The organism is Lactobacillus sp. ESL0225 (assembly GCF_003692905.1).
Lineage (GTDB): Bacteria > Bacillota > Bacilli > Lactobacillales > Lactobacillaceae > Lactobacillus > Lactobacillus bombicola.
The window spans coordinates 115,344-173,014 of sequence record NZ_REHK01000007.1 but is presented as its reverse complement, the minus strand read 5'-3'; the positions used below and the strand labels follow the sequence as shown (position 1 = coordinate 173,014).

Below are 57,671 nucleotides of genomic sequence, written 5' to 3'. Positions count from 1 at the left end.
TTTTTCTATAACTAAAATTATCTAAGGAACAGAAACTCAATTTTTATTATCAATAAAAAATAGCGGGGTAGCTAGTTAACCATTTGGTTAAGCTACATCAGCTTGAAAATGTGGACCAACAAGCCCGCTATCATAATCTAACTGAGTAAGCTTAATTAACATTGCGTATGATAATTAAGAACACATAAAGTGTAGTCAAAAAGGCTTAACGCCAATTAAATATTGTCATCAAGCCTTAGCCAATCATTATTAAAATTTAATAGTCTAACTTTGGGAATTCACTTTTAAATGAATTTTTTTGTTTAAATTGTTGAAGCCAACTATAAAGAGGCTCATCATAATATTTTTTTAACTTGGTTATTTGCTTTAAATCACTTATCCCATATAAAGCCAGCAAATATGCCAGTTCTTCTTGCCAATTCTTTATCATTTGCAATAAAAAATTAGCTCCCTTTTGTTCCAATGCTTGTAAGAAAACATTAGCTACGCCAATATATTTACCACCTAGAGCAAGTCCTTTAAAGACATCTAATGGTTGGCGTACACCACCTGAAACAATTACTTCAACTTGCTCCTTTTTAGCAAGAATAGTTGCTAAAACAGTGGGTAAGCCTAAATCTTCTAAATAAGATAAATCACGTTCATTTCTAGCATTTTCAATTTGAGAAAAGTTAGTACCGCCACTACCAGCTATATCAAATAAAGTGAAGCCTTCACTTTTGAGTAGGCGAATAGTTGTTGGATCAAGGCCAAAACCAACTTCTTTAATAATAATTGGAATTGTCAATTTTTGGCGTAAGTCTTGTAAATTTGTTAGCCAAGTAAAATCTCTTTCTCCTTCTGGCATAGCTATTTCTTGTACAGAATTGAGATGAATCTGCAGTGCGTCAGCCTCGAGTGCTCGGACAATTTTCTGGGCCGAATCAGCTTTAGTCTTAGCATTAAGATTAGCAATTACAACTCCAGTTGGATCTTCTTCTCGAGCAACCAAGAAACTAGTAAGTGCTTCTGGTTCCTTAGTTAAAATACTGGCTGAACCTAGTGCTAGTGCTATCTGTGTTTTTGCAGCTATCTTACCAAATGCTTGATTTATTGCATAGGCTTTATCGGCTCCACCAGTCATTGCATTAATAAAGAAGGGGGCTGCTACTTTTTTGCCAAACATTACAGTTGTTAATTGCTCCAGTTTAACTTTAGTTTCGGGCAAAGCCGGGCGCAATAAATGCATTTGGTCAAAGCTATTTGGCTTATTCGCCTTATAAAATTGACCAGCTAAAGCAAGGTGGTCTTCTTTACGCTGAGATCGAATGGACATTTTATTCCCCCTTATTGTAATAATTTTACTTGATGCACATGGAAGTTTAATGGCAAAATGTCATTCTGCTTCCAGTTATTGATTAAAGCAGGAATATCGGTAGTATGATCAGCAATCACAATTCCGCAATCACCGTTGCCAGCTCCGGAAGTCTTAGCTGCTCCACCATAGTCTTCTGCAATATTAATTAGTCTTGACAAGCGAGGAATTTCAATAGCAATTTGATTGATTTGCGCAAAATGCTGAAGTAAGTGCCGATTATTGCGAATTTCTTGCTGAATAATGGTAATATTATTCTCTTCAAAGCCGGCAATCATTTTTAAAACACAGTTTCTTGATGCTTGCAAAAATTCACTATATTTTTCATTTAATGCATCTTTATTCGCATTTGTTTCATCAACTAAACGTGAAGTAGATGCGGGAGTTTGACTCCAACCAATAAGTAATTTCATTTCTTTAGGGGGAGTCAAAAGCTGAATTTTTAATCCTGGCCAAGCTTCACTGACCACTGCTACTAATTTTTTAGTAGCCAATTCTTTACTTAACCATGCCTTATCAAAAGTTTGATATGCTAACCAGCCGCCATATACACTAGCTGCAATATCGCCGGCAGACCCATTGCCTTGTACAGAATAATGCGAAATAGCAGATAACTTATATACTAATTCATTATTATATACGACATGATAAAAGCGTAAAATTGCTTTGACTGTTGCCACTGTAACTGCTGCACTTGAACCTAAGCCATATTTTTTGCCATCAGCTGAATCAAGATCAGAATTAACATATAAATCATAAACTTTCATTTTGACATGTTGTTCAAGACAGTACTGCTCAGTATACGAAATTGCTGCCAAAATATATTCAAAAGGGTTATCACGATTATCAATTACCATTTTCGCCCCACGACGTACCCAGTGAATTGAATTTTGCGAATATTGCTTAGAATGAATTAAGCCCATTTTTGAATTTGATTTAGTAATTGAAACTCGGATAAACTGATCAACGGCAACTAAAATTGCGGGACAATCTTGCTCTAAAACCGCATATTCACCAGCAATATACAACTTTCCGGGTGCTTTTTCTGTTATCAAAAGAATTTAAGCTCCTAATCAATTAAATTACATTATTGATCCAAGTATGAAAGTCCTGGACCAAAGCTTGCATTTACTATCTTAACATTCTCAAATTCTGATAGAAACTGTTTAACAATTTCTTTGACATTTTTTAATTGCGTTAAAATTTTTACATTAGGACCAGCATCAATCGTATAATAGCATTCAATCCCACTAGCACGTAATTGCTGTACCAAGTGAATAGCATGAATTGTATCGGGCTCAAAATAACTAAAGCCAGGGTTAGCAGTTAAATTAATCGCATGCATTTCATTGGCATTAAGTTCTGCCAATTGACCTAGAGCTGAAAAGTCCTGGGCCTTAATTGCTGCAACCATTGCGCTAAGCTCCTGCTCATTACGTTTTATCCAAGGTATAAAAAATGGAGATGTTTGTGCTTGAAGCATCCCAGCAGTTGAAGATAATTTTTTAGGATTAGGATTTAATTCAATTGCAAGCAAATGTAAGTCCATAGTTGGAGTCTCATCTAGAGCATAGGCATAAGATGAGTCATGATCAAATCCCTTTTGCCAAATTGCAAATCCACCATATATTGAACGACTAGCCGAACCAGATCCTAATCGAGCTATTTTTGATAAATCACGTTTACTAAGCTGAATATTATAGCAAGCACAAAAAGCTCCAGCCATCGCTGCAAAAGCCGAACTAGAAGAGGCCAGACCTGCAGCAGTGGGAACGTGGTTAGTCGATTCAACCCGTAAATTATCTGATACACCAAATTTTTTTTGTAAAATTTTTAAATAAGTAAAAACTCTTTGATAGTCTTTGCCTGCTTGCTGGACACCATTTAGAACAAATTCATTTTTTTCGCTAACCGTAATCCTAGTATCAGTAAAAAACTGGTCTAAAGTCATAGATAAGCTGGACATTAAAGGTAATTTATTTTTCGAATCGGCTTTACCCCAATATTTAATTAGGGCAATATTAGTATGAGCACGGGCTGTTTTATTCATTAAATTTCCTCAATCCATTGGTTAACAATTAATTTATGACTTAGGTCAGCAATTTTTTCAGCTATTTCATGATTGGCACAAAGCGCAATCACAATGCCGCCCAGACCGCTACCTGATAATTTAAAACCCAAAGCACCATTAGCAAGCGCAATATCTTGTATTTGATCAATTTTAGTAGTCGATAAATTAAAAGAATGTAATATATCTTGGGCTAAATTAAAAATTTGTCCTAATTGTTGCTTATCCTGGTTCACCCAAGCAACTTTAGCTTGATCAGTAAGGTTACCTAATTTTTTAATATTTTGCCTAGCTGGGATCGAGTTAGCTACTATTGTATAAACTTGCTTAACTGCTTTTTGAGTATTACCCAAATCACCAGTATCCATAATTAATAAACTGGCTTTCAATTTACTTTTTAATTGGAGAGCACCGTTTTTTTTGTTGAAAAAAATCAAATTATCAGAATTAACTGTAGCGGCATCAATTCCTGACGCCTTACCATGATTAATCATTTCTGCATGATTAATCATGGCGATGATTTCTTTTTCACTCAAATTTAATTGCCAATAATCATTTAATGCTCTAACAGTTGCAGTCGCTACCGTCGCGCTTGAACCTAAGCCGCGTTCAATTGGAATTTTTCCTGTATAAGTAATTTTTATCAATTGTTGGGAGTTAGTTTTAGCTAACAATTTGGTAACAACATACTTTAAGCCATCATATTCAGCTGGTGCAGCCAAAAATGGGCCGTGATATAGAGCAGTATCCATCCATAAGATGGTAGATGGTTCAATTGTTGCTTTAAGCCATAAAGATTTTATTGGCATTGCTAAAGCGTTATACCCATAAACAACTGAGTGTTCGCCGAGTAGAATTACCTTTCCATGTGCTTTGTAACTAAGTTTCATTTTATTTAAGATCCTCATTGTTTGTGAAAAATTTGCTCCTCCTATGCTAAAATAAAAAGAATAGAGGAGAAGTGAACAAATGATTAAGATTTTAATCGGTCGACAGACAGATTCCTTACAAGAAAAAGTTTTGCAGGCAGCGGTAGAAAATTATATTCGCTTTCCAAAACATGAAACTTTCGTTATCGTTCCCAATCATATTAAGTTTACCACAGAAATTAGGGCAATTAATAAGTTAGCCGTTAGTTTGCAGCATACTGAACAATCAGTTAAAAACTTACAAGTGCTATCTTTTTCACGCTTAGCATGGTACTTTTTAAAAGATGCTGAAAAAGGACTACCAACTCAACTAGATAATGCAGCTGCTGCAATGCTTTTAGCTAAAATTATTGAGCAAAATCGAGATCAACTTCATTTATTCAAAAATGTTAGCACTAGCCCCGGATTACTAAAGCAAATTTATGACACCATTTTACAAATTCGCGAAGGCAATTTAGATTTAACTGAAATTAATGAAGAAAAACTAGATTTGGAAACTAAAAATAAAATCGCTGATTTAAAAGTTATATATGATGGTTTTATCGCAGGTATTAATGATAAATTTTCTACTTCTAATGAAATTCAATTGCAATTAAATGAGTATCTGGCGGGAAAAATTGATTTAAGCAAAACTGATTTTTACTTTAGCGATTTTTCCCATTTCACTTTACAAGAATGTCTAACAATTAAGCTCTTGATGATGAAAGCACATAGTGTTACTTTAGCCTTTAAAACTAAAATAGGTAAAATTAAAAAGCAAACTGAACCAGGAGATTATGATTATGTTATTCAAAAAACAATTAATCAGTTAATCAATTATTTAAATGTGCATAAACTAAACTTTGAAGTTAGTGAGACACCCATGGCACCAGTGCCAACAAAACGAGAATTACTTAATGAATTTTGGATTAATGTAATAGATGATATTAGCGACCTAGATCAAATACAGCTAGTTCGGGCTGATAACCGCTACTCTGAGGCTTATTTTGTCGCACGAACTATTTACCAGCAGGTAGCCTTAAATAATTATCGCTATCGTGATTTTTTGGTGTTAGCACCAAACTTACATGAATATGAAACCTATCTAACTCCAATTTTGCGACAAAATAAAATCCCTTTCTTTAATGACTTACAGCAAGAAATGAAATACCATCCTTTAGTAGTCTTAATTGAAAATATTGCCCAACTATTAACTCGCCCACTTGCTACCCAAAATATATTAGCCGTGATGAAAACCCGATTAATTATTCCGAACTGGTATCAAACTGAGAGTGCTTATTTACATGATATTGATGAATTAGAAAATTTTGTTTTAGCTCACGGTATTAATAACAATCTTTGGAAACGAGATTTTACTGATTTCACAGCTGCAGGTGCTATTTATCTTGACCAAGATTCCGATGAAGTAGCCAGAATAAACAAGTTAAAAAACTACTTTGTCAAGCAATTAACAGGGTTACTAACTAGTATTAAAAAAGAAAAAAACACGCAAAAAGCAATTACCATCTTTTTTAATTTTTTAATCCAAAATGGAGTTACACAAGTCTTAGAAAAATGGCGTGAAGAGGCTCAAGAAGAAGGGGACTTACAACAAGCCCGCCAATCTGAACAAATTTGGGATTTACTAATTAATTTATTGCATGATTATCTTTTAATTAATGAAACTGAGTTTAATCTACCGAGTTTTTTTGATGTCTTGATAAATGGCTTCAAAGAAGCAACTTTTGCTCAGATACCAGCAACATTAGATGCTGTTAATTTATCAGAAACTGGTATTGTTCAAGTTAGCGGCTATAAGCAAGTTTTTATTTTAGGGGCAACCAATGTCAATCTACCACAAATTAAAACAACACCGGGATTTTTAAGTACTGAAAATTTAGAAAAACTGCGACCAGCCTTTGGTGAGGAAGCTTATTTGGAAGATTTTCAACAACTAAATAATTTGAATCAAAATTATCAATTTGGCGATTGTTTAGCTCTAGCAGAAGATAAAGTTTATCTTTCATATTCTGTAGCTGGATCTGACAATGAAAAAGCCCTTCCTTCAATCTTTTATGAACGAATTAAAAAAGCTGGCGCACCGGAATTTGAACAACACGATTTGCCAGAAGGAATACAGGACGTCTTAACTTTTTTGACTAACCCACAAGCAAGTTTGGGATACTTAACATACTTAGGACAAACACAAAACAACAATGTTACGGCTTTAATTCAAATGACCCAACAACATTTACCTTATCAAACGGCCTTAGTTACAGCAGCTAGTCAGTTTGTTAACGAGCCTACAGACATCGGCCCAGCGTTGGCGCAAAAATTATATGGTTCTGACTTAAATGCTTCAGTGTCACAATTAGAGACTTTCTATGAAAACTCCTATGAATATTTTTTAAACTATGGCTTACATTTACATAAACGTTTTGAAAATGAATTAGATTTAATTCAGGCAGGTAATTACTGTCATGAAACCTTTGATTTCTTAGTTAAGGAGCTTAATCGGCAAGCACTTAATTTAGCAGAAATTGATGATAAAACCCTAAATCAGATACTTAAGGATGTACGTTTGCATATAACAAGTGAAATCAAATATCAGCAGTTATTAAACGATCCATTCAATCAATTTCTATTCAAATGCCTTGATAAAACCACATCGCGGGTAGTAAATAATTGGCATCGTAATGGTAAAGTAACACCTCTACAAGCAAAATATTCTGAATTAAGTTTTGGCTTAGGTGAAAAAGTAGGCGGACTCAATTTCCCTATACCTGATTTTACTAATCATCAAGTTAATTTACGGGGAAAAATTGATCGTATTGACTTAGCTCAATTACCAGAAACAAAAGAAACAATTGCCCAAATAATTGATTATAAGTCTTCTGCTAAAAAGTTTGATTTAGGTCTTTTTTATGAAGGCATTTCTTTACAAATGATCTCGTATCTTGATGTTTTGAAGCAAAATAGACCCTTTTTTGCGGGAAAGAACTCGTTATCCTTATTAGGTGCCTTTTATCAAACAATTACCAGGCAGCTAGAACGGCTCAATAGTAAGATGCTTTATAATACTAACTTGCAAATTAAAGAGACTAATTATGATAGTAACAATCGGTTACACTATAAGGGCATCATCAATAATGATCAGTTAGCTTTTTTAAAAGCTGATGCCGAACTTAAAAAACAAGGCGTATCATCAAATTTATATGCTAATGTTAAATCATCTGCTAAAGATGGCCATTTGATTTTTTATGGTAATTCTTTTAGTGATGATGAAATTGATCTATTACTCGAATATGATGAAGTCTTAATTAAAAATGCTGCCAGACAAATAATTGCTGGTGAAATCAAATTAAATCCATATAAATATGGTAAGAGTAGCAATGCATTAACCTACTCTGATTATCGTGATATTTTCTTCTTTGATGCCATGTTGAAAGAAAATAAATATCATCAAATTGGAAACTTAAAAAAAGCCGAATTGATTGACAAGGTTAAAGCAAAACTAGAAAAGGGTGAATAAGATAGTGACTTCTTATACTAATCAGCAAAAGCAGGCAATTACTCTAAAAGAACACGATATATTAGTTTCAGCATCTGCTGGTAGTGGCAAAACCACCGTTTTGGTCCAACGTTTACTGCAAGAAATATTAGGTGGAATTAGCGTAGATCAGCTACTGGTCGTTACCTTTACTAAAGCTGCTGCTCAAGAAATGAAAAATCGCATTAAGATGATTATTCAAGCTGAATTAAACCAAACTACCGAACCAAGTAAGCAACGTTATTTGCGGCAACAGCTTAATTTAATTGATGCAGCAAATATTTCAACAATTGATGCTTTCTGTTTAGATATTATTCATCGCTTTTATTACGTTATTGACCTCGATCCAAGTTTTAGTATTTTAACTGATGAAACTCAGGCTAGCTTAATGCGTGAACGTGCTTTGCATGAGATTGAAAATGAATTTCTAACCAATAATGATGAAGACTTCTTAGCTTTTTATAATAATTTTGCAGGAGATCGAGATGCAGAAGCAGCCCGTAATTTACTCTTGGATTTATATAATTATGCAATGGCTAAGCCTGACTATACTACCTGGTTAAAGAATTTGCCCCAAAAGTATCAGGTAAAAGCTAACCTAATAACTTCACCATTATGGCAAGAACAAGTTAAACCTTATCTTTTTGAAAGTTTTTCAACATTAAGGGAAAAAATCAAGCATTATTTATCTTCTAGTATCATTGAAACTAAAGAGCTCAAGAAAGTAAAAGAAAGCTTTACGCTATTTAAACAAGGTCTTGATTATTATTTAACTAGTCTAAAGCAAGATTATGATTACGATTTACAACGTGAAAATCTGCGTAGTTGTAAATTTTCAAGATTTACTAAATCCCAAAAATGGGATGAAGATATCCTAGACTTTATTGATGAATGTGCAGAATTAAAAAGTGAAGCCAGTACTTTAGTTTTTAACTCCTTTACATCTTTTTATGCCACTGATGAACAAGAACAATTAAGTATCTTAAAGCAAGGCCAGCAAATAATGTTGGGTATTACTAAAGCAGAAACGGCCTTAATTAACCGATTTAATGAATTAAAAAGGGCCCAAAATTTGCTTGATTACAGTGATATGGAACAATTAGCTTATCAAATTCTAAGTCAAGATACATCTAGTTCAACTATGGCTCGTTCTTTTTATCAAAATAAGTTTAAAGAAATTATGGTTGATGAATATCAAGACATTAATCAATTACAAGAAAATATCTTGCAATTGATTAAAAAGGACAAACATAATAATCTTTTTATGGTAGGGGATGTTAAGCAGTCAATTTATGGCTTTCGCCAAGCCGACCCGAGTTTGTTTTTACGTAAATATGAAGAAACTGTCGAAAATAAAACACAAAAACGAATTTTACTAGCTGATAATTTTCGTTCTACTAAACCGATTATTAAAATCGTTAATCAAGTATTTGATAACATTTTAACCCCTGATTTCGGTGGCATTGATTATGCAAAAGAAGGGGAATTAACTTTTGGAGCGCAATATTATCCAGACGATTTAGCTCAAGCAACAGAATTTCTTTATTACCAAACAGAAGACGATAAAGAAAATGATGAGCAAACTTTTGATTCTACCGAAATTGCAATGATTATTAGTCGAATCAAACAATTTAAACAAGAAAATTTACAAATCTATGATGTAAAAGCTGGTCAAAAGAGACCATTTAAATATAGCGACATCGCAATTATAACTAGAAGTCGCAGCGATAATTTAGCTATGATGCAAGAATTTGCTAATGAGAATATTCCATTATTGGTCACTGATGCTAAAAATTATTTTCAAACCATAGAATTGACTATTATTATGAATTATTTACGTCTCATTGATAATCCAGATCAAGACATCCCTTTAGTGACCGTTTTACGTTCTCCCTTGTTTAATTTTAAGGAACCAGATTTAGCAAAAATTCGTATAAATAGCAAAAAGGTTACGTTTTATAATGCTCTAACTGCTTATGTTGCAATTAATGACGAACTTAGTCAAAAGATAAAAATTTTTTTAAATCAATTAGCTTCTTTACGCCAATTTGCTGCCAATCATCGTATTTCTGAATTAATCTGGAGCATTTATGAGCGAACTGATTTATTAGAAATTATGACTGCACTTCCCAATGGCAAGCAGCGGCGCATCAACTTAGAGTCGCTTTATGAGCGTGCGAGTTCATATGAAAGCGCTGGGTTCAAAGGATTGTATCAATTCATCAATTTTATTGAACGCATGCGTCGTAGTCAAAAGGATTTAGCGCAACCATTGCTAACAAATGAAGTTGATGATTCAGTTAAACTTATGACAATTCATGGTTCCAAAGGATTGGAATTTCCAATTGTATTTTATGCTGGATTACAGCATCGCTTTCAAAAACGTGATATAAGTGGCGACTACATCATCACTGCTGACAATGTTGGACTTACTATTCAACGCAATCATTATTGTGCCGATACTTTGCTCAAAGCCATTGATAATATGACTAAAGAAAAACAACTTTTAGAAGAAGAAGCACGTATTTTATATGTTGGCATGACTAGGGCAAGGCAAAAGTTGATTTTAACCGCTGAAATTAGTAATTTTGAGCAAAATATTGAGCTATGGCATCGAAAAGCAAAACAGCACAAAATATCATTAAATGATAAACTAACCATTACTAATCCCTTAGGTTTTATTGGGCCAGCACTTGGTTTAAAGGAATGCTCCAGTTTATCATTAAATGATCTTAATATGGATCTTGATCTCAGCAAAGATTTTATTTTTGTAAATTATCATAAGCAAGCTAAGACAGCTGAAACGGTTCATGAAAGGATTAATACAAAGCAAAAAGCAAATTACAGTCCAGAACTTTTGCATCGAATGGCCCAAAAATTATATGATTTTTCATATACATTTAAAGATGCTAGCCAAACAACTGCCTACCAGTCAGTTTCTGAAATTAAAAAAGCCTTCAATGATCCCTTAGATAAGGAACTCGAAAATGCTCATCTTTTATCTTCTACTAACCGCTATTTACAACCAATTGATACAAAACCAAAATTTCTTTTTAAAACAACTTTTACCGGAGTTGAAATTGGTACGGCTATGCATTTGCTTTTACAATATTATGATTACAATGGTCGTGGTAATCAGGAGCAACTTGATAAAGAGATTAAAGATTTAATTAAACATCATCAACTTAATCCCGATATCGTATCTAGTCTCAATAAAGATCAAATTAACTGGTTTGTTCACAGTGATTTTGCTAAAGAGTTTTGGCAAAAGCCGCATAATTTAAAACGTGAAATAGAGTTTTCAAGTTTAATTCCTGCTAGTACTTTATTTAGTGATTTCAGTGATCCTGATGCGAAAATTCTAATTCATGGGACAATTGATGGTTACTTCATCCAAGATGATGGCATAATATTGTTTGATTATAAAACTGATTATATTGACCCTAATCATCAAGATGAAGCAATCAAAAAAGTTAAGCATAAATACACGGGACAATTACGCTTATATGAACAAGCACTCAACTCTTTCGCAAATAAAAAGGTTAAGCATAAATATCTTATTTTACTTAATGCGCAAAAGATTGTTGAAGTCAAATAGGGGAGAAGAAAGAACATATGGTTTCATTTATGAATGACACTTTTGCAGTAGTCGATCTGGAAACTACTGGTACACAACATGAAGAAAATAATCATATCATTCAGTTTGGCTGTGCCATCATAAAAAAAATGGAAGTAGTAAAAACATATTCTTTTATGATTAATCCTCATTGTGAGATTCCCATAGCCGTACAAAATTTGACCCATACTCGCAATGAAGATGTCACAACTCAACCAGATTTTAATTACTATGCCCCAAAAATCATTAAAATACTAAAAAATACTATCTTTGTAGCGCACAATGTCAATTTTGATTTACCTTTTTTAAATTACGAACTTATTCAACATGGTTATGATGCGCTGACTAATAAGGCAATTGATACTGTTGAACTTGCAAAAATTGCTTTTCCCACTATGCCTTCATATAAACTGAGTGACTTAACAAGTCACTTAGGAATTAAGCATCAAAACCCACATAAAGCCGACTCTGATGCTTATAGCACAGCTATTTTACTAATTAAAAGTATTCAAGCGTTAGAACAACTGCCCCAAGCCACTTTAAATACACTTAGTTCATTGGCTCATGGGCTAATTAGAGATACAGCATGGATTTTTACAACAATTGCGGATAATTTGCGTAAGCAAAAACGGCCTTTAGCAAAGCAGTACCAACAAGTCCAACATATTATTTTGCAACAACAAGTGATTAGTAACAAAACTAATAATGCTGCTAACGTTACTTTCCCTCTAAGTGATCAAAGCAAAAATAACTTATTTAAGGGTAAAATTAATTATCGGCAGCCGCAAGTCAATTTAATTAACCAAATAAACAAATTTATCACAGACCCGCAACAAAGAGCCTTCTTAGTTGAAGCCCCCAATGGTACAGGCAAAACTTTTTCTTATTTGTTTGCTTATTCATATCGTCTTTATACAAATCGAAAATTAGTAATCTCAACGCCAACTAAGGTCCTACAAGATCAAATAATTAATCAAGAAATACCGCAGTTATTAAAAGTTACTAATTTAGATTTACAAGCTGAGATAGTCAAATCAAGTAATCATTACTTAGACTTAGATGGTTTTTATCAAAGTTTATATCAAAATCGAACTGTCAATCGAGTAACTTTAACTTTGCAAATGCGAATTTTGGTTTGGCTAACTAAAACTAAAACTGGTGACTTAGATGAATTACAATTAACCACCTATCATGCACCATTATTTGCTCAAATTAGTCATCCAGGTGATGCTCGTGTCGGGAGTATTTTTGCAAAAGTTGATTTTTGGAATTTAGCTAGACAACGACAAGAAGCAGCTGATATTTTAGTAACTAATCATGCTTATTTAGCTAATCATTATCATGATACGATTTGGGGGCAAAATCCATACCTAGTAATCGATGAAGCACATCGATTTAATGAAAACGTCATTAATTCGAGAAATGATTCTTTTCAGTTTGAATCACTTTGGGGTGAACTAAATCATTTACGTAATTTGCTTTACTATGCCGATGATAGCATTTTAAATCAATATGGCAGTGATGTTCAGTTTAACTTTTTATTGGAGAAATTAAAGCCTGCAATTTTATCATTAATTGAAGCAATTACTAACTTACAACGTTCCTTATATAGTAAAAAAGCACTAGCTGTGAGCAGTAATACTTTAGCCAATGGTAATCTGCTACTTAGTTTTCAAGCAGCTGATTTGTTCCCACAAAATAGTGGTTTTCAAAAGGAAATAGCTAATTTCCAGCGAAAACTAGAAGATGTTCGCCAACAAACTAATCAAATTATATTTAAATTGTACAGCGAAACTGATAGTTCTGGTATTGAGCAGGAAGCCTTATTAGGTAATTTAATGACACAGATTGATCAATTAGATTTTTACATTACCCAAAGCTATCAACTATCAGATTTGCTACATAAACAAAATCTCTTAAAGCATGAGGGCTTTATAATAACTTTGACCAATCCGCAAGATCCGTTAAGTGTAAATTTAAGCTGGATGATGCTCGATGCTTCCAACGAATTAAATCAAATTTATGAACGTTTTGATCATATTCTATTTGTCAGTGCTACTTTGACTAATAATAATGATTTTACCTTTATTATTAAGCAATTAGCATTAGCCAATTTAAAACCGCAAACTTATATTGGAGCTAGCACCTTCGAGTTAAAACAGAATCTGGAAGTTTTGGGAGTTACCGATATGCCTGATATTTCCAGCACTAATTTTGACGAAAAGTTAGAGCAAATTTTAGTAAGCTGTCTAAAAACTAAGCATCATGTTTTAGTTTTAATGACTAATCTAGATAAAATTAGGGAAGTATTTAGTGCAATAACGAATGAACCAGCCTTACGTGATTTTGAGATATTAGCACAAGGTGTATCCGGTTCTAATAATCGAATTACTAAGCGTTTTTCAATTGCTCAACAGGCAATAATTATTGGTGCTGATAGTTTTTGGGAAGGGGTTGATTTTCATACTTGCAGTATTGATCTTGTTATTGTGGCAAAATTGCCATTTGAATCACCTGATCAACCAAGTGTAAAACTAAGACAAAAAAATTTACAAAGTCAAGGCATTAATGTGTTTACTTCCGATACAATGCCACGAGCCATCATCAAGTTTAAACAAGGAATGGGGCGTTTAATTCGCAATGAAAAAGATCATGGTCAGTTCCTAATCCTAGATACACGAATATTGAATATGGATTATGGTATTAATTTTTTAGATGCCATTCCTGTTAAAATTAAAAAGATTAAGTTGAATAAATTACGAAATAAGTTAGATAATTATGATAAAAGATGATACAAAACAAGCAATAACTTTTTTAGCATGGTTGACCGCGATAATTATAGTGCTATATTTTTTACTATTAGCAATTTTTTATAAAGCAAGTAAACCAGAGCGAAGTCAGGTTCAAGAAATAAATGCCCTTGCTTTATCAAAAACGCCAATAAAGCATATTGAAAAAAACTACCATTTAAATCGTGGTATTAATAGCTATGCACTCAAAGGACAAGCCAAAAAACAAAGTTACTACTTTATTTACTTACCAGGATCAAAGAAAGCTTATTTATTTCCAGCTAATAAAGGAGTCAGTGAACATGTTGTTCGCAATAAATTTTCTGGTAAAAGGGCAAATTATAGCATAATTAAAGTTAATCTTGGTTGGTACAAAAAACAAGCTGTTTGGGAAGTTACAGCTAAAGATCAAGCAAATAGATATACCTATCAATTGTATGAATTTAAAAATGGGAAATTGCTAGGTTAAGTCGATTATTAATCAAATCTTTGGTATTATTAAATTGATAAGATATGGAAAGTGAAACAAGATTTATGACAAAATTAATTTCAATTAGAGATTGCGACAAGCATGTTAACGAAGAAGTTAAAATGCACGTATGGTTAACAGATAAGCGCTCCAGTGGGAAAATAGTATTTTTACAGTTAAGAGATGGTACAGCTTTTTTCCAAGGAGTTATTCGTAAAGATAATGTTTCTGCTGAAGTTTTTGAAACAGCGAAATCATTACATCAAGAAGCCAGTTTTTATATTACAGGAACGGTTTGTGAAGATTCAAGATCACACTTTGGTTATGAAATTCAAATTTCTGATTTGAAAGTAGTTACCAATAACGAAGGTTACCCGATTGGAAATAAGGAGCATGGGATTGATTTCTTATTGGACCATCGTCACTTATGGCTAAGAAGTAGACGGCCGTTTGCTATTATGCGTATTCGAAATATTATCTACAAAGCAACAATAGATTTCTTTGAAAAAGAAGGATTTGTGAAATTTGATGCTCCGATTTTTATGCATTCTGCACCTGAAGGTACAACTGAATTATTCCATACAGAATACTTTGGTGGGGATGCCTACTTATCACAATCTGGACAACTATATGGAGAAGTTGGTGCCGCTGCATTTGATAAGATATTTACCTTTGGACCAACTTTTAGAGCTGAAGCATCCAAAACAAGACGTCATTTAACTGAGTTTTGGATGATGGAACCAGAAATGGCCTGGATGCATCAAGATGAATCATTAGATATTCAAGAGCGCTTTCTGTCATATGTGGTTAAAGCAGTATTGGAACATGGTCAATATGAATTAGAACTATTAGGGCGTGACCCGCAAAAATTAGAACCGGCTGCTCAAGGTAACTACACTAGACTTGCTTATGATGATGCCGTTAAAATGCTGCAAGAAGCTGGACGTGACTTTAAATGGGGCGATGATTTTGGTGCACCGGATGAAGCGTTTATTTCTGAAAAATTTGATTGTCCATTCTTTATCGTAAATTATCCTACTGTAATTAAGCCATTTTATATGAAGAAAAATCCTGATAATCCAAAGGAATACCTATGTGCTGACGTTTTAGCCCCTGAAGGATACGGAGAAATTATGGGTGGCTCTGAAAGAGAAAGTGACTATGAAACTTTACGGCAACAAATAGCTGAAGCGGGACTGAACGAAAATGATTATAGTTGGTATTTAGATTTACGTAAATATGGTAGTGTTCCTCATTCTGGATTTGGGATGGGATTTGAACGTGTGATTGCATGGATATGTAAATTAGACCATGTACGTGAAGCAATTCCATTTCCAAGAATGATTAATCGTGTTCAGCCATAAAACATGAAAAGTGAATATTTTAAAAAGTTGGACTAAAATTATTTTTGCCCAACTTTTTAAAAGGAGAAAATTATATTGCATTACAATAACTATCGTAATTTAGGGTTTACCACCATTTCGAATGGATTAATTGCTTATTATCCTCAGCTTAAAATAAGCGATGCTGAAATGATTTTAATCATTCAGCTTGAAATGTTTGCCCAGAAAGGAAATAATTTTCCTTCTAATGAAGAATTAGCTGCAAATACCAATTTTTCAACTACTGAAATTTCTAGTTTAATTCAAAAGTTGATTGAGCAAAATTATTTAGCAATCGGTGAAAGTACTGACAATAAAGGGAGAATTTACAATTGTTATAATCTTGATCAAATTTACGATAAATTAGATGAGGTTTTGCGTGGGAACATTACAGCAGCAAATTCTAATCATGCTAAACCCACAACTGAAATAGATAATAGCCCTTTAAACAAGTTACTGCGTCAATTTGAAATTGAATTTGGACGTTATTTAAGTCCAATTGAAAGAGAAGAAATTTCAGCTTGGCTAAGAGTTGATCATTATGATCCAGAAATAATCAGATTGGCCCTACGCGAGGCAGTTTTAGCTCAAGCATATAGTCTCAAATATGTTGATCGCATATTATTAAATTGGCAACGACATAACTTAAAGACAAGTAATGAAGTTCAAAGCTTTTTGCAAAGGAATCGTTAATGGCACAAGATAAATTATTAAGTACAAAGCAAGCCCGTCAGGTTTTGCAAACTATAAATGAAATGTATCCAGATGCTAAAAGCGAACTAATCTGGGACAATAAATTTCATTTATTATGTGCAGTCTTAATGAGCGCGCAAACAACTGATAAGATGGTTAATCGTGTTATGCCGAAATTTATGCAAGATTATCCTACACCCAAAGACTTGGCGCAAGCTTCAATTATCGAAATCGAACAACATATTTCTCAAATAGGACTTTATCATTCTAAAGCCAAACATTTAAAAGCTATGGCAGAAATTTTAGTTCATAAATATCATAGTGAAATACCACCAGACAAAAAAATATTAGTTACTTTACCCGGAGTTGGCGAAAAAACTGCTAATGTTGTTTTGGCAGACGGATATGGTGTACCAGCAATTGCTGTTGATACACATGTGGCTAGAATCGCTAAAAGATTTCATATTGTTGACCAAAATGCCAAGCCACTTCAGATTGAAAAGCGACTTGAACAAATTTTACCTAAAAATGAATGGATTCATACCCACCATGCAATGATATTATTTGGCCGTTATTCGATGACAGCACGTGACAAAGATGACCCATACAGCTATTTAAAGCCAAACCAAAAATCGATACATTAGAAAAAGAGTAACAATGCAGTCATTGTTACTCTTTTTACTTAATGTTGATTTTTATGCTGATTTTTAGATTCATTAGTAGGCGAACTATTATCTGCAGCATCATCATTATCTTGCTTTGACTTATTACTATTATCATCATTAGTTTTAGAATCAGAGCTGCTATGAGCATGACTTTCATCAGGCTCTTGGAGGTGATAATCTTTAGCTTGACGATTAGAATTATGCTGATTTGTATTCGACTGAGTAGTCGCACCGTTTATATGCTGATCACTTTCATGCCAATTTTGAGTTGTACTAGTAGAATTAGAACGATTAATATTAGTTTCTTCGTCATCTTCATCATAAGAACTGCTGTCATCAATAATTCCTACTGGAGCATGACCTCTCACAAATAATTGCCAATCACCAGCTGGCGAAACTTCAGGTGGGTTAGAATTACGGGCAATTCTTGCTCGTATAACTGAATTTGGCTTTTGCCAGTCTGTGTTTTCTTTATCCTGCATTAAATATGACATCATATTTTTGTAAAATAATTGTGCTGATTGTTGACCAATTCCCGAAATTGTCCCATCGCGCAGGTTATCATAGCCTGTCCAAACCCCAATTGAATATCTCTGAGTATAGCCAACAAACCAAGAGTCTTTGGGAGTTGCTGCATAACCTGGATAACGGGCTAAATCTTGTTCAGAATACTTGACCGAACCGGTTTTGCCAGCATGATAAAGTCCCTTAATTTGCGCATTGGTACCAGACCCATGTTTAATTACACCTTTGAGCATATCCGTAATCATATAGGCAGTAGACTTACTCATAACTCGAATTCCAGCAGAATCGTAGTTTCTAGTTAACCCATCAGGTGTTTCAATTTTAGAAACAAATTGTGGCTTATGGTAAATCCCCATAGAAGCAAAGGCACTAAATGCCCCAGCCATTTGTAGACTAGATGCTTGAGCACCAATTGCTACAGATAAACCTGAGTCTTTAGGAACATTAATACCCATGTTAGCGGCAAATTTAGCAGCTCGACTAACTCCAACTTCTGCTAAAGTTTTAACAGCAGGCACGTTCCGTGATTGCTCTAAAGCATGCCTCATCGTCATTGCTCCATCATATTTATTATCCCAATCATATAATTGAACGTTAGTTCCAGGATAAATGTATTTGCTATCATCTAATATTTTGGCAGTAGACCAATTTAAATACTCAATAGCCGGAGCATAATCTAATACTGGTTTAATTGACGAACCTGTAGAACGACTAGTTTGTACGGCCCGATCTAAGCCTAGTTGAACACTAGCTGGTAAATGGCGGCCTCCCAAAATTGCCACTACATGTCCATTACTTGGGTCAACTACAGTTGCTCCTATTTGCATTTGATCATTAGTGAAGGGGACTAAACCATTATTTGCTAATTGATATAACTTAGTTTGGGCCTTTTGATCAATATTAATGGTAATTTTTAAATTGTCACGATAAGGATCAAAGCCCTTGGCTTTGACTTCGGTAATTGCTTCCTTTATATAAGGATCATCTATTTTACGTAAATTGGATTGTTTACGTTGATTATGTGCTTTTAACCCCTTTTTAATACTTTCCTTGGTAGCTTGCTCATACTGTTTTTGCGTAATTTTGTTATTATCAAGCATTGCTTTTAAAACCAGATCACGCCGATATTTAGCATACTTAGGATAAACATAAGGATTATACGCTGTAGGGCGATTAGGAATACCAGCTAATAGAGCCGTTTGGGCTAAGTCAAGTTGACCAATTTTTTTACCATAATAGTAATTAGCTGCGGTCCCAATACCATAATTACCATAATTCATATAGACACGATTAATGTAAAATTCTAAAATTTCATCATGGGTATATTCACGCTGGACGCGCATCGCTAACCAAGCTTCTTGAGCTTTACGCCTTAAAGTACGCTGCGAAGCATCAGTTGAAAAAACCGTTAACTTAACTAACTGCTGTGTAATAGTAGACCCACCGGCTGAAATACTATTACTTTTAGCGTTTGTTAACATTGATCCAGCAATCCTGATGGGATCGATGCCTAATTTATCCTTATAAAATCGTTTATCTTCAACCGAGACAACTGCGTCTTTTAATAATTGTAAATCTTGACTGTCTTTGACATAGATTCTTTTCTCTGAACCAAGCGACAGTAAAAATTTACCATCAGCGGTATATAGGCTTGAAGAACCACCACTTTCTAGCTGTGAGCGACTAATATTGGGAGCATCTTTGGCATAATAGGCAAACAAGCCTACACCTGATAATAAAATCAGAAAAACTACTAAAAATGCCCACTTAATTATCCGCCACCATATTGGCTTAGGCCGACTTTGCCGATAATTTTTGCGCGATACACGTTTATATTTTGTATTTGCCATTCTTCGATTTCCTGTCTGCGATAAAATAATCCACGGCTTCCAAATACGGAAGGGTAGGTTGAAAACCGCTTTTAATTTCGACTGACCATTCCTCAATTTCTGTTAATGTTACTGAACTCTTATTTTGGGTCCACCAAGCTTTAGCAATCACATTGGCTGGAGTGACAAAATATCGGTTCAAACTAGTAAAGCCGATAATTGTAAAGCAAATTCCCTTTTGTTTTAAACATTCTGTAAGATGAACAATTTGATGTTCATGAAAATTCTTTAGAGGAAAACTTGTTTTATTTTTAGTTTCTTTAGCTTCAAAATCCAAATAATAGCCATTGTATACACCATTATAATCTGTTGTAGATTCTTGGCGAAAATAAGCCTCTTTAATTACGGCCCTTGATCGCTTAGGGTAGTCAACTTTTACAATTTGAATAGGGGTTGGTTTTTTATGTACAACCGCAATTTCTTTAAGACGATAAAATTTATTTGATTCGTTAATCATCTGCTCTAGAGTCATGCCACGATCAGAAAAGTTTATATTTTTACGATAATAGTTGCTTTTTTGATTTTTTTTAAATGTCGGCTCCCCAACAGACTTACGAAATGCAGCAAAAGTACCGTTTGGATATTTGACCATCTATCTCACTCCTGTTAGCATTATAGCAATAATAGAAAAGTTTTTGAACAAGGAGCTATCTTTTTTACTATGCAACGCCTTTGGATTACTGGATATCGAAATTTTGAATTAAATACCTTTAACGATCAAGATCCAAAAATAAAAATCATCAAAAATGTCTTGCAAACTCGTTTGGTTAATTTACTTGAAAATAAGCAGCTTGATTGGATAATTACTGGTGCTAATCTAGGCATAGAGCAATGGGCCTGTGAATCAGCAATTGAATTACGTAAAAAATATCCCTTGCGCGTTTCAATCATCACTCCTTACGAAGATTTTGCCCATAGGTGGAACGAAATTAATCAAACTAAGTTTATTAATTTAACGCAACAAGTTGATTTTTTTGCCTCGACTTCAAATCAAGCTTATTATGATGCAGTCCAACTTAGAAATTATCAAAATTTTATGCTTCTACACACTGATGCGGCTTTAATGGTATATGATGCAGAATATCCTGGCAAAGCTCAATACGATTATGATTTGATACGTAACTATCAACAAACTACAAACTATCCGCTTGAATTAATTGATTTTTATGATTTACAAGATGCTGCTGAAGAATATCGTGATCAGGAAAGAAATCAATTTTAATAAAATTTATAAAAGTTTGCCTAAAATTATCGTTTAAGTTTTAAGCTAAACAACTTTTTGCTAAAATAAATTATAACAATAAAGGAGTTGCATTCTCATGGCTGATTTAAATGATATACAATTATCTACACAGGATATTTTAAAAAAACAATTTAGAACTAAAGTTAAAGGTATTGATCCCGATGAAGTTGATGCATTTTTAGATATTGTAATTGCTGATTACGATACTTTTGAACAGCTCATTGAAGATTTATATGGTCAAATTGGAAAATTACAAGGCCAACTAATGGCTGATCAACAAAAAGAAAAGCAAAAAGACCAATTTTCTAAAGAAACTAACCAAACAAAAGCAACAGATGAAGTTGTACGTACTTATACTCCGAACCACAGTCGAAATTCGTCATTTACTTCAATTAGTGACAGCGAAGCTAACCAAACAGAAAGTTCTACTAACATGGCAATCATTCAACGTATCTCAGCTCTTGAACGTAAAGTTTATAACTTAGAACGACAAGTTTATGGTTTGCAAAAGCAGTAAGCTTTGCTATAATTTTTTATAGTACAAATTTTGAGCAGTCGCGGTTTGATTTTTAATAATTGAGCTGAGGAAAGTCCACGCACGCACAAGCTGAGATGCTTGTAGTGCTCGTATTTAGTCCAATAAACTAAAGAATTTTTATAATTACGGCGAAAAAAGTGCTAAGTTTTTTAATATGCATGAATATTCTGAAAAGTGCCACAGTGACGTAGCAGTAGTGGAAACATTATTGGTGGAACGAGGTAAACCCTGCGAGCGTGCAACCCAAATTTGGTGGGGGCGTCTTAACCTAAGAAAATGAACTAAAGGTTAGATTACTATGTTGATAGTAAAGATAGATGGCTGCTGAAGGTAATTTTGCCAAAATTACCCGTACAGAACGTGGCTTATAGAAATTTGTACAGGCAGCGTTGAGCTTTTAAAAGGGCTCAACGCTTTTTTTAAAATTAAAATGAAAGAGATAACTAATGAAAAAATATCAATTATATACAACAATGGGTGCCGGTTTTGAGAGTGTTGTGGCTAAAGAATTACATTCACTAGGTTATGAAACTACTACAGAAAATGGTCGTGTATTTTTTAAGGGAACTCAAGCAGATATCGTTAAAACCAATCTTTGGCTTCGTACAGCTGATCGCGTAAAAATTTTACTTAAAGAATTTAAAGCAACTGATTTTGATACACTATATAATCAAGTATATGATATCGATTGGGCAACAATTTTACCTATTGATGCTAAATTTCCAGTGCAAGGGCGGTCTGTTCGCTCAAAATTGCACTCTGAGCCAGGTATTCAATCCATTGTAAAAAAGGCAATCGTCAACAAAATGTCCGATCAATATCATCGCCGTGGTTTTTTACCAGAAAGTGGTAATTTTTATCCATTAGACATTCACCTCTATAAAGATACTGCCCGTATTTCACTTGATACTAGTGGTGACAGTCTTTTTAAACGTGGTTATCGCATTGAGCATGGTGGCGCACCCCTGAAAGAAAATTTTGCAGCAAGTTTAATAAAGTTGACTCCGTTTGACGGAAGTCATCCGCTAATCGATCCAATGACCGGTTCAGGTACTTTAGCAATCGAGGCTGCTCTAATTGGGAAAAATATTGCTCCCGGATCATGGCGAAAATTTGCTTTCGATAATTTTGATTGGTTTGATGCAAAATTACACAAAGACTTATTAATTGAAGCAAAAAGTAAAATCAAAAAACTAGCAGCCCCAATTTGGGCTTGCGATATTGACCAATCCATCTTGGAAATTGCTAAGTTAAATGCTAACAATGCTGGTGTATTACAAGATATTTACTTTAAGCAAGTTGCTGTTAAAGATTTAGCAACCGATTTAAAAAATGGGGTAATTATTGCTAATCCTCCATATGGGAAACGGTTAAAAGATAAACAATCGGCTGAGGCCTTATACACCCAAATGGGGTCAAACTTACTAAAATATGATAGTTTTAGTCAATATTATTTAGTTGGTGATCCCAATTTCGAAAGTTTTTTTGGCAAAAAAGCAACTAAGAAACGTAAGTTATTTAATGGCAACTTACGTGTTGATTTTTATCAATATTGGGCAAAAAATGATTACAAATAAACTAAATACTGAATTTTGGGTGATTACTGATACCCATTTAATTGCTAATCAACTTCATGATAATGGACCTGCCTTCAAGCAAATTCAAAGTACTAGCCAAGGCAAAGATTTGGTATATCAAGAGATTGCTCTTAGAGCTTTTTGCAAATTTGCAAACGAAAAAAAACCAGCAGCAATTATTGTCACTGGCGATGTCACTTTTAATGGCGAATTATTATCAGCACAAAGATTTCAAAAAATTTTTAGTAGCTTAACTGACACCAAACTATTTTTATTACCAGGAAATCATGATATTTTTGATGGCTGGGCGCGATCTTTTAGCAATGACCAGCAACTTTATACAAAACAAATTAGTCCCACTGATTGGCGCAATATTTTTCATGAATCTTATGATCATGCTTGGGCAACAGATTCTTCTTCATTAGCATACAGCATTCAGTTAAATCCACAATACTTGTTGTTAATGCTTGACACTAATATATATGGTCAAAAAGAAGCTTTGAGGTCACCAGTAACGGCTGGTTTTATAGGCGAAATGCAGTTGGCTTGGCTTGAAAAACAGCTAAAATTTGCCCAAAAGCATAATTTATATCCGCTCTTATTTATGCATCATAATTTATACGTTCATAATCCTGCAGTTAATCGTGGATTTGTTATCGATAATGCTAGTTCATTAAGTCGGCTTTGCCAAAAATATGATGTTAAGTTAGCTTTTTCTGGACATATTCATGCACAAAATATTGTAAAACCACAGCCAAATATTCCAACTACTGAAATAGTTACATCTAGTTTTTGTTCTTTTGATCAAGCTTATGGTCTTGTAAAAGTCAAAAAAAATCAAATTAGATATCAGCGCCAAACTTTTAATATGCGACCATACTTATCTGCAGAAGAACAAAAGAGTTATACTTTAACCCATTTTCATAATTATCTTAAAGATATACAATTAAAAAATTTAACCCATAATATGACGCAAAAAGATAAAAATTCTGGGCAAAAAATAAATAAATTTTTTATTGAGTTAAATTATAATTATTTTACCGGACACAATCATATCAATGAAAAAAAGTTAATTCAGCTTTATAACTCCGAGGAATATCGGCTATTGACTAAATATCAACCAAAACTGGGTCGATATTTGCAGACATTATTTGATACAACTGATCACAGTAATCTAAATATACAAATTAATTTTAAAGAGAAGCAAAATGAATAAAAAACATTTTATTATTTTAGGTAACGTTGGGATTATTTACTATAGTTGGTTACTTATTGTTCTTTTTTTGAGTTTAATTATTACCTACGAGGGCACTAAAACTATCAACTGGTCAGCAATTGCTTGGGGAATTTTATTTATTTTTCTTGTTATCTATACATTTTTGACTTCCTATTGGAAGGGGAATATTTTCAAATTACCATTTAGGGTGAAAACTCAGCTAGAATCAGTGCCACAAATTAATAATAAATGGCATTATTTTTCAATTTATGTAGTCAAAATAGATAATTTTAAAAAATATCATCTTTTGCGCATTGAACGAAGGTAAAGTAGAATTTCACAGTTAATTAATAATTAAGATACACAAGCTTATATTTTTGCTATAATTAATTTATTAAGTCAAAGGGGGAACCTAAATTCTAATCTCGAAGATGCAATTAAGTAACAGGACAAATAATTTTTTATAGAAAGAAGTATGCCCAATGACATCAGATATTCAAATTGCGCAAGAATCACATTCACTACCTATTGACGAAATAGCAACTAAAATTGGTTTAAATTCAGCAGATATAGAATTATATGGCTCAAATAAAGCTAAGATAAAATGGTCTGCCATTAACAGAAGTATGGCTCAAGATCATTTAGGAAAGTTGATTTTAGTTACATCGATTTCGCCTACACCAGCTGGTGAGGGTAAATCAACTATGACAATTGGCTTAGGAGATGCAATTAATAATCAACTCCATCAAAAAACTTTAATTGCACTTAGAGAACCTTCAATGGGACCAGTTTTTGGTCTAAAAGGTGGAGCAACCGGAGGCGGTCGTGCACAAGTGATTCCAATGGAGGATATAAATCTTCATTTTACTGGCGATATGCATGCGTTAACTGCGGCAATTGATACCTTAGCTGCATTAGTTGATAATTATATATATCAAGGAAATGAACTTAATCTTGACCCAGAAAGAATCTTGTTAAAACGAGGCATTGATGTAAATGATCGTAGTTTGCGTAACATAACTGTTGGTCAGGGGTCTAAGTTTAATGGTATAGAACACAAATCAAGCTTTGCCATTACAGTTGCCAATGAATTAATGGCCATCTTATGTTTAGCTACTGATATTGATGATTTGAAAAAGCGAATTGGTTTAATGCTAGTTGGCTATACCAAAACAGACCAACCTGTTTATGTAAAAGAATTAGGTTTTGAAGGGGCTATTGCGGCTCTATTGGCTAATGCACTTAAACCTAATTTAGTACAAACTATTGAACATACTCCAGCCTTAGTTCACGGTGGTCCCTTTGCCAATATCGCTCACGGAGCTAACTCCGTTATTGCTTCTAATTTAGCTTTGCATTTAAGTGATTATGTATTAACGGAAGCTGGATTTGGTAGTGATTTAGGTGGGCAAAAGTTTATGGACTTTGTTTCAAATAATCTTGCTAAAAAGCCTGATGCCTGCGTTGTTGTTGCTACCGTTCGTGCACTTAAATACCAAGCAGAAGGAACCACAGATCATTTGAATGATGAAAACCTCACAGCATTAGAAGCTGGATTTAAAAATTTAGAGCGTCATATGAATAATATGCGTAATTATGGTGTGCCAGTAATAGTTTTAATTAATCATTTTGCAACTGATACCCCTGCAGAACTCAATTTATTACAAAAGTTGGTAGCTGAACAGGGGATTAAAGCTCTCGTTGTTGATTATCATGAACAAGGATCAAAAGGTGGAATTGCAGCTGCTCAAGCAGTCGTTGATTTAGCTAACTCCAATCAGTCTAATTTCGTGTCAACTTATGAAAAAGACGATTCAGTTAAGACAAAAATTGAAAAGATAGCTACTAAAATTTATCATGCTAGCAAAGTTGAATACTCTGAAAGAGCCGAAAATGATATTCGGGAATTAGAAAAGCTTGGTAAAGATAAATTGCCAGTAATTATTGCTAAAACTCAATATTCATTTACTGATAACCAAAAATTATTAGGAGCACCAACCGATTTCACTTTGCATGTTAAGGGCGCAAGTCTCAAAAATGGTGCCGGTTTTATTGTAATTACCACTGGTCATGTTTTAGACATGCCAGGTTTACCAAAGCATCCTGCAGCACTAGATATTGATGTTGATAATAATGGTAAAATTAGTGGCTTATTCTAAAAAACATATAAAATTTGTTTATTTAATAATTTCGTTATTAATTGTTGTTGCTGATCAAACTCTAAAAGGTTTTGTTGCCCACAATTTTTCAATTGGGGAAGTACGTCCAGTTTTAACTAATGTTATTTCATTAACTTACCTTCAAAATAATGGGGCTGCTTGGAACATTCTTACTGGTCAAATGTGGCTTTTCTATATTATTAGTGTGATAGCTATTCTAATCTGTCTATATTATATTTTTCAAAGACGGAATCAAAGTAAACTAATGAAATTGGGCCTAGCAATAGTTCTGGGAGGAATTATCGGCAATTTAATTGATCGGATTCATTTAAAATATGTAATCGATATGATTCAACTCGATTTTATTAATTTTAATATATTTAATATTGCTGATTCTGCTATAACAGTCGGGATAGTTTTGGTATTTATTTATCTACTATTTCTTGATGAAAGTGAAAAAGAGCATGGAAAAAAGTTATGAACTCAAGGTTAATACAGAACAGGGCCGATTAGATAAATTTATTGCAAGTAAAATTAGTTCGTTATCACGGACTCGAATTAAAGAGCTGATTCATGATGAACGAATTACGGTCAATCATAAAAAAGAAAAAGTATCATATAAAATTCAAACAGGAGATCAAATATCAGTCACTGTACCACAATTAACCCCTTTAGCAGTAACTGCAGAAAATATTACACTGGACATTATTTATGAAGATAAAGATGTAATTGTAGTTAACAAACCACAAGGTATGGTAGTTCATCCTGCTGCCGGTCATCCCAATCATACTTTAGTAAATGCACTTTTATATCATACAAAAGATTTAGCAAGTAGTCCTGAAGGTTTTCGTCCAGGGATTGTTCATCGCATTGATAAGGATACTTCGGGCTTATTAATGGTTGCCAAAAATCAAAAGGCACGAATTAGTTTAGAAAAACAACTTGCTAGTAAAAGTAACAAAAGATTGTATTTAGCAATTGTCCATGGCAACTTTAACGAGCAATCTGGCTTAATTGATGCGCCTATTGGACGTGATCGACTTAATCGTAAAAAAATGGCTGTAGTTGATAATGGTAAGCCAGCTATAACACATTTTGCAGTTCTAGAACAATTTAAGGGCTATAGCTTAGTAAGTTGTCAACTAGAAACTGGGCGGACACACCAAATTAGAGTCCATCTAGCATATATTGGTCATCCTGTAGCTGGTGACCCATTATATGGTCCAAAGAATACCTTACAAGGAAACGGTCAATTTTTACATGCGCAAGTTTTGGGGTTCATGCAACCCAGCACTGATAAATGGTTAGAGTTTAAAGTTGCTCCGCCAACCATCTTTACGGAAAGATTAGCCGAGCTAAAAGAAAAAATGTGATGAGATGAAGCGATATTTAATCCTTGAAGATGGCAGTTCACTAGCTGGTGAAGGTCTTGGTTCTTCAATTATTTCAACTGGCGAGTTAGCCATTGAAACTAGTAATTTCGGCTATCAAGAAGCGCTTACAGATCCTACAAATGCTGGAAAAATTCTGGTTTTTACTACACCTATGATTGGTGGTAATGGAATTAACGCCATTGATTATGAAAGCATTAATCCTACTGTTAAGGGCATAATTGCTAACGATGTTGCTCTAAATATTTCAGATAATGAAAACTTTCAAGACCTCGATTCTTTTTTAAAAGAAAAAAATATTCCAGCAATTTATAATATTGATACACGGGCTTTAGTTCATCGATTGACAAAAGCTAAAACGATTAAAGCATCTATTATGGATACTAATGACGAACATGCCTTTGATCAAATTAAAGCACTAGTTTTGCCAAAAAATAGGTCTGCGTCTGTCTCAACTAAAAATGCATATGCTGTACCAAATGTTGGTAAAAGTGTAGCCATTATTGATTTGGGTCTTAAACATTCAATGCTTCGAGAATTATCATTAAGAAAGATTAACGCAACTGTTTTGCCTTATAACACTGCTGTACCAGATATCAAAAATTTGCGCCCTGAGGGTATTATTATCTCTGGTGGGCCTGGTAAAGTTAAAGAAGTTCAAGGTGAGCTTAAACCCATCTTAGATAATTTTTATGGCGAATATCCCATATGGGGAATTGGACTTGGTTTTCTTGTACTTAGTGATTACTTAAATTTTCAATTAGTGGAATTACCTAAAGCATATAATGGCACAAATTATCCAATAATTAATGATTTAACAAAGCAAATTTGGCAAGTAGCGCTGAATATTGATTGCTTAGTTTTGCCAAATAGTGTCCAGCTTGAATTAGACCAAAAATACTATGATTTACATAGTCAACTACTAGCTGGTTTCAGCACTAAAAACAAAGCAATTGCTACAGCCTTTAATGCTGAAGGTGCTCCGGGTAGTTTAGATGCACTACAAATTTTTGACGATTTTGTAAAGATGATGGGGTAAAGCATGCCTTTAGAAAATGATTTAGATAAAATTTTAATTATTGGGTCAGGTCCTACATTAATTGGTAGTGTGTCGGAAACAGATATCCTAATGTCCGATGCAATTTGTGCACTTTTAGAAGAAGATATTAACGTTATTCTAGTTAATCCCAATCCTGCAACCGTTTCTACTGATAAACAACCAGGTGTAACCGTTTATTTGGAGCCAATGACAATCGATTTTCTTAAAAGAATAATTAGGATGGAAGAGCCTGATGCGATTATTTCAGCTTATGGTTCATCAACTGGACTTAAAGTGACACGTGAATTAGTTCATGATGGTATTCTTAAGCAAATGGGGGTACGTTTGCTCGCCTTGAATGAACAGGCTTTAAAGCTCAATTCCCAACAGGATATGACATCTTTTTTAGAAAGAAATAAAATTACTGCAAGTCAATACTGGGAGATGACTGATTTTGCATTTGATAAACTAGAACAACAATTAAAGGAACAAGTTACTTTTCCAGTATTATTAATTAAAGATAATTCGTATTTACATAATAAACATATTATTTTAAAAAATTCCTTAGAAGTGAGTGATTATTTAAAAAAAGAGCGCCAAAATGAAGCTGCTTCACATGATAATTATCGCTTAATTGAAGACCTTTCCTCATGGGAAGAGGTTATTGTTAATGTAATACGTGATAATCGAGGTAATATTTTATTTACTAGTCTAGCTGATACAATTGAACCAGTTGCTGTCAATTTAGGTGATTCAACTGCTGTAATGCCAGCTTTAACCTTAAATAATGACCAAGTCCAAAGAATTCGACTAATTGCCAAAAAAATTGCTAATTGCTTACAAATTATTGGTATTTTAAATATTCACTTTGCGGTAAAGCATCAAGGCAATGAATTTACAGTAAAGATTTTAACCATTAAACCCCGGCTAACGCGGAGTGCATTATGGTCACAAAAAACTTGTCTTTATAGTATTGGTTATATTGTTTGTAAAATAGCAGTGGGTTATAATCTAAACGAGATTATTGATCCAATGACCGGTCTAAATGCTGCTATTGAGCCAATACAAGATAAAGTGACTGTAAGAATGCCATTTTGGTCACTAACACAGTCGGGCAGTAATCATTATGATTTAAGTAATAAAACTCAAGCTAGTGGTGAAACAATCGGTATCGGGCGAAATTTTGAATCTGCCTTTTTAAAGGGACTAGCTTCATCTATTAATAGTGAAATGGCTTTAAAAGTTTTTGAAGCTGAAAAAATTAAAGACAAAGCTGAAATTATTTTTGACCTAAATCATCCAAATGAATTGCATATAATCAAGCTTTTAGCGGCAATTTATCAAGGCTTTACTTATCAAGAACTGCAACATATTGTATATATTCATCCTGTTTATTACCAAAAATTAGAGCATATCGTTCAGATTGGCCAACAATTAGCTGAAGATGAAATTACTGATAATTTATTGCTTACGGCAAAAAAATATGGTTTTGGTAATGCCTTAATTTCTAATTTGACGCAAATAAAGGAAAGTGTGTTATACAAGCATTTTAAAAAAATTCATTTAAAACCGGTCTATTTGCAAATTGATGGTTCAGCTGGTGTCGATAAACCTAGAGTTCATGCATATTATAGTGCCTACAACATCCAAGATGAGTCGCAGCCTCTGAATGCCGATAAAAAAGTATTAGTAATTGGTATGTTACCATCTCAAGTATCCGTAACTAGTGAATTTGACTATATGATTAGTCATGCCATCAAAGCTTTACATAATAATAATTATGCTATAGTTTTAATTTCAAATAACGATGAATCTGTCTCAGCTAGTTATAAAAATGCTGATAAAATTTACTTTGAGCCGATTACACTAGAAAATATTCTGAATATTGCAGAAAAAGAGGCCATAAAGGATGTTCTGCTACAATTTTCTGGAAAAGAAGTTAGTGCATTAAGCAAAAAATTAACCAAATATGGCCTAAATGTGTTGGGTAATCATACCCTCGATCCAAAAGAAAAAATTAATAGTATTTTGCAAACACCTTTAAAATCATTAAAGCAGAATCAATTATTAACTACTTTTGATAAACAAGAAGCAGCTGATTTTATTAAAGAGCAGAACTTTCCGATTTTAATAGGTGGCTATAATAATGAAGGTATCAAGCAAAAGTCAGCTGTTGTTTATGATCTGCCTGCCTTAGAAAAATATTTGCAAGAAAATAAATTAGCTAAAATTACCTTGTCACACTTTATTGAAGGAAACAAATATGAAGTTACAGCCATTTCAGATGGCAAAGATGTGACAATTCCAGGCATTATTGAGCATTTAGAACAAACAGGCTCTCATGCATCAGACTCGATTGCAGTTTTTAAGCCTCAAAATCTGGCCAAAATTAGCAAAAAACTTCTTATTGAGTACACAATTAATTTGATCAAACGACTACAAATGCGTGGTATTTTCACACTACATTTCTTAATCGTTAATAAAGATATTTATTTACTTCAAATTAAACCATATGCTGGACATAATATAGCATTTTTGTCTAAGGCATTGGATAAAGATATTACAGCTTGTGCAACTGAAGTATTATGTGGTCATAATCTGCCGGAATTAGCTTATAAAAATAAAATATGGTCGTCTAATAATTTCATTTATGTTAAGATGCCGGTTTTTTCTTATATTAATTACTCAAGCAATAATACTTTTGACTCTAAGATGAAATCTTCTGGTTCAGTAATGGGTAGAGACACGCAATTAGCAAAAGCTCTATATAAAGGCTACGAGGCAAGTGGGCTACGCATTCCTAGTTACGGTACCATCTTTATCTCAGTAAGAGATCAAGATAAGAAAAAAATGACTGAATTAGCTAAACGATTCTATAAACTTGGATTTAAAATCGTTGCTACTGAAGGAACAGCTAATAATTTTGCTGAAGCAGGAATCACAACAGGTGTAATCACTAAAGTATATAGCAACGAAAATAATTTGTTAGATAAAATAAATCAACATAAAATAGTAATGATTATTAATATTACTGATTTATCTGACACAGCAAGTGGTGACGCAATTAGAATTCGTGATGCTGCTCTAAATATTCATATTCCGGTTTTTTCAAGTATTGAAACTACAGAATTGATTTTGGAAGTTTTAGAATCATTATCCTTGACTACTTTGCCTATATAGCAAATATTTCCGTCTTCAAAGTTAAAGCTCTTAAAGAAGAAGCAAAAAGTTGATAAATCTTGTTATAAAACAGTGATTTATCAACTTTTTTTCTTTAATAAATATTAGTCTATTCTTTTACTTAAAACTCTATCTTTTTGCGGCGTAACTTCAATCGAATTTTGGCCAGTATATATAACAAATCCTGGTTTTGCACCATTGGGCTTTTTAACCCGTTGATCTTTAACAAAATCAACTTGTACATGAGCAGAGTTTTTCGCTTTAGAAAAATAGGCTGCAATTTCAGCTGTCTCTATGATATCAGCTTCTGAGGGCTGAGAATCCTGTAAAATCACATGCGAACCGGGTATGTTTTTTACATGAAACCATATATCTTGCTTATTAGCTTTTTTAAATGTTAACCAATCATTTTGATAATTATTTTTACCCACTAAAACAAGTTTGCCCGAAGAGAGTTTGAATTTATTCAAGCTCTGTTCTATTATCTTTTTACGCCGCTTTTTCGTCGATATTGGTTTAATATACCCTTGACTAGTTAATTCATCAATAATTTGATCAATATCTTGTGGTTCAGCATTATCAATTGCTGTTTGAACTGAATCAAAATAAAGTAAGTTATTTTGTGCTATTTGGATTTGCTCTTTGACATGCTTAATTGAGTCACGCATTTTTTTATAGCGTGTAAAATATTTCTGCGCATTACGGGCAGGAGACAATGCAACATCAAGTGTAATTGAAATCAAATTATTATTATCATAATAATTGGGTAGTTTAATTTTGGTCATTCCTGGCTTTACTTGGGCTAAATTAGCATTTAAAATTTCGCCTCGGATTCGGTAGCCTTCAGAGTTTTCAGCCAATTCAAGTTGATTGCGTAATTTAACTATTTTTTTTGTTAATTTTTTTTGCTCATTCTTTATAATTCGTTCGACCTGCGTTGACTTTTGTCTAACCCAGTCATGATTTGATTGGTAGCGATAAAATTCATCAAGTGCATGATTAAAGTCATCATCAGTAGTTTCTTTAAGCAAATCAAGATGATAAGGAAGATAGGGGAAAATTTTTCGTTTATTATTTTTAGTTGTTAAAATATATGCTCTGCCCTTATCAAATTGACTTATAAAAGTCATAAACGAAGAATAAGAATAATCGTCTGTCAAATAACCCAGTAATTCATTACGATCATCACGATCAAGTCCATTAACCTTTGGCACAAATTCAGTTGGTGCTACCTTATTAATTTCTGCCTTAAATTCAGCTGATGTTATCTCAAAGCCGTTTATCCCTGGATTAAGTGGCGGTAATACATACTTAGCTTTAGGTAAGAGTAAACGCACCCGATTTTCTTCTGGATTTATCCGTTTAAGTAAATCAATAATCCGTCCACTTGTTTGATTATATAAAATAACATTACTATGCTTACCCATTAATTCAACTGATAAAACAAGTTGTACTTGATCGCCTAATTCGTTGCGATTACTAAAATAAAAATTGACGATTCGATCAACACCAACTTGTTTAATTGATTGTAAAATGGAGCCTTCAAGATATTTTCTTAGCACCATTACGAAAGTAGGGGCTTTATCTGGGTTGTTAATCGATTGGTCAGTTATATAAAATCTGGGATATTGCGCATTTGCCGAAATAAGCAGTTGGCGATTTTTTCTTTCTTTTCTAAAAATTAAAATTAAATCATGCTCAAATGGTTGATAAATTTTCGATAAACGTCCACCAACCAAAAGCTTTCTTACATTACCTAACAAACTATGAATGAATAAGCCATCATATGCCATAAGTATCACCTCAAAATACGATATTAATTATATCAATTATACCGCAATAAGTATAAGGATTATTATCTGAAAATAAGTTACTTTTGTGCATATATAACTGTTTTGCAATTTTTGCCAAGCATTATTTCAAAAAAGCTGGTATACTGATTTTAGATTTTTAGAATATTAATCGATAAACTATAATCATTCACTAATAGGTTATTTGATAATGTTTCACAAATAATCAAAAGTTGTATAAATTGTTTTTATTATTGATTTAAAAAGAAAAGGTAGGTTTATATGGACATTTTATCTTTCGATTTGATTTCCGAAACTATTAAAAAGGAGATTAAACACAGGTGTGGTCTTAACCTTTCTCAGACTCGTTTATTGCTTTATTTTGCTCACAATAACAATAAAGAACAAAAAATGGGCGATTTGGCTAAAAAGCTTAAAATTTCTTTATCAACTTTAAGCCGACAACTACAACAGAAAAAGACATTAAGCCTTATTACAATTACTCGGTCGGAAAGCGATTCAAGTAAAACTGTCCATTTAAATGAGCATGGCATTAAAAAAATTGCTGAGTTAAGAAGTACTGTCAAGAATATAGAAGAATTTTTCCTAACTGGATTTTCTGAAAATGAAATTGACACGTTTAACCAGGTGTTTACTAAATTAATTCAAAAAACAAAAGGTTCAAAATGATTTTAACTATTAGTCGTAACCTCATTATTTTTATGCTATAATCTTCTATATTGTATATACAGCGAAAGGTTAATTAGATGAAGATTGCATTAGTTACTGATAGTACTAGCGTTATAACTAAACAAGAAGCAAAGGATAATAACATTATTGTTTTGCCAATACCCATTATTATTGGTAATAAAGAATATTTAGAAAATATTGACATTACGTCTGAACAACTTTTTGAAATGCAAAAGAATGGGGCAGATTTTCCCAAAACGTCTCAACCGAGTATGGGTTATTTAATTAGTCTTTTTGAGAGACTACATAATGATGGATACGAAGCAATTATTGCAATTACTTTATCCAGTGGAATTTCTGGATTCTATCATACTCTGTGTAACATTTCAAAAAATAATCCCAAATACAACTTACATGCAATTGATACTAAAATGACGGTCCGTCTTCAAGGAGAACTTACTTTAGCTGCCGCAAAAATGATAAAAAATGGGGTCGACTTAGATACAATACTTAAACGACTTGAAGAGATTAGGGCCACAATTGATGAAATTTTTGTACCAAACGATTTGCAGAACCTTAAAAGAGGTGGTCGCTTAAGTAATGCTGAAGCATTTATTGGTTCAATGCTTAATATAAAGCCACTTTTAACTTTTAAAGACGGAAACATTGTGGCTTTTGATAAAATTAGATCAATGAAACGTGCTTTTACGAAAATGCAGCAATTAATTTTAAGCAAAATTGCTACACTTCCATACAAAGATAAAATCAAATTATTTATTATTGATTCAAATGATAGTAGTCAAGTAGAGGAAGCAAAAGTCTTTTTGAAAGAAAACTTTCCTGAGCAAAACATTTCAATTACTAAATTTAGTCCAGGAATTGCAACTCACTTAGGCGAAAAATCATTTGCAATTGGCTGGATGATTGATATTGATAAAATTGATTTAACTAAATAAAAAATATTTTAAGGATTAAAAATGGACAATGCAGATAAATTTTTAAATTGGACCTTAAAATTACAAAATATTGCCCAAAATGGGTTAGAATATGGCAATGATTGTTTTGATATAGAACGGTATGCACAAATTAGATTAATTGCTACCGAAATGATGGCTGCCAAAACCGGATTACCACTGAAACAAGTAAAAGAAATTTTCAGTAGTGAAGATGGCTATCAAACATCTAAATTAGCCACACGAGCAGCAATTTTTAAAAATAAGCAGATTTTGTTGGTTAAAGAAACCACAGACAACTTTTGGTCCCTGCCTGGAGGATGGTGTGAACCTAATCTTTCGGTAAAAGATAACTGCATTAAAGAAGCAAAAGAAGAAGCCGGATGTGATATTGCAATTGATTATCTAATTGCAATTAATGATAGTCAAACTACCATTCATGATAAAAAGCGTATTAAAAGGCTAGTTAACGTGTGTAATGTTATTTTTCTGTGTCGCGAATTAAGTTCAAATTTCACACCCAATATTGAAACAAGCGAAAGTGCTTACTTCAATTTAAATAATCTTCCTCCACTTTCACAAAATAAAACTAATGAAGATGAAATCAAAATGTGTTTCAATGCTGCGCAGGCTGGTTCTAGTTGGCAAGTAAGATTTTAATAACGATAATAAAAAGAGCTAGTTATGATTACTAGCTCTTTTTATTATTTGAATTATTACTTCGGGCGATTTTATTTAGGGCTTCACGTTGCTTATGTTGGTCAACGTGTGTATATAAATCTGTTGCTGATGTACCTTTTTGACCTAATTGCTGTGCAACTAAAACTTGATCTTTAGTAACTCCATAAAGTTCTGAAGCAAGAGTATGACGCAGCTTATGTGGGGTGAGTGGGTGTCCAAATGAAGCCGAGTACTTATTAACCATTTTTTCAATTGCGCTAGTTGTCATTCGACGCGTTTGATGGTGCCACCTAGTAAGAAAAAACGCTGTTTCTTTTTTGGTTGCTTTATAACGTTGGCTACGTATTTTTTGATATTTAACTAGATAAGTTAACGTCCATTCGGCTATTGGCACACTATCTTTTTGACCGCCTTTTCTAGTAACGTCTAAAGTTGCTTTCTTTAAATTTAAATCGGATATATTAATACCCGCACATTCTGAAACTCTGATTCCTGTCCCTAAAATTACGGCAATAATTGCCATATCCCTCTCCTTGTTAAGCTTAAAGGAGGGGAGGGCATGAGGATTACAGTGCTTTTCAAAGTTGTTCTCAATATAATTCAAAAATTGATATTTTAAGTCTCCAATATACATATGAGATTCAAGAATATGTGCACGATAATTAAGGGTCTTAGTATTATTAAGGGAGTCAATTTTCAGCATTACATTTCGCTCAAAATAAGGTTGGCCGTCATTATTATCTGCAGTAATGGTCAAAAACTTGAAAAGTGAGCGTAGGGCGTTAATCGAGCGATTGATTGTTGTAGGTGAATTTAAATGACCTTGTTGATTTTTAACATGACCTAGATAATTGATATAAAGCATAATGTCATTACGATGTAAATTAGCTAAAGTAATAGTTGTAATATCACTATTTTTTTGAGCAGAAGAAATTCCTTCTTTACGTAGCCAATCAAAGAATCTGCGAATTTCTGTTAAATATTGATAGGTAGTTGCTAAGGAATGGTTAGTACCAAAATTGTATTCCTGGACAAAGTCAGGCATTTTTGTTAATTCATCTTCAATTAAGTCCAAATATTTTTTTGTTTCCAATATTATTTTCTCCTAAATAAATTTATCTTAGTTAAATTATAAAGCAAAATAAGAATGTCTGTTTGGATTTTGAAAACATTTATATATAAAATTATTCTCATTAGGTAGAAAAGTAAAAACCCTTATTGCTGTTGTCTTTTACCTTTCATTAAAATTATAGTTTTAATGATTGCAAATCGAGAAAACATTGTGGTAACAACAAAAACAATAATCAAAAAATATTTGCTGGTTTCAACACTTTCTTTGCGTGTGTAATATACACTAAAATCAGATCAGCTTACACGCATTTTCTAGCTGCAACTTTACCAATTAATTCTAAAGTGAATTTTGCATGAACTTAATTAATTGGCTTATTTAGATTTTAATAACTCACTAACAGCTTGCTTAAAAGCGTTAGAAGTTAATATTTATTTCTTAGTTATTCTCTTTACCGATTTTAGTTTTTGGCACTGCACCCAAAACTCATGTTCTTAAAAACTATAATCTTGCTTGTAATATTACCTTGATATGATTACTGGGAACAAGTCTTTTTCATTGTTGTAAGAGGAGTGATCTTTTGCTACTTTTAGAAACTGGCAAAACAAGAAAAGTTTATTTGCTACTTTTGATTGATTATTCAGTTAAACCGGCTTACTGATTACTGTGTTAAGTTTTAGCACTGCCTTTTTAATTAATTAGTGTATTTCCGTTTAATGTTTGAAATTTTGTTTTTTACTTTACATAATATATATTATACGAAGTATTACCAGATTAGTAAACTTAACTTACAAATTAGCTACAACTATTCCCCTGTACAAATTCATATAGATGCTTAAATATTAAATTTGCTTAGCCATTATTTAAAATAGCTAACTTAAAATAAATTCCACTAAAATAGTTTAAAGAATTTTATTTATAGACCTTAAAATATTGCTTTTTGATTTTTTTTATTATTTTTTATTATCAATTACTTTTAGATAGTATTTTATCTAAAAATGTTTGCTACCAGTTTTCTTATATTTTCTTAAATAAGTATATGTAAAGCGGTTTCTATATCGAATTTATATATTATCATTAGTTGCAAAACTGGTTTTTATAATTTGAACTTTTTAGCTATAGTATCAAAGGAAATTCAGACTTGAAATAATATTTTAAAACTTATATTTTTTCATTTTAAGTTTAATTATTTAGAGCTTTATTATTTATATTTTTTAGGGTTTGTCTTATAATACTATCTGGAGTATAGATTAAAACTATTATTTCAACAATCGACTTTGATGTTTTAAAGATTTGTTGAAATTAATTGTTTTTATTTATAATTTTTTTGTTTTATTGTTTAATTCTATAATTAATCTGTTATTATGGAATATGGAATTATATTTTTTGAAAGGGTTGAATTTATTCCATGAGTATAAATTTAGGAAAAGAAATATGCCGTCGTCGACGTGAACAGAAGTTGACGCAGGAGGACCTGGCAGAGTTGAGTGATTTGTCTGTAAACTTTATTTCTCGTCTTGAGCGTACCAAAAATCAAAACATCAGTATTCAAAAACTTGATTCTATTGCTAGAGCATTGAATACTACTACACCTGATATCATAATGAACGCATATAGATTTAAAGAAGTTAAGGTTGAGAACCATCAGGATAATACACCTGTATTTATCAAAAAAGTTCTCAATGAATTAAGAAAAATGTCTTCAGAAAAGGCTGAAAGAGTGTGTAAATCTTTTATTATTCTGGCTAAAGAAATTAACAAAGAATAATTTATTTAAATTTAGAAACGTAAATAAAAACACGAGCGGGATTACTTCCCTACTCGTGTTTTTTTAATCTTTAAAATTTGAAATAATTATTAACTAAATGCATTTGTAAGTGGTGGTACAACTTGTTTTTTACGTGAAACTACACCTGGTAAACTGATTTCCGAATCAATAATTTGTCCAAATGCCTTTTCAAATAACTGCTGTGCTTCACTAGATCCTGCTACTATTGCAGTTGAGTCAGAATCCAATACATTCGTAATAAGTAACATAAATAGATCATAATGATCGGTGGCTATTGCAGACTCCATTGCCTTTAGAAAAGCAGCTTTACGTCCCATTGCTTCAGGCAAATCAACTACATTAATTTGAGCTACCCTAACTTTTTTATCTTTCAATTCAAAAGTTTTCGCATCTAACTTAATTAAATCATCTTCTAACTTATTTGCAATATTTGTGCCTGCTTTTAATTCTGCAAGTCCGTAATTTTCATAATCAACATTAGCAATTTTAGCCAACTCTTTTACTGCTTTACGATCATCTTCAGTTGTAGTCGGTGATTTTAAAAGTAAAGTATCAGAAATAATAGCAGAAAGCATAATTCCAGCAATATTTTGCGGAATAGCAATTGCGAAATGTCTATATAGCTTCCAAACAATTGTACTTGTACAGCCGACTGGCTCAGCAAGATAAAAAAGCGGTGAACTAGTATTAAAATTCATAATCCGATGGTGATCAACAACATGGGTAACTTTTACCTTATCAATATCAGAAACACTTTGTTGTGGTTCATTATGATCAACTAGCATTACTTTTTCAACTTCATTAGCAGCGGTCTTGATTACCCTAGGTGCCTGAAAACCAAACTTGTTTAATGCAAACATAGTTTCGTCATTAGGCTCACCTAATGCCACTGCTTCAGTATTATAACCCAGTTTATTTTGTAAAAATGAATAAGCAATAGCTGTACCAATAGCATCTGTATCTGGACTTTGATGACCAAAAACTAGCTCTTTTTCCATTAATTTTCCTCTTTTTCTATAAATTATTGTACATAATTAGTTTACCTAATAACTCCTATTCAATAAAGCCTATTTAGGTAAGAATTGCTTAAATTCGGCTAAAATATTGGCGACTCGAGGAACGTCTTTTTTACCCTTTCGATAAACTATTGAAGTAAGGAACTTCTTGTCATCTTTTAAAAAGACTGGAGTTAAATTAATGTCATTTTTGTGAGCTTGATAATACGAATGACTAACAAATGTATCGTAGTTTGTTGCTATAGCTGTTGCTACTAGCTGCTCTGTTGATGAAAAGCTCATAGAAATATCCAATTTCTTTTTTATATTAACTCTACTTCCAAATTTTTCTTTCATTAGTTGAGTTAAAAAAAATCCATCTGGATATGCTACCCATTTTTGTTTAGTAAACGTAGAAATTGGGTATGCTTCACCAGCTTCTAAATTAGTGAGATGCGTCAAAATTATTAAGCGTTCATCATTAATTTTCATTTGTTCATATTGATTATTCAAGCTAGCCTGACTTTTTTTAGCAACATCTGGAATATATAAAATTGCCAAATCAATCAAATTATTATCCAAGTTATACCACAAATCCTTACGATTAAAGCAACTAAGATTAATAGTAATATCAGGGTATTTCTGGTTAAACTTAATTAAGAACCTTTGTAACCACTCACAATTAACACTTTCTAAAACTCCAATTGAAATATTCCCTCGATCAGCTTGGGTAAACTCCTGAATATCATTTACGACAGAGTTCATAGTTCCCAAAAGTTTAATTGCTCCAACTTGTAATTGCTTTCCTGCTTCAGTAAGATATAGTTTTTTACCCATTTGTCCAAACAAAGGAGTCCCAATTGCATGTTCAATTTTTTTGATTTGCTGCGTTAATGCTGGTTGAGTAATTCCCAAAATTTGTGCTGCTTGAGTATAATTCATTGTATCTATTAACTGTAAAAAATAGTGTAGAGATTTACTTGAGAGAATAGCATCCATTTTAGGCATATAAATTATTCCTTCTATCTTAACAATAATATGGCTTACATTTATATGCTATTATCAATCAAAAATGGCTCTGTGTCAAAGTATATTTTATAAATAATTAAATAACTTGTGTAAAATAATAAATATATATAAATAGAATCATAAATAAAAAACTATTTAACTATAATTCAAAGGCCTACCTAATTTCAAACTTATTGGTACTCCATCGCTTGTAGTATCAACAACAAAAGATCCATTAGAATACCGATCACTTAATGGAAACTCATTGGTTTTTACCATAATTTGTCTTTTACTACTTGTAGTTATTACTAATACATGTTCTTGTCCATATGAGACCAAAGAAGCTATTTTATGCGGGTGCGACTTAAGTTCTCTAAGTACAAGTACGCCCCTTTTAGCTCTAGAAATTTTATTAATTAAATCAGCCTTAATTTGTTTAAAGGCACCACGCTGCGTAACTATACCTATTCGAACTAAATTAATGTAATTAGAAGGAATTAGTGTATACGAAACAATAAAGTCATCGGCTTTTAGGTTAACTGATTTAACGCCTAACGCTTTTGCCCCCAATTCTGGTACCTCATTGAGATCATATCTAACAGCGTAAGCATCATGAGTAAATAAAATGACTTCAAATTTTTCATTTGGTTTAACTAAGTCAACCCTTACTATGGTACTGGTATCACCTTTCATTTTCATTGCAACCATTGCACGTGAACGGTAGGTCCTAGTTGGTGGTAGACTCTTTAATTTTACTTGCTTAATGTAGCCATCTGTACTAGCTAACACAAAATTTACGTCTTCATCTAATTTGCTAAATGAAAACACCCGAATAATTACTTCGTCACTACTCAAGCCTATTTCTTGTGATAAATGCTGACCGGTTTCTTTCCACTTTGCTTCAACAAGTTCATTTACTGGACGATAAATCACATTACCACGGTTAGTAAACAAGTATAAATTATCTAAAGTTGACACTGTCTTTTCATACACAACTTGATCGCCATCTGGTAATCCATTATCTTCATCATCACTTGATTGCCAAGATCGTAAAGAGGATCGTTTTAAATAACCATCACGACTAATTAAAATTCGTACTTGTTCATCAGCCAGAAGTGCCTTTTCATCAATTTTAATTTGAGCTGTTTCTGTAGAAATTTCTGTTCTTCGGGGATTTCCGAATTCTTTTTTAACAGTTGATAATTCTTTAATAATTTCTTTTTGTAAAATTTTGTCATCTGACAGTAGTGCACGATAACGGGAAATTTTATCTTTTAAATCATTTTGCTCTGCAACTAATGCATTTACATCGGTATTAGTTAAACGATATAGTTGTAATGAGACAATTGCTTCTGCTTGTCTTGAAGTGAAAGCAAATTTAGCAGTTAAATTTTTCTTAGCTTCGGCCTTATTTTTAGATGCACGAATTGCTTTTATTACTTCATCCAAGATATCCATCGCATGGATTAAGCCTTGAATTATTTCTAAACGTGTTTCAGCTTTATTTAAGTCATACTTAGTACGCTTGATAACAACATCTTTTTCATGCTCTAAATATGACGTCAAAATATGTTTCAGACCAACTTGTACCGGTGTCATATGATCAATTGCCACCATATTGAAGTTATAGGAAACTTGTAGTTCTGTATTTTTGAATAAGTAATTTAAAATATTTTGAGCATCTGTACCCTTTTTAAGTTCAATTACGATTGATAGTCCATGACGATCTGTTTCATCACGAACTTCAGCAATACCATCTATTTCTTTATTTAGCCGAATTTCATCAATTTTTTTAACTAATAGAGCCTTATTAACTGCAAAGGGTATCTCAGTGATCACAATTTCTTCCCGATGACCGCGAATTTCTTGAATCACTGATTTTGCTCGAACTTGAATTCGACCGCGTCCAGTCTGATATGCTTCTTGAAGTCCCTTTTGCCCCATGACAATTGCCCCTGTAGGAAAGTCTGGGCCTTTAACAAATTGCATTAATTCATCCAAACTAGCATTAGGATGTTTCAATAAATAAATTGTAGCATCAATTACTTCGCTTAAATTATGTGGGGGTATTTCAGTAGCATAACCTGATGAAATTCCGGTAGATCCATTAACTAATAAATTAGGAAAACGAACTGGAAGAACAGTTGGCTCATATTCTGTATCGTCAAAATTAAGTACCATATTGACAGTATCTTTGTCAATATCCTGTAAAAGCATATTAGAAATCTTATTCAAACGTGATTCTGTATAACGCATAGCTGCCGGACCATCACCATCCATTGAGCCATTATTACCATGCATTTCAATCAGAGTCTCACGCATTTTCCAGTCTTGGGATAAATGAACTAAAGCACCATATATTGAACTATCACCATGAGGATGAAAATTACCCATGATATTACCTACAGCTTTAGCAGCCTTTTTAAACGGTTTATCATAAGTATTATTGTCCAGATACATAGCATAAAGGATTCTCCTTTGTACTGGTTTTAAGCCATCACGAATATCTGGTAATGCTCTTTCTTGAATGATATATTTCGAATATCGTCCGAAACGTTCACCCATAACCTGCTCAAGCGGCATTTCACGAATTCGTTCATTTGTAGCCATTAATCAAAAACCTCTTTATTTCTACTCATTTTCTTCTAAAATTGATGCACTTTCGCCCATTCTAAACTTAACATTCTCTTCAATCCACTTGCGCCGAGCATCAACCTTGTCACCCATTAAAGTAGTTACGCGGCGTTCAGCTAATGCCGCATCGTCAATCTTAACTCGAATTAACATTCTAGATTCAGGATTCATCGTTGTCTGCCATAACTGTTCAGCGTTCATTTCACCCAATCCCTTGAATCTCTGCAGAGTATAGCCACGGCCAATTTTTTCCTCATCAATTGCTAATTCTTCATCCGTCCAAGAATACTTAACCTGTCTAGTTTTACCGCGCCCTTTTTGTAAGCGATATAAAGGTGGTAAAGCAATATATACTTTGCCATGTTCAATCATTGGCCTCATATACCGATAGAAAAAAGTCAATAGCAAAATTTGAATATGAGCACCATCATCATCAGCGTCCGTCATAATAATTACTTTATCGTAATTAGAATCGTCAACTTTAAATTCAGCTCCCACACCTGCACCGATAGTATAGATCATAGTATTAATTTCTTCATTTTTAAAAATATCTTGCAATTTAGCCTTCTGCGTATTTAATACTTTACCGCGCAAAGGTAATATTGCCTGAAATCTACGATCACGCCCCTGTTTAGCGGAACCACCAGCAGAATCACCTTCGACAAGAAATAACTCGTTTTTTTTCGGATTACGAGATTGGGCGGGGGTTAATTTACCTGATAATACTTCTTTTTTACGTCTTTTTTTACCATTTCGACTTTCATTACGTGCTTTTTTTGCAGCTTCGCGAGCATCCCTTGCACGCTGGGCCTTTTTAACTAATTCTTGAGCCAGCTCACCATTTTCCATTAAATAGTAAGACATTTTTTCATAAACAATTGCATCAACTACTGATCTAGCTTGTGGGGTACCCAGTTTTCCCTTAGTCTGGCCCTCAAATTCCAAAAGCTCTTCAGGTATTTTTACTGACAATACTGCACTTAGACCTTCACGATAGTCCGAGCCATCCAAGTTTTTATCTTTTTTACCAAGTAATCCTTGCTTTTTAGCATAATCATTGAATGCTCGCGTAAAGCCACTTCGTGCACCAACTTCATGTGTTCCACCATCAGCTGTACGCACGTTATTTACAAAAGAAACAAGACTTTCAGAATAACTATCACTATATTGACCACTAAATTCGACTTCAATTTCATCTTGTTTTCCATCAAAGTAAAAGACATTATTTAATGTATCCTTGCCTTCGTTAAGGTATGATACAAAAGATTCAATTCCGTTATCATACTTGAAGTCATCATGATGTATAGGTTCACGTTCATCCTTTAAAACAAAACGAACGCCCTTTAGTAAAAAAGCAGACTCCCGAATTCGCTCTTGAATAGCTTCATACTTATATTTTGTGGTCGAAAAAATTGTTTCGTCTGGCTTAAAAGTTATAGTAGTACCTGTTGGTTCCTTAGTTTTACCAAGACGCTTTAAACTGCCAACAGGATGACCACCATTAGTAAATTCCTCTTCATACAATATGCCATCACGCACTACTTTTACACACATATAACTAGAAAGAGCATTGACAACAGATGATCCTACACCGTGGAGTCCACCAGAAGTTTTATAGTTCTGCTCGGTAAACTTCCCACCGGCATGTAAAACAGTCAATATCACTTCAATCGTCGGCTTACCAGACTTGTGCATGCCAGTAGGCATCCCCCGTCCGAAATCACGTACAGTCACACTGTTATCACCGTGAATGGTTACATCAATTTCTTGGCCAAAACCAGCCATAGCTTCGTCAACTGAATTATCAACGATTTCATAAACTAACTGGTTTAAACCGTGAATGTCAGTCGATCCAATATACATTCCTGGTCTTTTACGTACAGCTTCTAAACCATGAAGAATCTGGATTGACGAATCATCATATGAATTTATATTTTTATTTGTTTTAGCCAAATAAACTCCTCCAGTTTTTTTAATCATTTATTTTTGTTCTGTTCTCACACTAAACAATCTTTGATAGAATAAGATTAGAAATTAAGAGAGTAGGATATAAATGATAAATCTAAAATTAATACTGGTATTTATTTTAGCATACTTACTAGGATCATTTCCGACCGGGGTTGTTATCGGAAAAATATTTTTCGCAGAAGATATACGTAAATATGGTTCAGGTAACATAGGAACAACTAATTCTTTTAGAGTTTTTGGACCATTAGCTGGTAGCTTTGTGTTAATCATTGATGTACTTAAAGGAACCTTAGCAACTAATCTGCCAAGATTATTGCAAATTTCTGGTCCAAAGTATCTTCTTCTAATTTGTGGTTGCTTAGCAATTTTAGGACATACTTTTTCTATTTTCCTTAAATTTAAGGGGGGAAAAGCTGTTGCAACTAGTGCCGGACTTTTCTTAGGCTACGATTTGAAGTTTTTCAGCATTTGTGCCTTGATTTTTTTGCCCCTTGTGTTTATTACTTCTTATGTAAGCTTATCAAGTTTAATCGCTGTTGTTTTGATTTTTATTACTACCTTTTTCTTTCATGATCTTTTCTTAGAGATCATCGTTGGCTGCATTATGATTATCCTTTTTAATCGCCATCGCAGTAATATAAATCGACTTATTCACCACCAAGAAAATATTATTCCCTTCGGCTTATGGTACTGGTATAAAAAAAAGCACCATAAGTTATAAACTAAAATAAATACAACCAGAAAAACTGGCTGTTATAATTATAAATCATCAGAACAAAAGTTCGCAATAAAATAATTAATAAAAAAATAGTATCAATAATTAACTGAGGTTCCCCTCTAGAATGGACCAAAAATCCAGCTGGAGGGTTTTATTATGGTTAAATTTACTAAACTATCCTAATTTTGGGGTTCACATTAATATTCAAACCGCGCATTGGGTCTTTTATAATAATAAAATGTCTAAGCTTTTAGTTAAACTTAAACTTCCGAGTTTATATTAAATTTTCTAAATAGCTATGTTGGCAATGATATTCGCCTTGATTTTGTTATTGTTTCTAAAAAAATGAAGTTCGTAATCAAAAAGTTGTTTCATTTCTGGATTTAAATTATGCGCAATGAAGATTACACTGGCATCAGTCGCCATAATTTTACGTAAGATTTTTATAGTTGCCTGTTCATCAATCGCACTTGTTCCCTCATCAACCAGAATGATTCTACTTTGATGAATTAGTGCACGTGCCAAAACTATTTTTTGTCTTTGACCACCTGAAATAGAAGGTTGATTTGCCTACACCTGACTCACCCGTTAACAATATTTTTTGGCCAGGTTTAACTTTAATATCGGGTAATTGTAAACTTTCACCATTCGGGAAAGCCATTTGCAAATCAGCTGTGATAATTTCATCTACTTCTTCTAAACCTACATTGGCTTCTTCCTGCTTAATAACTGGTATGACTAAATCTTCAATCTGCCTATTAAGATCAGTAACTCCAATCATGGCTCCACGAGCCTCTGTGATCATCTCAATACCACTAGTTAAATAATATTTGAGATCACTAACTACTGAAATCACCCCAAAAGCTATTTGCTTGGTAATAATTAAATAGCCAGTTACAGCATATAGCAACAGTAACATAACTTGAGAGGAGACTTCGTTAACAAACTTAAGATATTGCTTTATTCCAGTTTCTTTGACATTAGCGTTCTCTAATTTTTGTGAAGATTTGCTTAATACTACAAAAAGGTGATTACCAGCAAAATATCTTTGTAACTCTTCTATTCCGGTCAACCAACTTCTTATTGTATCAAGATAGTTTTTGTTACTAGCAGAAATAGTCATCATAGCTTTTTGTAACGGCCTTGCTATTAACTTGGGTAAAAGTAATGATACAATTACCATCAAGGAAATAACGATTAACATGGCCCAATGGATAGTAAATAACAATACTAAAGCAGAAACAAAATAGCCGATGCCACTAACCAATTTGAAAAAAGCATCAAGATAGTTTTCCTCACTTTGAATTAGGTCGTTTGTTAAAAAATTCTGTATTTGAGCAATTGCATATTCTTGCTTGGTATAACAGAGATGGCTAACTATTTTTGCTCTTATAATTTTTTTATATCGTTCTTTTTGTTTGGCTAAAATATAATCAAATAGATATTCTATTAAGTAACTAACTACTAGCAAAACAAAGGAAAGCGCCGTTAGTTTTAAAAACTTGGGTAAACTAACCTGTTGAATAGCATCAACCTGGTATATTCCAACCTGTGTGTTTAGCAGCGCCAAAGCAGGCGCTAGTAGCTTAACTATTATCGTACAAATAAAAACAACAGGATTCACCTGCCAAAAATCTTTGATTTTCATAATCTTTCCTTACTTCTATCTGCTTAAGTTAATACGATAATCAAATAATTTTTGCACTTCCGGTCGCAAATTATGACCAATCATGATAATGGTTTGATTACTTGCTAGCAGTGATTTGATAATCTTAGTACTAGTTTTACTGTCGATTGCACTAGTTGGCTCGTCTAGTAGCAAAAAATTTTGTCTTTTTAATTTGGCCCGCGCTAAGATGATTTTTTGTTGCTGACCACCAGATACGTTGAGATTATCGAGATTGATTGTCGTGTTTACACCTTGGGGAAACTTGGTCAGATTGTCAGTTAATTCAACCGAATCAATCACTTTATTTAACTGACTTTCTGGATAATGTTGAAACATTGTCATATTATTTGCAATTGTATCAGGAAAAAGAACGCCGTCCTGGGCTACATAGCCGATCTGTCTGTAGTTAGGCGTAATCAATTCACCTTTTTTATTGTAATATTCAATTGAGCCTGCCGTAGGCTGCAACTTGCCCAAGATAGCTTTAAGCAGAGTTGACTTCCCAGTGCCCGGGTCTCCGCTAAGCAAGACCTTGTCGCAAGCCTTAATTGCAAAATCTGGATACCTTATCTGGTGGCCCTCGTAAGTTATCACTAGCCCTTTTACACTGATAGCAGCAGGAGAAGCGTCCACTTCAGTATCTGTTTCAGTATCCTGAGTCAACGTGTGCAATTCGGTGCGCAGGTCTTTAGTGGCCTTTATCTGCGTAATGGAGTCAATTATGTCCCATAATTCATCAAAAATAGAACTAACAAAGTTACTAGCAACAAGCAAACCACCGATGTCTAATTGGTGGTGAAAGAAAAGTAGACCACCCCAGAGGATAATACCAACTTGACCAATTGAATTACCTACCCCATTTAGTCCATCAGCAGTACTCAATGCTTTTTGTTTTTTTTCATTTGCATCAGCAAGCCTACCACTACTTTGGTTAAGCACATTTTGCAATCGGTTAATTGCATGGTAGCGCCGTAATACATTTAATCCACTAAACCAGTCAGCAACTGTCTTTAAAAAGACGGCGTTTTTCTGGGAAGCTGCCTTAGTTGCACGCGTGGTAATTTTTTGGGTTAATTGAGGCAGAGCAAGTACTATGACACAAGTGAGGACTGTAGCTATGACCAGCGTCCAATGCATAGAAAACAACACACCGATAGACATCAAAAGCATTAAGCTGCTGCTTAAGATAAGAATCCAAGGTCTGGCATATTCATCTGCTAAAGTTTTCATATTATTATTTAAAATATTTTGAATTTCAGCAACTTTGGTATTGTTATTTTGATAATAATGATGAATGATCTTGTCCCTGATAGCATGGATATACTGCTGTATTTGCTTATTAAATAAGTAGGTTCCATAAGCTAAAAGCAGGCTACTTACCATAGCAATAAGTATCTCTGCAATGCACCAATAAATAAAGTTCGATAAGCTTTTATTGATTAAGGAGTTTAAAGCATATCGAAAAAGAAATGCAGAGATTGTTCCTGCATACGAGTACGCAAGATAAATAATAACCAACAAACCTGCTCGGAAAGTGTTGATTTTAAAAAGACTTCTAAGCGACATTGTAATTCTCTTTCAATTGTATAAAAAAACTATTGCTATATTTTACCATATAGCAATAGAATAAAATAAAAAAATATGTTATTTTTAAAGTCAATGTTAATATTCTTTCATAGAATGCTTATAAATGAGTTATTACCTGAAAGACTTACCGTTAAGCCAGCAATTTATAGTATTAGTAAACTCAAGCTTGCAATGGCAGAAGTTAGAAATAGATTCTACATTCTTAGATTTACCTATATCTTTTGGAAAACAGATTGTCTATTAAAGTGAATCAAATACTACACTAAAACTAGAATTAAGTATAAGTTAAAAGGCCGCACCCCGATTGAATATCGGAATACGGCCTTATAAAATGAAATAATATTAACTTCTAATTCTAGGGGTTAGTTTCAGTCAATAATTAACACTAAGCTTTTTACCTTAATCATGAAAAGCCATACTAAAACCAGCAGTAAAAGTTTTTCCTGTTTCAAGGTGATTCATTCCAAATTTTTCTTCTAACTTCCCAGTCGAATCTGCTCGATCAGCAATTCCCCACCAAGGTTCAATACAAACATAATCAGCCATTTGGGGATACTGTGACCAAATCCCTACAAAAGGTGCATCCCGCAGCCATACATTAACATGATAATTACTAGTATCAGTTTTCAACGATATGCGATTATCATGGCCATGTAATTCAAAAACCAGGGCATCATTTTTAAATAAATGTTCGCTTAAGGTAATCAAACTATTAGTCGATGCTAGAGAGCGATTAGACCAGTCTAGAAGACCATTACTTTTTATTGGAATTTGCACACGAGTAAGTGAAGGTTTAGTACTAAAATAAAAATCAGACTTGCTAATAACCGAACTTGTTGGAATATTAAATCCCGGATGACCGCCAATTCCAAAAATCATTTCATAATCTGATTTATTGGTAATACTAAAGTTTTCTTCAAGTAAATTGTTTAATAAATTATAGTTAACCCGCAGTTCAAACTTAAAGGGATAAATTTCTCTTGTCTGAGCTGTATCTGTTAGCAAAAAAGTAATACTCTCAGCGGTATGTTGCTCAACCTCAAATGCCATATCGCGGGCAAAACCGTGCTGGGCCATTTGATAGGTCTTACCTTGAAAAGTATATTGATTATTTTTCAATTTACCTACGATAGGAAACAGAATTGGTGCATGCCGTTGCCATACATCTGGATTTGCCTGCCAAATATATTCATAGTTACTATGCAGACTTTTAACACTGTGAATCTCGGCACCTATATTTGAAATAACAACTTGTAAAATACTATTTTTAATAGTGTAATCCATGATCATTCATCGCCTTTATTAAAGAATAAACTTGGTTAAATCTTTATTTGTTATTATATCACTAAGTTTTTCATTAACATATGCTTCAGTAATCGTTATTTCACCCATGGCCATATCTGGTCCTTCATAAAGCACATCTTCAAGCAATTTTTCTAAAATAGTCGACAATCTTCTTGCACCAATATTATCAGTTCCCTGATTGACATCATAAGCAATTTGTGCAATTCGACTTATAGCTTCTTGTGTAAAAATCAATTTAACACCATCTGCTTTCATCAAAGCAACGTACTGTTCTAACAGAGAATCGGCTGGATCCTTTAAAATTTTCACAAAATCATTCTTTGTCAACGCATTAAGTTCCACTCTAATTGGAAAACGTCCCTGTAATTCAGGAATTAAATCACTAGGTTTAGATTCAGAGAAGGCACCGGCTGCAATAAACAAAATATGGTCTGTTTCAACTGGACCGTATTTTGTCTGCACGGTCGATCCCTCAACAATTGGTAAAATATCGCGCTGTACCCCTTCACGTGATACTTCCCCAGAAGTTTTTTTATTACCAGCAGCAATTTTATCAATTTCATCAATAAAAATGATGCCATTATTAGCCGTCCGTTCAATCGCTTTTTGATAAATTGAATCATAGTCAACCATCTTATGTGATTCTTCTTGAATTAAAATTTCACGTGCTTCTCGAACTGGTAAGGTGCGCTTAATTTTCTTTTTAGGTGCTAGCCCATTAAGTATTGAACTCATATCAATACCCATTTGCCCCATCATATCACCCATCGGGTTAACTTTAGGTGCCTGTTCAACGTTAATTGTAACATCTCGATTTTCTAGTAAGCCTTTGTTTAATTGTTCAGCGACAGTCAAACGCTCATTACGGATAGCATCAGTTACTTCTTCTTCATTTGAATTAGCGTCTGCCTGAGTACCTGAAGTCATCGCCGACATCATCTGTTGCCATTCTTCCATCATATTCTTTTGCTTTTCACGTTTAATACCAGGAACTAGCAAGCGTACTAAAGCTTTATTAGCTTCTTTAGTTGCCTGTAAACGAACTTGATCAAATTGTTCTTTTTCTTCCATACGAACTGCTTCATTAACCAAGTCACGTACCATTGATTCCACATCACGACCGACATAGCCAACTTCTGTAAATTTAGTTGCTTCTACTTTAACAAAAGGTGCCTTAACGATTGTGGCTAACCTTCTAGCAATTTCTGTCTTACCCACACCCGTTGGTCCTGCCATCAGCATATTTTTAGGAGTTATTGCTGCCTGCATTTTACTGGATAATTGCATGCGCCGATAACGATTATAAAGGGCAACTGCAACTGCCTTTTTAGCATTATCTTGACCAATAATATATTCGTTTAGCAAACTAACAATTTGCTTAGGAGTCTTTGTTTCCATGAGTTTCACCTGCTTTTAAAGTTCATCTGTATTAATTTGGTCATCGGTAAAAATATCAATACCAGCAGCAATTTCAACTGCTTCATGTGCAATTTCACTCGCTGTCATATTCGAAGAATGCCTAATCATCGCAATTGCCGCCGCTTGAGCAAAATTGCCACCTGAACCAATCGCAACAACATTCTCATCTGGCTCTAAAACCTCTCCATTACCAGAAATAAGCAATAGGTCATGATCATTAAAAGCAATAATCATGGCTTCCAATTTCTGTAAAGTTGCATCTTTACGCCATGCTTGCGCCATTTCAACAGCTGCTCGGCGCAAATCTCCACCAAATGCCTCTAACTTTCCTTCAAGCATGTCTTGCAGACTAACAGCATCCGCAACCCCACCTGCAAAACCGATTACTACTTGATTATGATATATCCGGCGAATTTTTTTAGCAGTTGACTTAGCAATTACTTTTTCACCTAAAGTAACCTGTCCATCACCTGCAATTGCAGTCTTACCATTATATTTTACTGAACATATTGTTGTCATTATTTTGCCTCGTCTTTCTTATCATTGCGGGAAAAAAATCTTTTATAATTTGCTTGTAGATGGCTCATAGTCACATGCGTATATATCTGGGTGGTTGAAAGATTAACGTGACCAAGTAATTCTTGAACGCTACGCAAATCAGCACCATTATTGAGCATAGCCGTCGCAAAGGAGTGCCGTAACTCATGTGGATGCACTTTACCGTTAATTCCTGCATTGTTAAACACTTTTTGCATAACATACTCAATGCCACGCGAGGTTAATGATCGTCCCCGACTATTTAAAAAAACATGATCTGTATCTTTTGCATTGGCTAAAAGTTGCTTGCGCGCACTTTCTAAATAATCTACTAATACAACTTTAGTTTGATCATCAAAAGCTACATAACGATCCTTATTCCCCTTACCATGGACTAAGATAATCTTTAAATCAAAATCTATTGCCTTAATTTTTAATCCACTAACCTCACTAACCCTCATACCAGTTGTATAAAACAATGCAAACATCGCTAGATTACGCATTGTTAATGGATCTTTACTACTTAGTGAAGTTATAACTTGATCAATTTCTGGTGGATAAAAAAATTGCGGTAGTTTTCGTTCTTTAGCTCTCAAGACAATAGTCTGAGTCGGATTAACTTTAATCATTTTTCGTTTAAACAAAAAATGATAAAAAGAACGTAAACTTGACATTTTTCGCGCTTGAGTAGTACGTGCAAGCTTACGTTGAGCCAAATTTTGTAAAAAAATCTCCACATCCCTGGGTACTACTTTTTCCCAACCAGTAAAGCCACCATTTTCTTGCCAAAACATTTTTGCTTCAAGCAAATCAGTTTGATAAGACCTAATAGTTGCCTTGCTATATTGACGCTCATTTTGTAAATACGAAATAAAAAGTTGCAAAAAATTACTTTCTTCCGCTACCATTTTAGTCTATCACTTCTTGCTTGAACTTTGCTAGCGTTTCCAAGCTACGCTCACTAATTTTTTCATGCCGTTCACGCTTATTACGAATTTTTTTACCTTCAAGACCAGGTATCAAAGCAAAACTAGCATTCATTGGTTGAAAGTGCTTAACATTAGCTGTAGTCACATAATTAGCCATTGAACCCATTGCAGTAATTTTCGGAAAAATAATTGTATCTTGTCCGCTCGCTTTTCTGGCTGCATTAATTCCAGCAACTAAGCCACTGGCTGCACTCTCAACATATCCTTCTACACCTGTCATTTGACCAGCAAAAAAGAGGCCAGCACATTTTTTAGCTTCATAACTTGCCGTTAGTACTTCAGGTGAGGCCATATAAGTATTACGATGCATTTTACCATAACGAATAAAACGTGCATTGGCTAGTCCTGGTATCATTGAAAAAACTCGCTTTTGGGCCCCATACTTCAAATGAGTCTGAAAGCCAACTATATTATACATTGAGGCAACCGCATTATCTTGCCGCAATTGGACTACTGCATACGGCTGTTTCCCAGTATGTGGATCTTCTAACCCTACTGGCTTTAGTGGACCAAATAACATAGTCTTTTCACCACGAGCAGCCATAACTTCAATCGGCATGCAACCTTCAAATACATCTTCTTTTTCAAAACTATGCACTTGGGCTGTTTCTGCACTCACCAATTCACGGGCAAAATTTTCATATTCTTCTTGCGTCATTGGACAATTTAAATATGCCGCCTCACCCTTATCATAGCGTGACTTCTTATAAACAATATCCATATCAATTGAATCAGCAGCAATAATTGGTGCAGCAGCATCAAAAAAATGTAAACTTTCAGTTCCAGAAAATTTTTGAATTTGTGTAGCTAATGCATCACTAGTTAAAGGACCTGTAGCAATAACATTTATTCCTTCAGTTGGCAAAATTTTTATTTCTTCATCATGAAAAGTAATCTTCGGCATTGCGTGCAACTTAGCGGTAACATAGTCACTAAAATCATCCCGATCCACAGCTAGTGCTCCACCAGCTGGAACTTGTGTCTTATCTGCTGCAGCAATAATAAGTGAATCTAACTGACGCATTTCTTCTTTTATCAATCCTACCGCATTTGATAGTTGATTCGACCGCATTGAATTGGTACAAACAAGTTCAGCTAACTGCCCTGTTTTATGTGCAGATGTCATTTTTTGCGGTCGCATTTCATAAAGATCAACTGGAATTCCTCGTTTAGCCAATTGCCAAGCAGCTTCACTTCCAGCTAAGCCACCACCTACTACAGTTACTTTTTTAGGCATATCAATATTCCTTTACTAAAAATATTATTTATGTAAAAGAATATCATCAAATCAGATTGATTTGATGATATTTACATAAATTTAACTTTATTGGTTTTCTTTTTCTTCTTCCCTTGGTTCTTCGCTGTAATCACCATTAGGGCATAAAACAACTAAATTGTGTTTACTTCTTTTTTCAACTAGGAAGTGACCATCATTAGGGCATTGGCGACTAATCGGCTTATCCCATGAAACAAAATCACATTCTGGGTAACGAGAGCAGCCATAAAATTTACGGTTACGTTTGGATTTCTTTTCAACCACATCACCTTTACCACATTTGGGACACAAAACACCTATTTTTTTAACAATTGCTTTCGTATTACGACATTCCGGAAAGCGCGAACAAGCATAAAATTTGCCATAGCGGCCCATTTTAATGACCATGGGGGCACCACAGATATCACAATTAAAACCAGCTGGTTCATCTTTAATCTGAACTTTTTTTATGTCGGCATCAGCCTTATCTAGTTCCTTTTTAAAGGGATGATAATATTCATCTACCACCTTTACCCAATTCTTCTGGCCCGCTTCAATGCTATCTAAGTCATTTTCTAATTGAGCTGTAAAATCAATATTAACAATGTCTGGGAAAAATTTTTCAATTAAATCGTCAACAATTTCACCCAATTCTGTCGGTACAATAGATTTAGCTTCTAATTTAACATAATAACGCCGCTGCAGTGTATCAATTGTCGGAGCATAGGTTGAAGGCCGACCAACACCATTTTCTTCTAGAGCATGAACTAAACTGGCTTCAGTATATCGAGCTGGTGGTAAAGTGAAATGCTGCTTATTATCAGATTTTGCTAATTTAACAATATCACCATTTTCCAATTCAGGTAATTCACTACTTTTTTCTTGTTGATTGTCATATACCTTAGTAAAGCCAGCAAATTTCATTTTTGAACCTGTAGTTCTAAAAATCACCCCATTTTGTTCAGCATCTGCTCTAACTGTGTCATAAACAGCTGGTGTCATTTCACTGGCTAAAAAGCGTGACCAAATCAACTTGTATAAACGATATTGCTCAGTAGTTAACACTGCTTTAAGTGACTCCGGTGTACGATAAACGCTAGTTGGCCGAATTGCTTCATGAGCATCTTGGGCATCTTCTTGATTTTTAAAATGCCGCGCCCCTTTAGCTGCATATTGGGCACCATATTTTTCATTCAAAAATTTAGATGCTTCAGCCTGGGCTATTGGAGATATTCGTTTGGAGTCTGTTCTCATATATGTAATTAAGCCGACCGTACCTTCTTTACCTAAGCTAATTCCCTCATATAACTGCTGGGCAATGCTCATAGTTCTTCTAGTACGATAACTTAACCGCTTATTGGCTTCTTGTTGCATTGTTGAAGTTGTAAACGGAGCAGCTGGTTGGCGCCGACGTTCACGTTTAACAACATTATTAATATTAAATTCTTGCTTTTTATCAATTTTAGCTAAAACATTTTTGACAGCGTCATTATTGGGTAAGTCCTTTTTTTTACCATTGATTCCCCAAAACTGGGCTTTAAATATTTTAGTTTTTTTCTTAAATTCAGCGTCAATTGTCCAGTATTCTTCAGGCTTAAAATTATTTATTGCTTTTTCACGATCAATCACAAGCTTAAGCGCAACAGATTGAACACGCCCAGCACTCAAACCTTTTTTTACTTTATCCCATAAAATAGGTGATAAAGAATAACCGACTATTCGATCTAAAATTCGGCGAGCTTGTTGGGCATTAACTGTATCCATATTAATTGCCCGTGGATGCTTGAAACTGTTTTTGACAGCATCCTTAGTAACCTCATTAAAAGTAACTCTATTCTTAGCTGTATCATCCAAATTTAAGGCATGGGCCACATGCCAAGCAATAGCTTCTCCTTCACGATCGGGGTCAGAAGCCAAATATACTTCTTTAGCCTTTTTGGCTTCTGCCTTCAATTCCTTAATTGTGTCACCTTTACCACGAATTGAAATATATTTAGGCTCGTAGTGATTTTCAAAATCAATCCCCATTTGTGATTTAGGCAGGTCACGAATGTGTCCCTTAGAAGCAATCACACGATAGTTACGTCCTAAATATTTTTCAATTGTTTTAGCTTTAGCCGGTGATTCAACTATTACTAATGTTTTTTTACGCTTTTTTGGCTTTGACTTAGTAGGCATCAAAAGCCTCCTCATTAATTTTCTTAATTTTAGTACTAGACTGAGAATAGAATATTTATTGGCTAATTGTCAAATCTTTAAAGTTGAAATTCAAAATCCGTAATTGGACAAGCCCCAGCTGCAATTAACTTGTTAGGTCCTGCAGAAAGGAGACTAGTAATTGGCCCCGGGATGGCAAAGATATCA

Annotated in this window: 45 protein-coding genes and 1 other RNA gene (1 of these 46 only partly in view); 24 read left to right on the top strand and 22 right to left on the bottom strand. The window is 33.7% G+C overall.

The window, feature by feature from the left end:
- Positions 1 to 256 precede the first annotated feature (256 nt).
- From fni to mvk, 4 genes are read right to left on the bottom strand one after another with little or no spacing between them, the layout of a single operon-like run.
- On the bottom strand, positions 257 to 1,315 hold the full coding sequence (gene fni / locus F5ESL0225_RS03775) for a type 2 isopentenyl-diphosphate Delta-isomerase (RefSeq protein WP_122047877.1): 1,059 nt from the start codon (positions 1,313 to 1,315) through the stop codon (positions 257 to 259).
- 11 nt (positions 1,316 to 1,326) lie between these two features.
- Positions 1,327 to 2,409, bottom strand: coding sequence for a phosphomevalonate kinase (locus F5ESL0225_RS03770; RefSeq protein WP_122021673.1), 1,083 nt, complete (start codon positions 2,407 to 2,409; stop codon positions 1,327 to 1,329).
- Positions 2,410 to 2,441: 32 nt separating this feature from the next.
- On the bottom strand, positions 2,442 to 3,404 hold the full coding sequence (mvaD, locus tag F5ESL0225_RS03765) for a diphosphomevalonate decarboxylase (protein WP_122021672.1): 963 nt from the start codon (positions 3,402 to 3,404) through the stop codon (positions 2,442 to 2,444).
- Complete coding sequence (mvk, locus tag F5ESL0225_RS03760) at positions 3,404 to 4,312, bottom strand: mevalonate kinase (RefSeq protein WP_122047876.1); 909 nt, start codon at positions 4,310 to 4,312, stop codon at positions 3,404 to 3,406. Before mvk ends, mvaD begins: the two co-directional genes overlap by 1 nt.
- A gap of 79 nt (positions 4,313 to 4,391) precedes the next feature.
- Here mvk and F5ESL0225_RS03755 point away from each other — a divergent pair, with 79 nt between their 5' ends.
- The 7 genes from F5ESL0225_RS03755 to nth all read left to right on the top strand — a co-directional run bounded on the left by F5ESL0225_RS03755 (position 4,392) and on the right by nth (position 17,473).
- Positions 4,392 to 7,862, top strand: coding sequence for a PD-(D/E)XK nuclease family protein (locus F5ESL0225_RS03755; protein WP_122047875.1), 3,471 nt, complete (start codon positions 4,392 to 4,394; stop codon positions 7,860 to 7,862).
- A gap of 4 nt (positions 7,863 to 7,866) precedes the next feature.
- On the top strand, positions 7,867 to 11,478 hold the full coding sequence (gene addA / locus F5ESL0225_RS03750; protein WP_122047874.1) for a helicase-exonuclease AddAB subunit AddA: 3,612 nt from the start codon (positions 7,867 to 7,869) through the stop codon (positions 11,476 to 11,478).
- Positions 11,479 to 11,495: 17 nt separating this feature from the next.
- On the top strand, positions 11,496 to 14,288 hold the full coding sequence (locus tag F5ESL0225_RS03745) for a helicase C-terminal domain-containing protein (RefSeq protein WP_122024658.1): 2,793 nt from the start codon (positions 11,496 to 11,498) through the stop codon (positions 14,286 to 14,288).
- On the top strand, positions 14,275 to 14,754 hold the full coding sequence (locus tag F5ESL0225_RS03740) for a hypothetical protein (RefSeq protein ID WP_122024657.1): 480 nt from the start codon (positions 14,275 to 14,277) through the stop codon (positions 14,752 to 14,754). Before F5ESL0225_RS03745 ends, F5ESL0225_RS03740 begins: the two co-directional genes overlap by 14 nt.
- Positions 14,755 to 14,819: 65 nt before the next feature.
- Positions 14,820 to 16,118: an asparagine--tRNA ligase gene (gene asnS, locus F5ESL0225_RS03735; RefSeq protein ID WP_122047873.1), complete on the top strand. Its 1,299-nt coding sequence runs from the start codon at positions 14,820 to 14,822 to the stop codon at positions 16,116 to 16,118.
- Positions 16,119 to 16,193: 75 nt separating this feature from the next.
- Entirely contained in the window at positions 16,194 to 16,829 is a 636-nt protein-coding gene (locus F5ESL0225_RS03730) for a DnaD domain protein (RefSeq protein WP_122021666.1), read from the top strand.
- Positions 16,829 to 17,473: an endonuclease III gene (gene nth, locus F5ESL0225_RS03725; protein WP_122021665.1), complete on the top strand. Its 645-nt coding sequence runs from the start codon at positions 16,829 to 16,831 to the stop codon at positions 17,471 to 17,473. The genes F5ESL0225_RS03730 and nth overlap by 1 nt, the downstream gene beginning before the upstream one ends.
- Before the next feature lie 38 nt (positions 17,474 to 17,511).
- Here the strand turns inward: nth and F5ESL0225_RS03720 are convergent, their stop codons facing one another.
- The gene (locus tag F5ESL0225_RS03720; protein ID WP_122047872.1) at positions 17,512 to 19,869 is read right to left on the bottom strand and encodes a transglycosylase domain-containing protein; all 2,358 of its coding nucleotides are present in this window, start codon (positions 19,867 to 19,869) and stop codon (positions 17,512 to 17,514) included.
- On the bottom strand, positions 19,850 to 20,500 hold the full coding sequence (recU, locus tag F5ESL0225_RS03715; RefSeq protein ID WP_122047871.1) for a Holliday junction resolvase RecU: 651 nt from the start codon (positions 20,498 to 20,500) through the stop codon (positions 19,850 to 19,852). The genes F5ESL0225_RS03720 and recU overlap by 20 nt, the downstream gene beginning before the upstream one ends.
- Positions 20,501 to 20,569: 69 nt before the next feature.
- Here recU and F5ESL0225_RS03710 point away from each other — a divergent pair, with 69 nt between their 5' ends.
- From F5ESL0225_RS03710 to F5ESL0225_RS03660, 11 genes are all read left to right on the top strand, one after another.
- Positions 20,570 to 21,130, top strand: coding sequence for a DUF1273 domain-containing protein (locus F5ESL0225_RS03710; RefSeq protein ID WP_122047870.1), 561 nt, complete (start codon positions 20,570 to 20,572; stop codon positions 21,128 to 21,130).
- 97 nt (positions 21,131 to 21,227) lie between these two features.
- Positions 21,228 to 21,668 (top strand): DivIVA domain-containing protein, encoded by a 441-nt coding sequence (locus F5ESL0225_RS03705; protein ID WP_122021661.1) that lies wholly within the window; start codon positions 21,228 to 21,230, stop codon positions 21,666 to 21,668.
- Positions 21,669 to 21,694: 26 nt separating this feature from the next.
- Positions 21,695 to 22,062: RNase P RNA component class B (gene rnpB / locus F5ESL0225_RS03700), an RNA gene on the top strand.
- 73 nt (positions 22,063 to 22,135) lie between these two features.
- Positions 22,136 to 23,266, top strand: coding sequence for a class I SAM-dependent RNA methyltransferase (locus F5ESL0225_RS03695; RefSeq protein ID WP_090091942.1), 1,131 nt, complete (start codon positions 22,136 to 22,138; stop codon positions 23,264 to 23,266).
- Positions 23,253 to 24,482: a metallophosphoesterase gene (locus F5ESL0225_RS03690; RefSeq protein WP_122047978.1), complete on the top strand. Its 1,230-nt coding sequence runs from the start codon at positions 23,253 to 23,255 to the stop codon at positions 24,480 to 24,482. The genes F5ESL0225_RS03695 and F5ESL0225_RS03690 overlap by 14 nt, the downstream gene beginning before the upstream one ends.
- On the top strand, positions 24,475 to 24,810 hold the full coding sequence (locus tag F5ESL0225_RS03685) for an acyltransferase (RefSeq protein ID WP_122021660.1): 336 nt from the start codon (positions 24,475 to 24,477) through the stop codon (positions 24,808 to 24,810). Before F5ESL0225_RS03690 ends, F5ESL0225_RS03685 begins: the two co-directional genes overlap by 8 nt.
- Before the next feature lie 154 nt (positions 24,811 to 24,964).
- Positions 24,965 to 26,641, top strand: a complete 1,677-nt coding sequence (locus F5ESL0225_RS03680) for a formate--tetrahydrofolate ligase (RefSeq protein ID WP_122047869.1) — start codon at positions 24,965 to 24,967, stop codon at positions 26,639 to 26,641.
- A gap of 7 nt (positions 26,642 to 26,648) precedes the next feature.
- Complete coding sequence (lspA, locus tag F5ESL0225_RS03675; protein ID WP_122022038.1) at positions 26,649 to 27,122, top strand: signal peptidase II; 474 nt, start codon at positions 26,649 to 26,651, stop codon at positions 27,120 to 27,122.
- Positions 27,106 to 28,014: an RluA family pseudouridine synthase gene (locus F5ESL0225_RS03670; RefSeq protein ID WP_122021658.1), complete on the top strand. Its 909-nt coding sequence runs from the start codon at positions 27,106 to 27,108 to the stop codon at positions 28,012 to 28,014. Before lspA ends, F5ESL0225_RS03670 begins: the two co-directional genes overlap by 17 nt.
- A 4-nt stretch (positions 28,015 to 28,018) precedes the next feature.
- Positions 28,019 to 29,071 carry a carbamoyl phosphate synthase small subunit gene (locus tag F5ESL0225_RS03665; protein ID WP_122021657.1) on the top strand — a complete coding sequence of 351 codons (1,053 nt, stop codon included), beginning with the start codon at positions 28,019 to 28,021 and terminating at the stop codon, positions 29,069 to 29,071.
- Between the two features lie 3 nt (positions 29,072 to 29,074).
- Complete coding sequence (locus tag F5ESL0225_RS03660) at positions 29,075 to 32,251, top strand: carbamoyl phosphate synthase large subunit (RefSeq protein WP_122047868.1); 3,177 nt, start codon at positions 29,075 to 29,077, stop codon at positions 32,249 to 32,251.
- A 104-nt stretch (positions 32,252 to 32,355) separates the two neighbouring features.
- On the opposite strand, the gene F5ESL0225_RS03655 is transcribed toward F5ESL0225_RS03660, so the two are convergent.
- Entirely contained in the window at positions 32,356 to 34,044 is a 1,689-nt protein-coding gene (locus tag F5ESL0225_RS03655) for an NFACT family protein (protein ID WP_122047867.1), read from the bottom strand.
- Between the two features lie 279 nt (positions 34,045 to 34,323).
- Between F5ESL0225_RS03655 and F5ESL0225_RS03650 the strand changes: the two genes are divergently transcribed.
- The 3 genes from F5ESL0225_RS03650 (at position 34,324) to F5ESL0225_RS03640 (ending at position 36,344) form a co-directional block, all read left to right on the top strand.
- Positions 34,324 to 34,731, top strand: a complete 408-nt coding sequence (locus tag F5ESL0225_RS03650; protein ID WP_122021654.1) for a MarR family winged helix-turn-helix transcriptional regulator — start codon at positions 34,324 to 34,326, stop codon at positions 34,729 to 34,731.
- A gap of 77 nt (positions 34,732 to 34,808) precedes the next feature.
- Positions 34,809 to 35,687, top strand: coding sequence for a DegV family protein (locus F5ESL0225_RS03645; protein ID WP_122021653.1), 879 nt, complete (start codon positions 34,809 to 34,811; stop codon positions 35,685 to 35,687).
- A 21-nt stretch (positions 35,688 to 35,708) separates the two neighbouring features.
- Entirely contained in the window at positions 35,709 to 36,344 is a 636-nt protein-coding gene (locus F5ESL0225_RS03640) for an NUDIX hydrolase N-terminal domain-containing protein (protein WP_122021652.1), read from the top strand.
- A gap of 31 nt (positions 36,345 to 36,375) precedes the next feature.
- Here the strand turns inward: F5ESL0225_RS03640 and xerS are convergent, their stop codons facing one another.
- The gene (gene xerS, locus F5ESL0225_RS03635; protein ID WP_122047866.1) at positions 36,376 to 37,458 is read right to left on the bottom strand and encodes a tyrosine recombinase XerS; all 1,083 of its coding nucleotides are present in this window, start codon (positions 37,456 to 37,458) and stop codon (positions 36,376 to 36,378) included.
- Between the two features lie 1,384 nt (positions 37,459 to 38,842).
- On the opposite strand from xerS, the gene F5ESL0225_RS03630 reads away from it, so the two are divergent.
- Positions 38,843 to 39,202, top strand: a complete 360-nt coding sequence (locus F5ESL0225_RS03630; protein WP_122021650.1) for a helix-turn-helix domain-containing protein — start codon at positions 38,843 to 38,845, stop codon at positions 39,200 to 39,202.
- A gap of 89 nt (positions 39,203 to 39,291) precedes the next feature.
- Here F5ESL0225_RS03630 and F5ESL0225_RS03625 read toward each other — a convergent pair whose 3' ends face one another.
- The 4 genes from F5ESL0225_RS03625 to parE form a co-directional block, all read right to left on the bottom strand.
- Positions 39,292 to 40,221: a manganese-dependent inorganic pyrophosphatase gene (locus F5ESL0225_RS03625; RefSeq protein ID WP_122047865.1), complete on the bottom strand. Its 930-nt coding sequence runs from the start codon at positions 40,219 to 40,221 to the stop codon at positions 39,292 to 39,294.
- A 69-nt stretch (positions 40,222 to 40,290) separates the two neighbouring features.
- Positions 40,291 to 41,226 carry a LysR family transcriptional regulator gene (locus tag F5ESL0225_RS03620; RefSeq protein ID WP_122021648.1) on the bottom strand — a complete coding sequence of 312 codons (936 nt, stop codon included), beginning with the start codon at positions 41,224 to 41,226 and terminating at the stop codon, positions 40,291 to 40,293.
- Positions 41,227 to 41,382: 156 nt separating this feature from the next.
- Entirely contained in the window at positions 41,383 to 43,836 is a 2,454-nt protein-coding gene (parC, locus tag F5ESL0225_RS03615; protein WP_122021647.1) for a DNA topoisomerase IV subunit A, read from the bottom strand.
- A gap of 21 nt (positions 43,837 to 43,857) precedes the next feature.
- The gene (gene parE, locus F5ESL0225_RS03610) at positions 43,858 to 45,840 is read right to left on the bottom strand and encodes a DNA topoisomerase IV subunit B (protein ID WP_122021646.1); all 1,983 of its coding nucleotides are present in this window, start codon (positions 45,838 to 45,840) and stop codon (positions 43,858 to 43,860) included.
- 73 nt (positions 45,841 to 45,913) lie between these two features.
- Here parE and plsY point away from each other — a divergent pair, with 73 nt between their 5' ends.
- Positions 45,914 to 46,549 (top strand): glycerol-3-phosphate 1-O-acyltransferase PlsY, encoded by a 636-nt coding sequence (gene plsY / locus F5ESL0225_RS03605; RefSeq protein ID WP_090091914.1) that lies wholly within the window; start codon positions 45,914 to 45,916, stop codon positions 46,547 to 46,549.
- 285 nt (positions 46,550 to 46,834) lie between these two features.
- Here plsY and F5ESL0225_RS03600 read toward each other — a convergent pair whose 3' ends face one another.
- Genes F5ESL0225_RS03600 through F5ESL0225_RS03590 form a run of 3 tightly spaced genes read right to left on the bottom strand, consistent with a single transcriptional unit; the run spans position 46,835 to position 49,781 of the window.
- Positions 46,835 to 47,071, bottom strand: a complete 237-nt coding sequence (locus F5ESL0225_RS03600) for a hypothetical protein (protein WP_158592382.1) — start codon at positions 47,069 to 47,071, stop codon at positions 46,835 to 46,837.
- Positions 47,043 to 48,194, bottom strand: coding sequence for an ABC transporter ATP-binding protein (locus tag F5ESL0225_RS03595; RefSeq protein WP_122047863.1), 1,152 nt, complete (start codon positions 48,192 to 48,194; stop codon positions 47,043 to 47,045). The genes F5ESL0225_RS03600 and F5ESL0225_RS03595 overlap by 29 nt, the downstream gene beginning before the upstream one ends.
- Positions 48,195 to 48,209: 15 nt before the next feature.
- Positions 48,210 to 49,781, bottom strand: a complete 1,572-nt coding sequence (locus tag F5ESL0225_RS03590) for an ABC transporter ATP-binding protein (RefSeq protein WP_122047862.1) — start codon at positions 49,779 to 49,781, stop codon at positions 48,210 to 48,212.
- A 270-nt stretch (positions 49,782 to 50,051) separates the two neighbouring features.
- Between F5ESL0225_RS03590 and F5ESL0225_RS08560 the strand changes: the two genes are divergently transcribed.
- Positions 50,052 to 50,132, top strand: coding sequence for an IS3 family transposase (locus F5ESL0225_RS08560; RefSeq protein WP_370448613.1), 81 nt, complete (start codon positions 50,052 to 50,054; stop codon positions 50,130 to 50,132).
- A 69-nt stretch (positions 50,133 to 50,201) separates the two neighbouring features.
- On the opposite strand, the gene F5ESL0225_RS03585 is transcribed toward F5ESL0225_RS08560, so the two are convergent.
- From F5ESL0225_RS03585 to dprA, 7 genes are all read right to left on the bottom strand, one after another.
- Complete coding sequence (locus F5ESL0225_RS03585; RefSeq protein WP_122021642.1) at positions 50,202 to 51,086, bottom strand: aldose 1-epimerase family protein; 885 nt, start codon at positions 51,084 to 51,086, stop codon at positions 50,202 to 50,204.
- A gap of 18 nt (positions 51,087 to 51,104) precedes the next feature.
- Complete coding sequence (gene hslU / locus F5ESL0225_RS03580) at positions 51,105 to 52,505, bottom strand: ATP-dependent protease ATPase subunit HslU (protein WP_122021641.1); 1,401 nt, start codon at positions 52,503 to 52,505, stop codon at positions 51,105 to 51,107.
- Between the two features lie 15 nt (positions 52,506 to 52,520).
- Positions 52,521 to 53,045 carry an HslVU peptidase proteolytic subunit gene (gene hslV, locus F5ESL0225_RS03575; RefSeq protein ID WP_122021640.1) on the bottom strand — a complete coding sequence of 175 codons (525 nt, stop codon included), beginning with the start codon at positions 53,043 to 53,045 and terminating at the stop codon, positions 52,521 to 52,523.
- Positions 53,045 to 53,971, bottom strand: a complete 927-nt coding sequence (xerA, locus tag F5ESL0225_RS03570) for a site-specific tyrosine recombinase/integron integrase (protein WP_122021639.1) — start codon at positions 53,969 to 53,971, stop codon at positions 53,045 to 53,047. Before xerA ends, hslV begins: the two co-directional genes overlap by 1 nt.
- A 1-nt stretch (position 53,972) precedes the next feature.
- Entirely contained in the window at positions 53,973 to 55,289 is a 1,317-nt protein-coding gene (gene trmFO / locus F5ESL0225_RS03565; protein WP_090091901.1) for a methylenetetrahydrofolate--tRNA-(uracil(54)-C(5))-methyltransferase (FADH(2)-oxidizing) TrmFO, read from the bottom strand.
- Positions 55,290 to 55,376: 87 nt separating this feature from the next.
- Positions 55,377 to 57,485 (bottom strand): type I DNA topoisomerase, encoded by a 2,109-nt coding sequence (topA, locus tag F5ESL0225_RS03560; RefSeq protein WP_122024643.1) that lies wholly within the window; start codon positions 57,483 to 57,485, stop codon positions 55,377 to 55,379.
- A 77-nt stretch (positions 57,486 to 57,562) separates the two neighbouring features.
- Positions 57,563 to 57,671, bottom strand: the final stretch of a protein-coding gene (dprA, locus tag F5ESL0225_RS03555) for a DNA-processing protein DprA (protein WP_122024642.1). The gene runs 728 nt beyond the window's last position; the window shows 109 of its 837 coding nt (coding positions 729–837); its start codon lies beyond the right edge, outside the window; the stop codon is at positions 57,563 to 57,565.

Bases quoted from the DNA above. Each gene is read 5' to 3' on its own strand.
- asnS (WP_122047873.1), top strand. From the start codon at position 14,820: ATGACAAAATTAATTTCAATTAGAGATTGCGACAAGCATGTTAACGAA.
- fni (WP_122047877.1), bottom strand. From the start codon at position 1,315: ATGTCCATTCGATCTCAGCGTAAAGAAGACCACCTTGCTTTAGCTGGT.
- F5ESL0225_RS03755 (WP_122047875.1), top strand. From the start codon at position 4,392: ATGATTAAGATTTTAATCGGTCGACAGACAGATTCCTTACAAGAAAAA.
- F5ESL0225_RS03710 (WP_122047870.1), top strand. From the start codon at position 20,570: ATGCAACGCCTTTGGATTACTGGATATCGAAATTTTGAATTAAATACC.
- F5ESL0225_RS03595 (WP_122047863.1), bottom strand. From the start codon at position 48,194: ATGAAAATCAAAGATTTTTGGCAGGTGAATCCTGTTGTTTTTATTTGT.
- F5ESL0225_RS03690 (WP_122047978.1), top strand. From the start codon at position 23,253: ATGATTACAAATAAACTAAATACTGAATTTTGGGTGATTACTGATACC.
- F5ESL0225_RS03705 (WP_122021661.1), top strand. From the start codon at position 21,228: ATGGCTGATTTAAATGATATACAATTATCTACACAGGATATTTTAAAA.
- parC (WP_122021647.1), bottom strand. From the start codon at position 43,836: ATGGCTACAAATGAACGAATTCGTGAAATGCCGCTTGAGCAGGTTATG.
- F5ESL0225_RS03695 (WP_090091942.1), top strand. From the start codon at position 22,136: ATGAAAAAATATCAATTATATACAACAATGGGTGCCGGTTTTGAGAGT.
- topA (WP_122024643.1), bottom strand. From the start codon at position 57,485: ATGCCTACTAAGTCAAAGCCAAAAAAGCGTAAAAAAACATTAGTAATA.
- F5ESL0225_RS03650 (WP_122021654.1), top strand. From the start codon at position 34,324: ATGGACATTTTATCTTTCGATTTGATTTCCGAAACTATTAAAAAGGAG.
- F5ESL0225_RS03665 (WP_122021657.1), top strand. From the start codon at position 28,019: ATGAAGCGATATTTAATCCTTGAAGATGGCAGTTCACTAGCTGGTGAA.
- F5ESL0225_RS03590 (WP_122047862.1), bottom strand. From the start codon at position 49,781: ATGTCGCTTAGAAGTCTTTTTAAAATCAACACTTTCCGAGCAGGTTTG.
- F5ESL0225_RS03660 (WP_122047868.1), top strand. From the start codon at position 29,075: ATGCCTTTAGAAAATGATTTAGATAAAATTTTAATTATTGGGTCAGGT.
- F5ESL0225_RS03685 (WP_122021660.1), top strand. From the start codon at position 24,475: ATGAATAAAAAACATTTTATTATTTTAGGTAACGTTGGGATTATTTAC.
- F5ESL0225_RS03670 (WP_122021658.1), top strand. From the start codon at position 27,106: ATGGAAAAAAGTTATGAACTCAAGGTTAATACAGAACAGGGCCGATTA.
- F5ESL0225_RS03620 (WP_122021648.1), bottom strand. From the start codon at position 41,226: ATGCCTAAAATGGATGCTATTCTCTCAAGTAAATCTCTACACTATTTT.
- F5ESL0225_RS03720 (WP_122047872.1), bottom strand. From the start codon at position 19,869: ATGGCAAATACAAAATATAAACGTGTATCGCGCAAAAATTATCGGCAA.
- xerA (WP_122021639.1), bottom strand. From the start codon at position 53,971: ATGGTAGCGGAAGAAAGTAATTTTTTGCAACTTTTTATTTCGTATTTA.
- parE (WP_122021646.1), bottom strand. From the start codon at position 45,840: ATGATTAAAAAAACTGGAGGAGTTTATTTGGCTAAAACAAATAAAAAT.
- F5ESL0225_RS03640 (WP_122021652.1), top strand. From the start codon at position 35,709: ATGGACAATGCAGATAAATTTTTAAATTGGACCTTAAAATTACAAAAT.
- F5ESL0225_RS03745 (WP_122024658.1), top strand. From the start codon at position 11,496: ATGGTTTCATTTATGAATGACACTTTTGCAGTAGTCGATCTGGAAACT.
- mvk (WP_122047876.1), bottom strand. From the start codon at position 4,312: ATGAAACTTAGTTACAAAGCACATGGAAAGGTAATTCTACTCGGCGAA.
- F5ESL0225_RS03625 (WP_122047865.1), bottom strand. From the start codon at position 40,221: ATGGAAAAAGAGCTAGTTTTTGGTCATCAAAGTCCAGATACAGATGCT.
- F5ESL0225_RS03740 (WP_122024657.1), top strand. From the start codon at position 14,275: ATGATAAAAGATGATACAAAACAAGCAATAACTTTTTTAGCATGGTTG.
- recU (WP_122047871.1), bottom strand. From the start codon at position 20,500: ATGGTCAAATATCCAAACGGTACTTTTGCTGCATTTCGTAAGTCTGTT.
- F5ESL0225_RS03630 (WP_122021650.1), top strand. From the start codon at position 38,843: ATGAGTATAAATTTAGGAAAAGAAATATGCCGTCGTCGACGTGAACAG.
- plsY (WP_090091914.1), top strand. From the start codon at position 45,914: ATGATAAATCTAAAATTAATACTGGTATTTATTTTAGCATACTTACTA.
- nth (WP_122021665.1), top strand. From the start codon at position 16,829: ATGGCACAAGATAAATTATTAAGTACAAAGCAAGCCCGTCAGGTTTTG.
- hslV (WP_122021640.1), bottom strand. From the start codon at position 53,045: ATGACAACAATATGTTCAGTAAAATATAATGGTAAGACTGCAATTGCA.
- F5ESL0225_RS03585 (WP_122021642.1), bottom strand. From the start codon at position 51,086: ATGGATTACACTATTAAAAATAGTATTTTACAAGTTGTTATTTCAAAT.
- hslU (WP_122021641.1), bottom strand. From the start codon at position 52,505: ATGGAAACAAAGACTCCTAAGCAAATTGTTAGTTTGCTAAACGAATAT.
- F5ESL0225_RS03645 (WP_122021653.1), top strand. From the start codon at position 34,809: ATGAAGATTGCATTAGTTACTGATAGTACTAGCGTTATAACTAAACAA.
- F5ESL0225_RS03655 (WP_122047867.1), bottom strand. From the start codon at position 34,044: ATGGCATATGATGGCTTATTCATTCATAGTTTGTTAGGTAATGTAAGA.
- F5ESL0225_RS03680 (WP_122047869.1), top strand. From the start codon at position 24,965: ATGACATCAGATATTCAAATTGCGCAAGAATCACATTCACTACCTATT.
- mvaD (WP_122021672.1), bottom strand. From the start codon at position 3,404: ATGAATAAAACAGCCCGTGCTCATACTAATATTGCCCTAATTAAATAT.
- trmFO (WP_090091901.1), bottom strand. From the start codon at position 55,289: ATGCCTAAAAAAGTAACTGTAGTAGGTGGTGGCTTAGCTGGAAGTGAA.